Here is a 44,819-nt window from a genome sequence, read left to right on the forward strand (position 1 = left end):
GATCGGCATCGGCCAGAATGGCGGCGCGGGCGGAGAGGTTGTCGTTGTCACCCACCTTGATCTCGGCAGTCGCCACGGCATCGTTCTCGTTGATGACGGGAATGATGCGGTGATCGAGCAGGGTGCGCAGGGTATCCCGGGCATTGAGGTAACGCTCGCGGTCTTCCAGATCGGCGCGGGTCAGCAACATCTGGCCAATATGCAGCCCATAGAGGTTGAACAGATCCTGCCACACCCGAATGAGCTGGGTCTGGCCAACCGCCGCCAGCATCTGCTTGTTGGGCAGGGTCGGCGCCAGCGGAGGGTGGCCCAGATGTTCACGCCCGGCGGCGATGGCACCCGAGGTGACCACCACGACTCTGTGGCCGTGACGGTGCAGGGCCGCACACTGCCTGACCAGCTCCACCATGTGGGCACGGTTAAGCTGGGAAGATCCCCCGGTGAGCACGCTGGTGCCCAGTTTGACGACTATGGTTCTGTTTTCCATGGGAGCAAGAAGGCTGAAAAGTAAGGAATCCCTTTATACCCACGGCCCTGTTGCCCTGCAAGGCAATTAAGCCCGCAAGCGCTGCGTGGACGAAGGAAGCTTGCCCTGTGGCGAGAAGCGGCAGGCTTGAAGAGATAAATGGGTAACCGCAGACGGTGGGACCAGATGGCCCTGCGAGTGAATACAACCCTCGCAGGGCATCAGCACATCAGGCGGCGGTGACAGCCAGCTCATTGGTCACCTGCTCGGCAGGGACCAGCCGACACTCCAGCAAGGTGAGCTTGTCACTGATGAGCTTGTAGAAGCGGTTGAGGGTGCGCTCGACTTCCACCTGATGCTTCTTCGGGATTGGCTTGTTGATCCAGACCCCTTCCGCATTGTAGAAACCGACCTGATAGTGATAACTGAAGCTGTGATCCTGCTGCTCCAGCACCAACCACCACCCCCAGAACTCCCGCTTGTCCGGCGCCGGTTTGGCGCTGACGCAGACGGAGAGACAGTCGAAACGGTAACGCCCCTCTTCACACAGATCTTCGCGTAAATAGGGGCCAATCGCAGCAAACTGCCTCAGCAATCGCTTGTAAGTCACTTTTTCTGACATGTTAACCTCCCTGTGAACAAGCCATATCATCCTGGGATGACGTTATTTTTAACGCTATATCATGTACATAGATATTTTTTAAGCCACTTGGCCATCTCTTTCAACGCCTCGTCATATACCTCCTGCAAAGGCTGCTTATCAAACACCACCGCCTTGCCATTGCGGCTAGCGGACGCCAATGCCCGTACATCCTGCTCGGGACAAATGAAATCTTTCTTGTGTCCGATGCTTAATATCGGCACGGAAGTGTGAGTCCCCAACAATCCTTGCGTCTTGAGGGAAAAGACCTGGCACTTGGTACGCAACGACTCCCACTGGGCCGCGTCGGCCCCAAGGCGATTCGCCAGCTCGTCGCGCATCATGCGTGGGCAGCGGGCGAACATCTCCTCATTGGTGAACACCTGATTGACACCCGCCCCTATGCAGACCACTGTCTTGAGCTTGAACGGCTCGATGAAGGCCAACCGCGCCGCCACATTGCCTGCCAGACGAAAGCCCACCATGGCGATACGCTCATGATCGACCCAGGCCACCTCTGACAAGTGATTCAATACAGCCTGATGCAGCCGACTGGTGTCTTGCACTAGCGGCCAGTGCTCGGCATAGCCAATGCCCGGCATATCCAGCGATAGCATGCCGATGCCGTTGGGCTCCAGGCATTTGAGATAGAGGTTGAGGAAATCGACCTGCAGCGAGTCGATGCCGCCGCTGACGATGACCAGGGGGACGGGTTTGTCCGTGGTCGGCAGATGAAGGTAGCCTTGAATGCTCTTGCCGCGAAATGGCACCTGTATCTCTTTGAGGGGTACCTTGAACAGGCGGCCCGCCTCGCGGTAGGCCATGTTGCCGAGCAGCTGGGCCTGATCCGCCAGCTCGTCATTCTTCAGATGGGGATAACTGGCGATGGAGTAGTAACGCACTGCCCTGAGCAGATCTTTCAGGGCGGCCGCCGAGTCACCCTGCTCCACCAGCGCACGGCCCTGTTTGAAATAACGACCGGCCAGCTGGCTCCACTCGTAGACCCAGTTACCGGACACATAACCCTTGATGGTATCCAGGTAACGTTCGTGGGTGCGTTCCCCTTTTCCCATGGCGATGCAAGCCAGCGTCTGTTCCATCTCGACCGGATCCGCCCCCTGCCAGACCCAGGTTGGCCGGCGCAGCAGACGATACCAGCGCGATGACATAGCGCCATCGATAAAGGTCTCGTCCAGATTGGCATCTTGCTCTTCCACCGGGCTGCTGTTGGAGATCTCGGAGGTCTCCAGCACCTTCTTGACCCGGGTAAAAAGCTTCTCGGTCAGGTTAAGGTCGTCGTTCAAGTCCAAGGTGATTACTCATACTGTCAGGCAATGGCTCCATCTTAACCACGTTTCCCCTCTGGCAGCCAGTTGCAGCGCAAAAAAACAGGGCTCCAAATAGGAGCCCTGTGAAGCTGTTATTCTTCGTCGCAGATCGGCTGGGCAAATTCCAGCGCCATGTCCCATGGCTGCTCAATCCAGGTATCTTGCGGAATGGCGACCTCGAAGTCATCCACCAGCGGCTCGCCCATGGGCTTGGCGAAGATGGTGATGAACTTGGCCTTTGGATAGAGTTCGCGGATCGCCTTGGCGGTGCCACCAGTGTCCACCAGATCGTCCACCACCAACCAGCCTTCACCATCACCCGCCGTGGTGGCAGCCTTGACCACCATCAGATCACGCTGGTTGTTGTGGTCGTAGCTGGAGATGCACAGGGTTTCGACATTACGGATGCCAAGTTCGCGAGCCATCAGCGCGGCCGGGACCAGACCACCACGGCTGACAGCTATGATCCCTTTCCACTGGCTGACAGGCAGTTGACGACGGGCCAGACGGCGCGCTTCACGTTGCAGGTTATCCCACGACACATAAAACTTTTTTGGCATACTATCGATCTCAACGAGTTATAAAAACAATCACTTAAGACATAAAATCCGTGCTGACACACGCGATTCGGTCAATTCTGGCGCCCCTGCTTCCCGAATTCGGCTTGCACTTTGGCTGCCTCAGGGCTGGTACCTCGGCAGCAAAAACAGATTCTATGAAAGCAGGATGGGCATAGCTGGCGGCCATGTCGTTTGGAGCAAAGACCGCAGACAGGCTGTTGGGCCGGCATGATAGCATCGTTTACAGATAAATTGACTGGCAAACGTATGCGAAATGCAGGAAAAAACGGAGCACCCCCCCTGCAATCCAGCCCGGCGCCAGGCATACGCACACCTTTCACTGCATCCGTTTTCGAAGGTTGCAGATAAAAAAATAGCAGGGGGAGGATGTCATCCTCACTCACCTGCTGCTGCATCTTGCTGCTTGTCCCCGGCGGGGCGCCCCTGGCTTAACGGTAAGCGAAGGGATTCGGGTAGCTATAACCCTGGGTGTAGAGCGATTGGGCAAACCAATAGGTTGAATTGCTGCCGGACATAGTAAAACTCCTGATTGCTTAACAAGTTACGTACCTTTATGCGGGCTCAGATCCTTGAACAGACACTCGGTTCCATGGAGGCGCACTTGCTTTGCTTCGGTTCCCTGGAGGCATACATCGTCATCCTGACGGGTGGCGAACCACGGCCACCAATTTACCAGCCGGCGCCATAAATACAATATTTTTGTGACGTGAGTCACATATTTTATTGTGTGCCGGGCTTGGTCACCTCAACCTCGGCTGTACCCTGTGAACACACCGATGACCAGCACAAGCCGCACGCAATTTGCGCAGATCGATCACATTTTTGTGTGATTGACTGTATTATCGTTATCCTCTTCCTCGGCCCTCTGGGCCCGGTCATTTTCCGTGCTGGTAAGGAGTCCCGACGTGGCACAGCTTAGTTCTCTCTCTCCCAAACTGATTTGGCATTTCTTCGAACAGATCTGCTCCATTCCCCACCCTTCCAAGCACGAAGCCCGCTTAAGCGCCTGGATAGTCGAGTGGGCCCAGGGGGAAGGCCTGGCCGTCAAGCAAGACACTGTGGGCAACATCATCATCAAGAAACCGGCCACCCCCGGGATGGAAAACCGCAAGGGTGTGGTGCTGCAGGCCCATATCGACATGGTGCCCCAGGCCAATGCCGATACTCGCCACGACTTCACCAAAGATCCTATCGATGCCTATATAGACGGTGACTGGGTGACGGCCCGCGGTACTACCCTCGGTGCCGACAACGGCATGGGCATGGCCGGTTGCCTGGCCGTGCTGGCCGACAAGAGCCTCAAGCATGGCCCGCTGGAAGTGCTGCTGACCACGGACGAAGAGACCGGTATGACGGGCGCGTTCGGGCTGGAAGCGGGCTGGCTGGAAGGCGAGATCCTGCTCAACACCGACTCGGAAGAGGATGGTGAGGTCTACATGGGTTGCGCCGGTGGCGTGGATGCCAATATTCGCTTCCCGCTGGAGCTGGTAGCCCCTACCGAAGGTGAAGGGTTTGAACTGCAGGTGAAGGGGCTGCGTGGCGGTCACTCCGGCGTCGACATCCATCGCGGTCGTGGCAATGCCAACAAGCTGCTGGTGCGTCTGCTCAAGGCGGCCGAACCGCTGGGCCTGCGTCTGGCCGAGATCCACGGTGGCACCCTGCGCAACGCCATCCCGCGCGAAGCCCGTGCCAAGCTGCTGGTGCCCGCCGCCCACGTCAATGAATTCAAGGCCCTGGTCGACCGCTATGCCGGCATCTACCAGAGCGAGCTGGCAGCCACCGAAGCCAACCTGACCGTGCTGCTCACCGCTCATGAGAAACCGACCAAGCTGATGAGCGACAACCTGCAGGCACGCCTGCTGGACGCCCTCATGGCCTGCCCGAACGGTGTCATTCGCATGAGCGATGCCATCCCGGGCGTCACCGAGACCTCCACCAACCTCGGCGTCATCAAGACGCTCGACGGCGAGGTGTATGTACAGTGCCTGATCCGCTCCCTCATCGACTCCGGTCGCGAGAGCGTCGAACAGATGACCCGCTCCCTGTTCAATCTGGCCGGTGCCAGCTGCGAATTCACCGGTGCCTATCCTGGCTGGGCGCCGGACGTGGACTCCCCGGTGATGGCATTGGTGCGCAACAGCTACCAGACCCTGTTCGGCGAGATGCCCAACGTCATGGTGATCCACGCAGGCCTCGAGTGCGGCCTGTTCAAGAGCGCCTATCCGGACTGGGACATGGTCTCCTTCGGCCCGACCATACGCGGTGCACACTCGCCGGATGAGAAGGTGCACATCCCGGCCGTCGAGCGCTTCTGGCAGTTGCTGGTCCATGTACTGGAACAGATCCCGGCCAAGTAAGCCTGCCGGCTCATCAGCGGGAGCCGACCTCTGACCTTCAGCGAAAGAGGCTGAGCCCGCTGCCGACATGATTCATACCCCGCCCGGTGCGGGGTATTTTTTTGCACACTGGTATCCGCCATCGCCAGGATCCATGCACACCAGTGCCGCCTCCTTTTAATGCCCAGCCCCTTCACTTGCCCAGCAGGGGCTCACTTTCGGCCCGCCATGTTGCCCAGAATGACTCTGAAACCGTCTCCATGAACAAAACTGGGTTTGAAAACCCTTTCCATGATTTATGTAAATTTACCACACAAAAAGTTGATCCAGCTCACATAAGGCCATAGGATCAAATTGTGACTCAAGTCACACACTACAACTAGATAACAGAGCGATGAGGTGAATATATGTTTGAGAACCTGGCAGTACTGTTCCACCTTAAGGGTGCAACCAGCAAGAAAGGCGCCGTAGAGAAAGACGCCTACGCCCCGTCAACCCGTGAGTATTACTTCCGTTACGGTGCCTGATACATCGGGAAAACAGATCTTACGTAGTAAAATTACACACATCATAATGATTGCCACAGCCATCCCCTCTCGGGGCCGCTGTCCTGCCCTGGCCAGACTTTCCACGGCCAAACCTGAACTCCAACCATGAAGATGGGGCCCACAGGCCCCATTTTTATTGCTTGTCTCCTGCGCCACTCTGTTGCGATGCGGGCACCGGCATCATATCGCCTTTCCCAGGGGCACAACCTCCGCTGCAACCAGGGGGAAGTGGCAGGCTACCTGATGAACCGTCCCGTCACAGATCTGCAGACTTGGCGCCGTATGGCGGCACAGCTCGGTGGCATAGGGGCAACGCTGGTGAAAATGGCAGCCGCTCGGCGGCGAGATAGGGGACGGCACATCGCCGGTCAGCAGGATGCGCTGGCTGCGCCGCCGTGGATCCGGCACCGGAATGGCCGAAATCAGCGCCTGGGTGTAGGGGTGACGTGGCGCCAGATAGAGCGCTTGGGCCTCCGCCAGTTCGACGATCCTGCCTAAATACATCACCGCAATCCGATCCGAGATGTGTTTGACCACCGACAGATCGTGAGCGATGAAGATGATGGAGAGGTTCATCTCCCGCTGCAGGCTGAGCAGCAGGTTGACGATCTGGGACTGCACCGAGACATCGAGCGCCGACACCGCCTCGTCGCACACCAGCAGCTTGGGCTTGAGGGCGATGGCACGGGCGATGCCGATGCGCTGGCGCTGACCACCGGAAAACTCGTGGGGATAGCGATCCACCGCGCTGCCTGGCAGGCCCACTTTTTCCAGCAACTCCTGCACCCAGACGCGGCGCTGCTCACCATTGCCCTTGCCGTGGATGATAAAGGGCTCCTCCAAAATCTGGCCCACGGTGTGGCGGCTGTTGAGGGATTCTGCAGGATCCTGAAACACCATCTGCATCTCCTGGCGCAGGGAGCGCATCTCCTTCGGGCTGAGCGCTGTGATATCACGCCCCTCGAAGGTGATGGTGCCCGCGGTCGGCTCGAACAGCTTGAGCAGGCTGCGCCCGAGGGTGGATTTGCCGCAACCCGATTCACCCACCAGCCCCAGCGTCTCCCCCTGTTTCAGGTCGAAGCTGACGCCATCCACTGCGTGAACCGTATATTTCTTGCGCAGAAACCCGCCGCCCAGCCGGAAGTGCTGTTTCAGGTCCCTGACCGATAACAGGGTACTCATACGGTCAACTCCTTCCAGTAGTGACAGGCGACATGGTGACGCGAGTTTAGTTGTTCCACTGCCGGAATGGCACTGACACAGAGGTCGGTTGCGTGAGGGCAGCGGTTGGAGAAGCGGCAGCCAGCGGGCATTTCGTGCAGGGCTGGCACCTGCCCCTTGATGGTCTTGAGCAGGCTCTTGGGCTCATCCTCCAGGCGCGGGATCGAGCTCATCAAACCGTGGGTATAGGGGTGACGGGGATGGTCAAACAGCTCGAACACATCGGCCTGCTCCACCGCGCGGCCGGCGTACATCACCACCACTTCGTCGCACAGCTCCGCCACCACCCCCAGATCGTGGGTGATAAAGATGATGGCCATCCCGGTCTGGGCTTGCAGCTCTTTCATCAGTTCGAGGATCTGGGCCTGAATGGTGACATCCAGCGCCGTGGTCGGTTCGTCGCAGATAAGCAGGTCCGGCTCGCAGGAGAGCGCCATGGCGATCATCACCCGCTGGCGCATGCCGCCGGAGAGGTTGTGAGGGTAAACGGCAAAGCGCTGGGCAGGCTCAGGGATCCCCACCTTCTGCAGCATGGCAATGGCAGCGGCTTTGCGCTGGGCCTTGTCATACTCGGGGCGATGGAGGCGAAATACCTCCATCAGTTGCTCACCGACCGTCTGCACCGGGTTGAGGGCCGTCATCGGCTCCTGAAAGATCATCGAGATGCGGTTGCCGCGCACCTTGTACATCTGATCCGGCGCCAGCGTGAGCAGATCCTCCCCCTGAAAGCGGATAGAACCGGCCACCACCTGACCGTGGGGTTTGGGCAAGAGCCCCATGATGGCCAGTGAGGTGACGCTCTTGCCACAGCCGGACTCGCCGACGATCCCCAGCGTCTGGCCCGGTGCCACCTTGAAGCTGACCCCGTCGAGCACCTTGATCTTGCCGTCATCGACGGCAAACTCCACCTCGAGATTGCTTACCTCAAGAATCGAGGCCTGGTTCTGGCCGTTATCAACGGCGAACTCCCCCCCGTTATCCGGTACGTCAAGGATGGGGGACTGGGTGTTGGGCATAACGGCTGCTCCCTTCTCAATGGCATCAATGACGTGCATGGGTCTGGTCGAGCAGGTTGATGGGCGCCAGCGCCTCCCCTGCCTCCTTGGCTTTCAAGGTCTCTTCCTTCACCTTGGGATCCAGCCAGAGCAGGCCACCACTGCTGTGGGGATAGCCATCCATGGGCCAGTAGAGCAGATCCGGCGTGTTCTGGGTGGCGGGCACCTCGGGCAGCATCACATGACGCCAGCTGCTGGCCCGCACATAGTTGAGCTGCACCCCGGGGACGAAAATGGCGAGGTCATAGATGCGCTGCTGGATCTGACGGGAGAGCTCGGCCCGCTTGGCGGTATCAAACTCGGCGCCATAGGCATCGATCAGGGAATCCAACTCCTTGTCAGCCACGTTGAACAGGTTGTTGGTCTGCGGCTTGTTGGCGTTGTCCGAGTGGAAAAACTCCCAATATTGCGGATAGAGACCGCCGCCGCCCCAACCAAGCCAGGCCGCCTCGTGTTTCTTCTCCAGCATCACTTTGAAGCCGGTGGCACCATCCACCAGGTTAAGCTCCAGATCCAGACCCGCCTTCTTGGCCTCTTCCCTGAGCACGGTCAGTCGCTTGGAGTGCTCCTGACTGGTGTAGGTGAGCGCCAGCGTCAACCGCTCGCCCTTGTCATTTTGCAGGATGCCATCCGGCCCCGGCTTGTTGTAGCCGCCCTTGGCAAAGTATTCACGCGCCTTGCCGATGTCGTAAGCCCGCTCCGGCAGTGTGATGTCGGTGAACTCGCCAAAGCCCGAGTCAAAGGTGGTGGCTCTGTCATAGTCGCCACGCAGCACGGTTTCGATCATCTTGTCGATGTTGAAGGCGTGTTGGATGCCGAGGCGCACATTCACGTCCGCCAGCTTGGGGTTAGCCACATTGAGGTGAACCCCCTGACCGCCCTGTTTGGTGTCGGTCATGGCCATCACCTTCTGCACGTACCCCTTCTTGTATTCCGGGGTCACGGCTTTTTCATGCCACCAGTTGGGCAGGATCATCTCGAAGGTATCGAGTTCTCCTTTGAGGAAGTGACGAAATGCGATGTTGTGGTCCCGGATCACCTGCACCTTGATGGCGTCGATATTGAATCTGTGCTGGTTGTAGCGATCGTCTTTGGCCCACCAATCCTGCTGCTTGCCGAAGGTGACAGACTTGCCCTTCTTCACGTCAGTCATCACATAGGGACCTGTCGTAGGTACCACGGCCCAGTTGTACTGCTTCACCCAGTTGGGCGTGAGCTTGTAGTAATGCTTGGGCTGGGGCCACAGCTCAGTGGTGTTGAGCAGGTCCAGCTTGGCTTTGCGGCTGCCCGCCTTGACCAGAATGGTGTGGTCATCAATCTTCTCTACCGCCACCACTTCGGTGGTGTAGTAGTTGTTGAACCAGGGCCCCTTGATGTCCTTGGATCGCATCATCTCGTAGCCGAAGGTGTAATCGTCGGCGGTGACCGGCTTGCCGTCCGACCATTTGGCCCGCGGATCCAGCTTGAAGTAGACGGTCTGGCTGTCTGGCGCGATGGCCCAGTGGGTCGCCAGCGATGGGATGGGGTTGCCGGTGTTGGGGTGAAAGCTGATCAGCCGCAGCTGGTTATCCTGGATGAAGGAGCGAAACGAACCGTTGGAGTCAGGCCCTACGGTGCGAAACGTCAGCGGAAAGCTGTCGATGAAGAGGTTGAGGCTGCCGCCCGGCAGCGCCTTGGGAGAGGCGAACACGGGGTCCGTGTCGTTGGTCTCCCACTTGAGATCCGCGGGCAGGCTGGCGGCCAATACCCATGATCCGTTCACCAGCAGAAAAAGTGCACCTATCCATTTGATTTTATTATTCATGTTTGACTTCCTGGTCTAGCCCCTGCACTGGGGTCTTGTCGATTTAAGGGTGAGTCACCCGGGGCCATGAGGGCGCCGTGGGTCACTGATAACGGGTAAATTTACGCGGGTCGAACGCCTCGCGGATCGCCTCGCCGATAAAGGAGACCATGATCAGCACCAGACTCACCGCCGCCACCACCGAACTGACGATCCAGATGGCATCCAGATTGTTGATCCCCTGCGAGAGCAGCTCGCCCCAACTCGGGGTCGGCGGTGCCAACCCGAAGCCCAGATAGTCCAGCGCCGTCAGGATGGATATGTTGCCCACCACGGCGAACGGCGCCAGGGTAACGATCATCATCAGGGTATTGGGCAGAATGTGGTTGAAGATGATCCGCCCGGTGGTGGCCCCTTGCGCCCGCGCCGCCATCACATAGTCCCGTGCCCGCTCCTTGTAGGTGAGGGTGCGCATATACCAGGTGATCCCCATCCAGCCGAACAGCACGTTGATGCCGACAAACAGACCGAAGTTGGGCTTGGCCAGCGACACCAGGATCATGATGACGTAGAGAAACGGCACCTGGGACCAGATCTCGATGAAGCGTTGCAAGATGAGGTCAAAGCGGCCGCCGAGAAAGCCCATCAGACAGCCGATGGTGACCCCGATGGCGTAACTGGCCGCCAGCGCGATAAAGGCAAAGCCGATGGCGATGCGAAAGCCATAGACCAGCCGCGCCAGCACATCGCGGCCGCTGGTGTCGGTGCCGAGGAAGTGGCGTTCAGCCAGGCTGGGGGCGAAGGGCGGATAGGTATCTTGCTTGAAATCCTGCTCATAAGGGTTCCAGGGTACAGGCGGCAACAGCACCCAGTTGCCCTTGCCCTCCTCTGCAAATTTGACCTTGAGCTGGCGATAGTTGGTCTCGTACTCGTAATCGAGCCCGAAGTGAGTACCGGGGATTACGTCACCATAAGTGGGGAAGTGGAGCTGACCCTGATAGCTCACAATCAGTGCCCGGCTGTTGACCAGCAGCTCCGCCAGCAGGGAGAGCACCACCAGGGTGGTAAAGATGACAAACGAGTAATAACCACGCTTTATCGACTTGAAACGCTTGAGTTTTTTCAAGGTAACCGGGTTGAGCTTCATGGTTATTCTCCAAGCCGCATACGAGCGTCAACGAGGGCGACACAAAGGTCGGAGACGATATAACGTGATGTCAGCATCGACATGACAGGAAGGAGCAGGTTCATGTTCACTCTCCAAACCGCACGCGGGGGTCAACAAAGGCGACACAGATATCGGAGACGATATTGCCAACCAGCATCAACATGGAGGTGATGGCCAAAATGCCCATGACGGTGGGGTAATCCCGCTCGACGATCGCCTCATAACCGAGCAGCCCTATGCCGTCGATGTTGAAAATGGTCTCGATGAGAAAGGAGCCGCCGAAGAAGACGGTGAGCACAGATCCTAAGTGACTGGCAATGGGGATCAGGCTGTTGCGCATGGCGTGGTCGGTGACCGCCTTGCGAAACGGTAGCCCCTTGGCCACGGCAGTACGCACGTAATCCGCCGACAGGTTCTCCATCAGGCTGTTCTTCATGGTCATGGTGAGGATGGCAAAATCCCCGATGGCGTAGGCGATGAGCGGCAACAGGGCGTGGGCAAAGACGGTACGGATCTGGGCCCAGCGGCTCTCCATGGCGTCGAAATCGTCCCCCGGAAAACCGCCCATGGGCAGCCATTCCAGATGGAAGGCGAAGACGGTGATGAGAAAGATACCCACCACGTAGGCGGGCAGGGCATAGGCCATGTAGATGAACATGGAGCTGAGCGAATCGAAGCGACTATTGTGCCTGAGGGCCTTGGCCACTCCGAGTGGTATGGATACCGCGTAGCTCAGCAGAAAGGTGGCCAACCCGAAGAAGGCGGTGACCGGTAGCCTATCTTTGATGAGGCCCCACACCGGCTCGTAATAGCGGGTCGACTCCCCGAGATCCAGTACGGCCAGCTTCTGCAGCCACTCCCAATAGGCGATCAGCATCGGCTTGTCGAGGCCATAGAAGGCCTTGAGCTCCTCGATCTGTTCATCGGAGAGGGCCTGCGCACCCTTGCTGCCGCTGGATCGGCCAGATTCGTTCTGGGACACCTGCGCCTGCAACAACATGCGTTCAACCGGGCCGCCGGGCACGAAACGGGTGATGGTGAAGACGAGCAGGGTGATACCGAGAAACGTCGGGATGATCAAAAGCATCCGACGTAAGAAATACGACAGCATGGTGAAACCTCGTCCTTGTTGTTCTTGTATGGCTAGTCAATTCCGATGACCGGCCTGTCCTTCCTGGCATTACTCACTGGATAGGCTGTTATTGACAGACAATCCGCTGGGTCACTGTAAAAGCTCTGCAACAAAAATCAAGTAGAACGAAGGGGGTAACATCTGCTTTTGGCATATAGCAGAATTTATTGTGAATTTTTTATGAAAAACTCAACTTCAAGATAAAACACTACTCACCGCACAACCAAACCATCGTTTAAATTTTAAATTAAAATAATAAAAAAAGAGACCTAAAAACAAAAACCGATATAAAACATGCCATTAACAAAAAATCCGCTAATTTACTCTCTCTATAGACACAGGCTTGAACTCCGCCAAACACCCGGCCTGAACAGAAACACAACACACCATAAAAACAGCTAAAAATGCTATTTAAGTTGCTTTTTACAAGACAAAAATCAAGGAAGAAGATCACTTATCGATAAGTTTAAATTTAATCAATAAAATGGAAACACTTCGATTTAACACCGATTTCACATCGCAAGTGGATGCCAAGTCAGAATAAAAACTGGTAATAGTGAACTAATAAAACATAGTCATCTTATTCCCCGCCCCCACCCCATCCGCACCACCTCAATTGACGTCCACATCGAAAGCTTGATAAGCCTTACGCATCGCTCCAACGAGGGCGGTATGGAAGCAAACAAAAAAACAACCAGGAAGGATATAAGCGATGCTTAGGAAAAGCAGACTCTCTGCTGCCGTTGCGTTTGCCTTGGCGAGCGCGGCAGTGGTAGCCACCCCCGCTATGGCCGAAGAAGGCCAAAACGTTGAAAAACTGCAGAAAATCAAGGTGACCGGCTCCCGCATCTCCCGTGTCGATGTGGAAAGCGCCACCCCGGTTATCGCCATCAGCAGAGCCAGGATCGAGCAATCCGGTCAGCAGACAGTGGCTGACTACCTGAAACAAGCCTCCTTCAACTCCTTTGGTGGTTTATCCCCCGCATCTGGTAACTCCGCTCAATCCCAGTCGACCGTTGGTCTGCGTGGTCTGGGCTCAGAGCGCACTCTGGTGCTGCTCAATGGCAAGCGGGTCGCGGGCTCCCCTTCCATAGGTGGCAGCGCCATCAACCTGAACACCATTCCCATGGCGGCAGTTGAACGGGTGGAAGTGAACCTGGATGGCGGTTCCGCGCTGTATGGCTCTGATGCCATCGGCGGTGTCATCAACGTCATCTTGAAGCAAGACTACGAAGGGCTGGCCTTCCAGGGGCGTATTGGCTCGCCCACCAAAGAGGGTGGCGACGAGAAGAATGGCTCTATTGTCAGCGGTATCACAGGGGAGAAGGGCGCCCTGATGATGGTCTATGAACACGATGTCAAAGACGAGATCTACTACAAGGATCGCGATTATCTGGCATTACAGGGCGCCTCCGCTCCCAGCCTCTATGGCCGCAACATCAAGGGGGTCGATGCCGCCACCGGCAAGACGGTCACCCGCACACTGAAAGGCGTCGACTGTGCCAATACTGGCACCGGGTTCGTGCCCGTCGGTTCGACTTGCCGCTTCGACTTTGCCCAGGTTGCCGCCAAGACCGCCTCTCGCAACCGCGACACCGTCTACGTCAACGGGCGCTATCACATCAATGACAGCGTCGACTTCGTGCCCCAGCTGATCGGCTCGCGCATCACCAGCTTTGGCCGCTCCGCCCCGGCTCCTGGCCCCTTCAGCATCGACGGCACCACCCCGGGCGGTGCCCAGCTGTTGGCCGACAACGGCTTCATCGGCGAGAAGGCCACCGTCTACTACCGCTTCAACAACGTCGGCCCCCGTGACAACGACGTCACCGACATGACCGGCAGCATCAACCTGGGCTTTGAAGGCGCGCTGCCGACCGAAGCGGTGGGCGATGTGGAGTGGAGTGCAGGCTACATGTATTCCAAGACTGACAACAAGAACCGTGGAACAGGTTATGTGCTGAACCCGTCGGTCCAGCAACAGGTCGATGCGGGCAACTTCAAGAACGGCGAGTTCTCCAACGCGGCGACCAACAGCCTCTCCTACGACATCAGCCGTACTTCCAAGATGGATTTCTTCCAGTGGTACGGCGGCCTGGGCTGGAGCATGGGCGAGCTGCCGGCCGGCCCCATCGGCTGGTTTCTGGGCGCAGAATACAACGATTGGACCTACTCTGACACCTACGACAGCCAGTCCGAAGCTGGCAACGTCATCGGCTCTGCCGGCAACTCGGGTGGCGGTGTACGCGACGTCTTCGCCACCTACATCGAGAGCTTGATCCCCATCACCGAGCAGATCGAGTTGAACCTGGCCGGTCGTTACGACAAGTACAGCGACTTTGGCAGCGCCTTCTCGCCCAAGGCGAGCCTGCGTTATCAGCCGCTGGACAATCTGTTGTTCCGTACCTCCTGGTCACAATCCTTCCGTGCTCCGGGTCTGGATGATCTCTATGCCGCCGATGCCGACTCCGCCGACTTTGCCAAGGACTATGTCTCCTGCCGGGCAAACGGGGTGGCCAACTGCCCGGAAGAGCAGTTCACCACGATTCGCCAATCCAACAAGAAGCTGAAGGAAGAGACGGCTGACACCTTCGGCATAGGCACTGCGTATAGCCCGATCGACGATCTCAACCTCTCGCTGGATTACTACTACATCAAGATCGATGACGTGATCCAGCTGGCGACCACCCAGACCCAGTTCTACCAGGAGCTGAATACCGGCAGCAACCCGAACGTCATCCGCGATGCCAATGGCGATGTGCAGCAGGTCTATGCTGGCATGGTCAACCTGGGTCAGCTCAAGACCAGCGGTCTGGATTTCAAGGCGGATTACAAGTACGACTTCGACGTCGTGACAGTACGCTACGACTTCGGCAGCACCTACATTCTGAAATACGAAGAGGGTCTGTTCGCCGGTGGTCCCATGGTCGACAAGAAGGGCTGGAACGCCAAGCCGGAACTGCGCTTCAACTCCGGCGTCGGGGTCAATGTGCCGCAGTGGTGGAACATGGATACCTACCTGAGTGCCAACTACATCGACTCCCAGAGCCAGGATTACGTAGATGGTCAGAAAGAGGGGCATATTGCGTCCCAGACCACCTGGAACCTGAACGTCGCGGTTGACACCCCCTGGAATGGCAAGCTGCAAGCCGGTGTGAGGAACATGTTCAACGTAGACCCCTCGCTCTCCAGCGACGGCTTCACCTATGACGAAGACCTCTACAACATCGACGGGCGCGTCGTCTACCTCGACTACACCCAGAAGTTCTAATCAACCTCGTTGATATACAACCCAAGCCGGCCCGGTCGGGCCGGCTTTGCCCAACGTCCAAGGAAGTTACGGAGATAGGGTAAACCTATGAAGACAAGGACAATTACAATGAAGAAAGCGCTCCTCGGCAGCCTGGTTTCTGCTGCCTTGCTGACCAGCTTCAATCTGAGTGCCGCCTCTGCCGGTCAGGCAGTGGACGCTCAAGCCGCCACCAACAATGCATCCAAAGTGTCCCAGCAGAAGATCGACAACTACGCCGAGTCTGCCGAGTCTGCCCTGGCGCAGTACAAGGCCGCCCTGCGCCAGGTCGACAGTCTGCGCACCTACAACGAGCAGGTGGGCAAGATGGTCGACTCCCAGACCACAGAGCTGGCCTCGATGCAGCGCCAGATCGCCCAGATCGATCAGACCAGCACCGAAGTCGTCCCCCTGATGCTCAAGATGATCGACTCCCTCGAGCAGTTCGTCTCTCTGGATCTGCCGTTCCAGAAAGTCGAGCGGGAGGACCGCGTGGCGGCCCTGACGGACCTGATGAACCGCGCCGATGTCACCATCTCCGAGAAGTACCGCAAGATCCTGGAAGCCTACCAGATCGAGGAGGGCTTCAGCCGCACCATCGAGTCCTACAAGGCCAGTCTGGACAAGGCTGGCACCGAGAAGACCTACGAGTTCCTGCGCGTCGGTCGCATCGCCCTGCTCTACCAATCCCCGGATGGCAATGAGACCGGCATGTGGAACAAGAAGACCCGTCAATGGGAAGAGCTGCCCCAGGAGTATCGCAGTGCAGTCGAACAGGGCTTGCGTATCGCCAAGAAGCAGGCGCCCCCCGCGCTCATCAAGCTGCCGGTTCAAACTGCGGAGAAAGCATCATGAAAGGAATCAAACTTGCTATTGCCTCCCTGATGGCGGGAGCCACCCTGATCATTCTGCCGGTGACCGCCGCCGAGAAACCGGTAGATCTGAACGCGCTGCTCAATCAGGTCAAGGCCTCCAGCCTGAGCGAATCCCAGCTCAACAAGGAGCGGGAAGCCCGTTTCCTGGCTGACAAAAACGAGCAAGGGGCATTGCTGGCCAAGGCCAAGGCCGAGCTGGCTGCCGAAACCGCCAAGGGCGAACAGCTCAAGGCGACCTTCGATGCCAACGACAAGCAGCTGACCGAGCTGACTGACACCCTGCGCCAGCGTTCCGGCAACATGGGCGAGATGTTCGGGGTGCTGCGTCAGTTTGCCGGTGAGTTCAAGGGGATCTTCAATGCCTCCGCCCGCCGGGTCGAGCACCCTGAGCAGGCGGCGCTGCTGACCCGTCTGGCAGAGAGCAAGGAGCTCCCCTCCAGCGATGATCTGACCGCCTTCTGGACCACCACCCTCAGCCGCATGGTTGACGGTGGCAAGGTGAGTCAGATGCCGGCGACCGTGGTGTACGGCGAGGGCAACCAGGCCGAGAAGACAGTGACCCAGATCGGTGAATTCAACACCGTCTCCGAGGGCAAGTACCTCACCTTCGTGCCGGAGACCGGCAAGTTCGAGCAACTCTCCCGTCAGCCGGAGAAGAGCGTACTGGCACCTATCGCCGAGTTTGAACAGAGTGGTGGTGGCGTCAAGCCCATCTTCGTCGACCCGTCCCGCGGCGTGATCCTCTCCCTGCTGGTGCAGTCGCCCACCTTCAAGGAGCGGGTCGATCAGGGCGGTGAAGTGGGTTACGTCATCATGGTGCTCGGCGTGCTCGGCACCCTGCTGGCCCTGTTCTGCGGCGCCCGCCTCTCCCTCATTGGCGGCGCCATGCGCAAGCAGCTGAAATCCGATCAGATCATCAAAGGCAACCCCATCGGCGAGATGTTGGGGGCTTACCAGAGCCATAGCGGTGACAACATAGAGGATCTGGAATCCAAACTGGACGAGATCATTCTGCGCAATGTGCCCAAATTCGAGAAGGGCATCAGCATCATCAAGCTGATCGCCTCAGTCGCACCGCTGCTCGGTCTGCTCGGTACCGTGGTGGGGATGATCGCTACCTTCCAGGCCATTACCCTGTTCGGTACCGGTGATCCCAAGCTGATGGCGGGTGGTATCTCGGAGGCTCTGGTCACCACCATGCAGGGTCTGGTCGTGGCCGTGCCCATGCTGTTCCTCTACACCATAGTGCAGACCCAAAGCCGTCGTCTCATCCAGGTGCTGGAAGAGCAGAGCGCCGGTTTCGTCGCCCGTTATCAGGAACGTCTGCACGCCTCCAAAGCCGCAGCGTAAGGAGTCACCCATGTGGTTCTGGTTGATTGAAGAAGTCGAGTCGGTCCGCCGGTTTCTGGGATTGGGGGGCGACGTACTGGTCGCCCTGTTCTTCCTGACCCTGATGATGTGGGCCCTGCTACTGGAGCGCTGGTTCTACTTCATAGCGGTCTACCCCAAGCAGGTGAAACAGACCAAGGCAACCTGGCAGGCCCGCAGTGACCATCTTTCCTGGTCTGCCAAGCAGATCCGGCGCGAGCTGGTCTCTCGGGTTGCCATGGCGGTAGACAAGGGAATGCCGGTCATCAAGGTGCTGATCGCCCTCTGTCCACTGATGGGGCTGCTGGGAACCGTGGTGGGTATGGTGCAGGTGTTTGACACCCTGGCCATCACCGGCACCGGCTCCCCCAGGGCGATGGCCTCGGGCATTTCCAAGGCGACGGTACCGACCATGGCGGGCATGATTGCCGCCCTTTCCGGCCTGTTTTTTGTCAACCAGCTCGATCACAAGGCCAAGCTGGCGGTCGAGAAGCTGGAAGACAACCTGAAACACGGTTGATGCAGGATGCACTCCCCCGCCGGACGCGAGCCTGGCGGGGGCACAGAACAAGCAAGGAGTTTTTGCCATGAGAAAACGTCACAGCGACAGCAGTGCTGATGAGGCGGCCATCGATTTGACCCCCATGCTGGACATAGTGTTCATCATGCTGATCTTCTTCATCGTCACCACTTCGTTCGTCAAGGAGTCCGGCGTGGAGATCAACCGCCCGAGCGCCAGCACGGCCGAGACAGTGAAGAAGGGGAACATCATGGTCGCGGTGCGCGAGAACGGTCAGGTCTGGGTCGACAAGCGTATCGTCGAAGTGGGGGCCGTACGGGCCAACATAGAGCGGCTGCGGGCCGAGAATCCGGAGAGCGCCGTGGTGATCCAGGCCGATAACGAATCCCGTTCAGGTCTGGTGGTCCAGGTCATGGATCAGATCCGCATGGCCGGTGTCCAGAACATCTCCATCGCGGCGAGCAAGAGCAGCTGATGCCGGAGCGAGCGCCATGAGATACCTGATATCGTTAGCTGTCTCCTGTGTGGTGGTGTTCTTCCTGTTTCTGGGAATGAACAAGCTCATCACACCGGATCACCGGGAGTTGGTGGAATCCGAAGACGTCAGCATGACCGACTTCATTCGGGTTCGCCCTCAGGAAACCCTGCAAGAGAGACAACGCGAGCTGCCCAAACCGCCGCCCCCGAACCGGCCACCTCCCCCTCCCGAGATGGAAGTGGCCAGCACGGATCGGCCGCAGATGGAAAGCTCACCGATGGACATGCCCAAGCTCGACCTCCCGGTCAACATAGGTGGTGGCAACGCCCTCGGCGCCTACAGCACAGGCGGGGGGGGTGGCGGCATGGGTGGCAACAACGGCGCCATTCCGATGGCGACCTTCGAACCCATGATGCCCCGCAAGGCGGCGCTGGCGGGACTCGCCTCCGGCAAGGTGCTGGTAGAGTTCACCGTGACCGAACGTGGCACCGTCAGCAACGTGCGGATCGTGAAAGAAGAGCCCCGCAGCTATGACCTCGGCAAGGAGGCGCGCAAGACCATCGCCAAATGGACGTTTAAACCGGCCATGGTCGATGGCAAGGCGCAGGCCACCCGCATGCAGCAAGAAATCGAGTTTGCGGTCAACTAAGGAAGGTGGCGATGAAAAAGTTACACACCCTGATCCTCGCCCCGGTTGCCATGGCGGTGCTGCTCAGCACAGCCAGCTGGGCCGCCGAGCAGCCTGCCCTCTCTGACCGCGCCTATCGCGCGGTCAACAAGGCACAGGCGTTGATCACCGAGAAGAAATACGGCGAGGCCAATGCCAAGCTGCAGGAGGCGCTGTCCGGCGCCGGTGAGCGGGTCTACGACAAGGGGGTCATATTGCAGACCCTCGGCTTCGTGGCGGCGCAGCAGGAGAAGTACGGTCAGGCGACCACATACTTTGCCGATGCCATCGCCACCGGCGGCCTGCCGCAGCCCGTGGCCCAGCAGGTGCGCTACAACCTGGCCCAGCTCTACATGGCGGAGGGCAACTTCAAGGCCTCCATCAGTACCATGAACCAGTGGTTTGCGAGTCTCGGCAAGGATGAGAAACCGACCCCGCACGCCTACATCACGCTGGCCAACGCCCACGTACAACTCAAGCAGTACCGGGAAGCGATCCCGGCGGTGGATCAGGCGATCAAGCTCTCGGCAGGTAAAGCGCCGGAGTCCTGGTATCTGCTGAAGATGGGGGCTCATTACGAGCTGAAACAGTACAAACCGGCCACCGAAGTGCTGACGACCCTGGTCGACATGTACCCGGCCAAGAAAAAGTACTGGACCCAGCTCTCGGCCATGCACATGCAGGCGGGCAACGATGCCAAGGCGCTGGCGGCGCTCGAATCGGCCTACCACCTCGGTATGCTGACCGAGCCGGCCGAATTGCAGCGGCTGGCCAACTACCTGGCCTTCGCCGGTATTCCTCACCGGGCGGCACGCGTGATGGAGAAGGCGATGAAGGAGGGCACCATAGAGAGCAGCGCAACCAACTTCAAGGCACTGGCCAACTACTGGCATCAGGCCAAGGAGCTGGATCCCGCCATCGATACCCTGGCGAGATCCTACAAGCTGGCTCCGGATGCCGAACTGCAATTGAAGATGGCGCGCATGATGATCCAGAGCAAACGCTATCAGGATCTGGTGGCCCTGGCCGCCAAGCCTGCGGCCAATGCCAATGGTGAACAACGCGCCGATCTGAAATTCCTGACCGGGGTCGCCTATTTTGAGCAGCAAAAACCGAAGGAGGCCCTCTCCGCCTTCACCCAGGCCGCCCAGAATGGCAACGTCAGTGGCCGTGCCTCTCCCTGGATAAACTTCCTCAAGGAGCAACAGGGCGGCGCCGTCACCCAATAAACAAGGTCACGGTTTGGCCCCGCCCGCGGCACATAACAAGGGACCGCCCCGCAGGTTGCCTTGGTGGCAATTGGCCGCTCTTCGGAGCGGTCTTTTTTTATCCCCCTCTTTTTATATATTCCGCCATAAAAAATCCGGAGCCTGGGCTCCGGATCGATCCTGTTGGTAGTGCCTTGCCACCCATGGCATCAACACAGGTGTTATCAGATCAGTAACTACATACCAGCTTCCAGCTGCCATCGGTGGCCTTGGGTTCGCTGCTGGTCCACCAGTTCGCCTGCCACACCACCTTGTTATGGGTCATGCGATCGCCACCATTGGCATGATCCCCCTGCGGCCAGCTCGGATAGGCCTTGTAGGCCGCCGGATTGACGTTCTGGCTGCTGCAGCTGGTCTCGCCGCCGGAGCCCAGTACCGCCTCCGGCAGGGTCGGGAACTCGGCCTTGAGCCCTATGGTCTGGCTGCCGCTGATGAGGCGCATACCGCTCGGCACGCCAGCGGCGGGCAGGTAGTAGGTCATGGCGACTTCAATTTCGGCCCCCGGTGCCAGGGTCTGCCAGCCCGGCAGGGTCATGGCGACCTTGTGGAAGTCCTTCTCGCCCGCAATGCCTTCCGAGTTGTCGTTGCCACCGCTCTCTACCACTTTCAACCCCATGCCACTCTGATCCGTGATGGTGTCAGAGGTGGAAGTGGGCACCAGAAACTCGATGCGCGCGCCGCCCGGAATAGTCTGGGTCGACTTGTTGACCAGCTTGAGTGTCGGGTTGATCGGGTAGTTGGAGTCCCCTTCCTTGAAGCCGGAGAGGCTGACCTGGATGTCGAGTTGGGCGCTCGGCGCGGCCAGATCATTCTGCTTGGCGTTGTACGGAGTTGCCTTGGCAAACTTCTCGTAAGCCAGGGAGGTCAGGGTGCTGCCCATGCCGTACTCGTTCTTGGCCGGATCGAAGGCGTAGTCACCCGCCATCTCCCAGAACATGACACCGCCCAACCCGCGCTTGATGATGTAGTCCAACTTGTGGCCCATGGACTCTTCATCTTCGGTGGAGAGGAACACCTTCTTCTCTTCGTTCCACAACCAGGGCGCGTGGGCCTTGTCATCGTAGTAACGCACATACGTGCCCTGCATCACGTGCGCCGGATTGTTGGGATCCAGACCCCAGGCGATGCCGTAACTCGGCAGCGTGGTGATACCGAGGCTGGCCGCGTGCTCCAGGTTCTTGGCATGCCACATGGGCACGGCGCCGCCGCCGATCTCTTTGCCGTTCTTGTCGAGGTCGTGCCAGATGTTGTCGATGCCGACCGCCCCGTTGCCACACGGAATGGTGCTGCCGCCAGTGCCGGGCTGACACTGGTTCTGGCTCGGCAGGGCCGCCTTGCCGCCGAAGCCATGGCTGCCACCGCTCACCCCCTGCCAGCCGCGGGTGTAATAGGGCACACCCACGTTGATCTTGCCGGCCGCCAGCGCACCACGGAAATAGTGGGCAGACCAGGCGGCGTTGAGGTAACCGATGCCACCAAACTGGGTCTGGTTATAGACGCCCCAGTGGGAGAGCTCGGGGTCGGCATTGTTGTCGAACAGCGCCGCGTTGTGACCGACAAAATGGTTCCAGGCGCCGTGGAAGTCATAGGTCATCAGGTTGACGTAATCGAGGTACCGGGTGACCTGGAAGTTCTCCATCCCGCGCAGCAGATAGGCCGATGCCGGTGAGGCGATGGTCAGCATGTACTTGCGGCCATCTTCGTTACCAGCGTTGTCGAGCCGCGCCCGCAAGGTCTTCATCAGCACCTCGTAATTGGCAAACAGCTTGGCCCGGCACTGATTGGAGAGCGGGAAGTCGTTGGGGTTGCCCGCATCCTTCATGGAGGTGGGGTATTCGTAGTCGATATCGACCCCGTCAAAGCCGTACTGGCGGATAAAGCTCACCGCCGAGTCAGCCAGGGTGTTGATACCGGCAGTATTGACCGAGCAATCGCCTTTGGTGGTGGCGGTATAGAAGCCTCGAGTATCGGCCCAGCCCCCGACCGAAATGAGGGTCTTCACGTCCGGATACTGCTTCTTGTACTTCGACAGCAAGTTGAAGTGGCCCTGGTAGGCAAATTCCGGATCCATCTCGGCACCCGCAACCCCGCTCCAGGTCATCTTGGTGGCCGCGTCGTCTACTTTGATCAGGTGGCTCTGCTCATCCACCGCCGCGAAGGCATAGTTGATGTGGGTGATCTTGTCCCAGGGGATGTCGCTCACCAGATAGGCGGGCAGGCCATTCTTGCCGGTGCGCCAGGAGGTGAAGTAGCCGATGACCCGGCGGGCATGATCATCCCCCATGCACTCGTAACCGTCCGGGCGATAGATCTGACGGATATCGCAGGAGAGGTTGCCCCCTGTGGGCGGCAGAGCCGCCTCTTCCACCTGCACATCGACCTGGGCCGACTCGCCCACCAGATTTTCCTTGTCGGTCGCTACCAGCTTGAGGCCAGCAGCCCCCTTACTCTGGGGCGTCCAGTTGACCAGCCAGGGGGCGCTGACGTCCTCGCCCACCTTCTTGCCATCCACATAGAGCTCGACTCTGGCCACGTCATTGTTGGCATCGGTGACCTTGCCACTGACCGCCCCGCTGCGACCCAGGGTCACCCTGGCGCCGCTGGTCGGGCTGCTGATGCTCACCCTGGGCGCCTCCGGCGCGACCACGGCGTTGACGCTGAAGCTGGCATTTGCCTCGCCCAGCAGCTTGCCATCCTTGTCCAGCCCACGAGATGTGAGTTGATGGGGGCCGACACCGGTGGCGACCCAGCTGGCTGACCAGGGCGCCCCGCTGCTCACCGCCACCGGCTGACCATCGACCAGATACTCGACCTTGACCAAGGCACTACTGTTGCCGCTCAGGGTCACCGCCAAAGCCACGGGGGCGCCCTCGTTGAAAGCGCTACCAGAGGCGGGCGAACTGATTGCCAGTCCGAGCGCCGGTGGTGGCACCTCGCCGCCATAGAGCTTCCAGGCATCGGCCCAGACCACCCCCACCCCGGGGGCATAGTGATAGGGCGAGGCCCCGCACCAGCCGGAGTAGGGAAATTCTTTGCATTCGTAGAGGGAGCCTGCATTGCTGACCACATCGCCACTCTTGTAGGCGGTGCCAGCCTGATAGGCGGGATAAGACACGGCTTGTGCCCCGGCTGGCATGGCAGCCAAGGCCACCAGCATGGCAAGCCTGCTGGACCTAAAGGTCTGTTGCATATTGTTTCTTCCTTGTTTTGTCTTGGCATTGGTCACCAGGACAAAGAACAATCGCAACCTGCGTCATGGGGACAGACAACTGGCAATGGACCTGCCACAGACTCCACCATCCCCCCAAGAAGCCACGCGCTCGAACTCGACTGAGCTGGAGACCGGAGGCATTGCGTCCCGGCATCTCGGCCGGATTGCCCTTTATCTGGGTTCCGTGAGGAACAAGATGAGTATAGAAATCAAGCAACCGGGCCTCAATCTTCATTCTCGAAGAAAAATATGTGGATGGCAGCCAGATCACAGTTGCTGCCTGGGTTGAATTAACTTTTTTGTCATTAATTTCATACTGTTAGCCAAGTCAAAAAAACCGAGAGCGCTCTCATTTGCATCCCCGTAATGTGCGTTGGCTCACTGGTATGGCATGCCAGAAATGTGACAATGCGCGCCCTTGGCCGATGAGCCAAGGCGATGGAAACACTGGCAAAAAATAAAAAAGGAACCGTTATGAAAGGAACACGTACCCTGCTGTCGCTGGCCGTGGGGATTGCGATCGCCTCCCCATCCCTCCATGCCGCCAGCTTCAGCTGCCCGGCTGACAGTCTCCTCACCCCCATTCCCGTCATTCAGGGTAGTGGCAACAAGAGTCCGCTCATTCCCAGCGACAAGTTCGAAAGCCCCCAGAGCGTCATGGTCAAGGCGGTGGTCTCCGCGCTTGGCGAAAGCCTCAACAAGGGATTCTACCTGCAAGATGTGCAGGGTGATGGCAACCCCCAGACCTCGGACGGCATCTTCGTCTACCTCAATGACAAGCACTTCGCCAGCAAGTACCCGGACATCAAGCCGGGCGCCGAAGTCTGCCTTGAGGCCAAGGTCGAGGAGTACTACAACCACACCCAGCTCAAGCCGGTCGTTGACAGCGGCATCCCGCGCCTGCAAGTCCTCGCCCAGAGGGCGGCCCCTGCCGCCGTGCCGCTGCGGGTACTGGAAAACGAGACCCTGGCCCGGGCGCTGGAGCGTCATGAAGGGATGCGGGTGCGGCTGGATGCCGACAGCGCGCTCAAGATAAGCCGCAATTTCAGCTATGACTACGCCGCCAAACGCAACAACCTGGTGCTCTCCCACCAGGCGCCACTGATGAAGCCGACCCAGCTGCACGAGGCAGACAGCAAGGCCGCCAAGGCACTGGCCAAGGCCAACGCCAACAACCGGGTGTTCCTCGAATCCGACTTCAAGGCCGCCGATGGCAAGCTGCCCTGGCTGCCGGGCTGGGAGCCGGAGCAGGATTACCTGCGCATCGGCGACGCCCCGGTCAATCTGGATGCACTGGTGGGTTACAGCTACAACGAATACCGGCTGATAGTGCCGCAGGATCAGGTGATCACCGCCGGCGATCTGCTGCGCACCAGCGACAACGATCGCCAGAGCGCTCCGGCCCGTGCCGATGGCACCGACTTGCGCATCGGCAGCTTCAACGTGCTCAACTACTTCACCAGCCACTCCAGCGTGGGTGGCGCACTCAACGTACTGTGCAAGGATCAGGCGGATGCGGACGACGCCAAGGGCTGCAACCGCGGTGCCAAGAACCTGGAGGACTTCCAGCTGCAGCGCACCAAGATAGTCAACGCCATCACAGAGATGGATGCCGACCTGCTCGGCCTGATGGAGATGGAGAACAACGGCTTCGACAGCCACTCCGCCATCAGTGATCTGGTGCAAAGCCTCAACGCCCGGCAGAAGGATGCCAGCAAGCAGTACGCCTTCGTGGCCCTGCCCAAGGCGCTGCTTGGCAACGAGCGCTTCTTCGGTGACGACGCCATCATGGTGGCCATGATCTACCGACCCGCCAGGCTGACGCCGCAGGGGGATGCCAGCGTCATCGCGCTGCCGGTACAAAAATACCAGGACGCGAAAGGGGTCGAGAAACAGGCCTCCCAGCGTGACGCTCTGGTGCAGCGTTTCACCGTCGAGGGCAGCAAGGAGCCGCTGACCCTGGTGGTCAACCACCTCAAGTCAAAGGGATCCGGCTGCCTGGAGAACCTGGATGGCAAGGAGCCGGCCGATCTGCAAGGCAAGTGCACCGAGTTCCGGGTCAGTGCCGCCAAGGTGCTGGGCGAGGCGGTGAGCACGCTGCCGGGCCAGGTGCTGCTGGTGGGGGATTTCAACTCCTACGCCAGGGAAGATGCGATCAGGGTGCTGACCGACTATCTGCCGACCGAGGGTCAGCGCAAGATAGTCTCCGCTTCCCAGACCTTCCTCGGCGATCAGGTCTATGAACAGACCGGCAGCGAGGTGAGCAAGGGCTACGGCCTGATCGACATGAACGTCAAGTTCAACAAGGAGAAGGCCATCTCCTACAGCTACGAGGCCGAACTCGGCACCCTGGACTATGCCCTCGCCAACCCGGCACTTGCCAGCAAGGTCATCGCGGTCGCCGACTGGCACATCAACTCGTTCGAAAGCAACCTGTTCGAGTACGGCCGTGATTTCAGCGGCGACATGATCAAGTCCGGCAACCCGTTCAGCGCCTCCGACCATGATCCCATCATCGTCGATCTCAAGCTGAAAGAAGAGAGCAATGGCGGCGGCGGTGCCATGGGCGCCCTGTTGCTGGCCCTGCTGCCGCTGGCCTGGCGTCGTCGTCGCGGCTGATGCGGCGTTGCCATCACGCCAAAAGCCCGCATCGCAGCGGGCTTTTTTACGGGCAAGAGACGGGCTGGACGAAAAATGAGCCAAAACAAAAGGCTATGTCCCAATTACGTGTTGCATGGGGCGCCCCAGCGCCTCATGCAAACATGCTTTGATATTTACGCCTTTTCCATAACGCTCCAGCATCCTGCGCCAACCCAGGTAGTTCTTCAGGTAGTGCGTCGCCACGCCATGGAACCGCTTCATCCACTCTTTCAACCGATGGTGATACCCGTTTACGTGCTGGATGTGATACGCACCGAACACCCGTTCGCCTTGACGATTGCGCACCACCTGATGAGTTACACCCTGTTCTTTGCTGAAACAGGCATACACACCCGCTCCATCGCTACACAGCACCGCATCCGGTGACACCAACGGCTTCAACACCGCGATGACCGTCTCGGCATCTATTTTCTCCAACTGGAAATCCGCATGGTGGCCTGCACGGTCTTGTACCACCATCACCGGGATGTAATCTGGCCCGGTTCCACGAGTTCGACCTTTACCACCGCGATGACGTGCCGGACGCGGCAGTCCCCGCTGCCCCTTGAACGATTCAAGGAAGAAGGTCTCATCAACCTCAACGATGCCCTCTTCCCGGGTGGCCTGATGGGTTGCCATCGCGCGCAAGAAGCGGTGACGCCAGAGGAACGCGGTGTTTTTGCTGACCCCACAGCGCCGCGCGGCTTGGCGGACAGTCAGTCCTTCGATGAGGGCTTGCGCGTAGTCTTCCCAGCACTGGGCTTTGCGCAACCGGGCCAGAGGAGTTTTAGTCAAAACGGTGCTGGTGCGCAGACACAGTTTGCAACGGTAGCGGCGCAGTCCCCGACTCCATCCCCAGGGTGCCAGCTGGGTGACATCAGCCTGACAATGTGGGCAGCCACTGCATGCCGGTAACTGAGTATTGAGCGAGGTAATGGTGTGGGGTGCAGTGAGCTCCTGCTGAGCAACACGGCGCTGGCGCAGGGTTAACTGGGGAAAAAGGGACAACAGGTGTTGAAAGGCTGGGGTATCCATGATGGTAGACCTCAAGGTAATGGCCTACTTCAAGATTAGCCTTTCAACACGTAATTGGGACAGAGCCAAACAAAAAGGCCACCGCGATAACGGTGGCCTTTTGGCTTCTTGTTACAAGAAATTGGTGGAGCTACGCGGGATCGAACCGCGGACCTCTTGCATGCCATGCAAGCGCTCTCCCAGCTGAGCTATAACCCCAAATTTCGTACCCAACAAATGGTTCTGGCGGCCATCTGTCGTAAAGAGTGGTGGAGCTACGCGGGATCGAACCGCGGACCTCTTGCATGCCATGCAAGCGCTCTCCCAGCTGAGCTATAACCCCAAATTTCGTACTCAACAAATGGTTCTGGCGGCCATTTGCCGTAAATAGTGGTGGAGCTACGCGGGATCGAACCGCGGACCTCTTGCATGCCATGCAAGCGCTCTCCCAGCTGAGCTATAACCCCACAAAGGTCGGCCTGGGTGATACACACCGCACTGCCCTGGGTACTGTAATTGCCAATTTGGAATCTGGTGGAGCTACGCGGGATCGAACCGCGGACCTCTTGCATGCCATGCAAGCGCTCTCCCAGCTGAGCTATAACCCCTTTGATTCCAGATTGTTCGAGGAGAATTTGGTGGAGCTACGCGGGATCGAACCGCGGACCTCTTGCATGCCATGCAAGCGCTCTCCCAGCTGAGCTATAACCCCAACTCACCTCGGCGCTGACGAAGTTATCTCCGGCAACGGAGGCGCATGATAGGCATCACCCGCTTTGCTGTCAACCCAAAAATAACGCCGACTGGCGCGTTTAGTCAAAATTCAATCAGTTAGCTGTTTTTACCGACAACACTGCCGCTATCTCGCTGTTTTATGTCACAAATCTGGTTAGCTGATAAAAACAAAGGGCTCCTCGCGGGAGCCCTTTATTGTCAGTGGAAGGCAATTTATCCGGCTGCCACCAGTCGCGGCAGCAGGCGACTTACTCGGCGGCCATGCGCGCTTCGATATACGCCAAAGCGCGGTCGATGCGAGCCAGCACCCGCTCCTTGCCCACCAGTGCCATCACGGCGTCGATACCCGGGGAGAGATGACCCCAAACCGGTGACGGCAATGTGCGACGGCAAGCTTACTCGGCTGCCATGCGCGCTTCGATGTAAGCCAGTGCGCGGTCGATGCGGGCCAGCACGCGCTCCTTGCCCACCAGTGCCATCACGGCGTCGATACCCGGGGACTGACCCAGACCGGTAACGGCAACACGCAGCGGCATACCAACCTTGCCCATGCCCTGACCCAGCTCGGCGGCAGTGGCTTCAATCAGCTCGTGCAGCGCTTCGGTGGTCCAGGTCTCCAGCGCCGCCAGCTTGGCCTTGGCCAGGGTCAACGGCTCGGCAGCCACACCGCGCAGGTGCTTCTTGGCGGCCGCTTCGTCGATGGCTTCGTACTCTTCGAACAGATAACGGCTCTGGGCGGCCATCTCCACCAGGGTGTTGCAGCGCTCGGCCAGCAGGGTGACCACCTCAGGCAACGCCGGGCCCTTGCTGGTGTCGATCTGCTGGTTTGCCATGTGCCAGGCCAGATGCTTGGCCACATAAGCCGGATCCAGGCTGCGCATGTAGTGGTTGTTCAGCCACAAGAGCTTGTCGGTGTTGAAGGCGGAGGCGGACTTGGAGATGGCATCCAGGCTGAACAGCTTGATCATCTCGTCCAGGGTGAAGATCTCCTGATCGCCGTGGGACCAACCCAGACGCACCAGGTAGTTCAGCAGCGCTTCCGGCAGGTAGCCGTCATCGCGGTACTGCATCACAGAGACAGCACCGTGGCGCTTGGAGAGCTTGGCACCGTCGTCACCCAGGATCATGGAGACGTGGGCAAACTCCGGCACTGGGGCGTTCAGCGCCTTGTAGATGTTGATCTGGCGCGGGGTATTGTTGATGTGGTCTTCACCACGCACCACATGGGTGATCTCCATATCCCAGTCATCGACCACGACGCAGAAGTTGTAGGTCGGCGCGCCATCGGTACGGCGGATGATGAGATCGTCAAGCTCGGTGTTGGCGAACTCGATGCGGCCACGCACGTGGTCGTCGAACACCACAGAGCCTTCGGTCGGGTTGCGGAAGCGAATAACGTGCGGCGCATCGGCCGGGTGATCGTGGGCGCCATCCCGGCACGTGCCGTCATAACGGGGCTTCTCGCCGCTGGCCATCTGGCCTTCGCGCAGCGCATCCAGCCGCTCACGGGAGCAATAGCACTTGTAGGCGCGACCATCGGCCAGCATCTCGTCGATGATGCCGTTGTAGCGATCGAAACGCTTGGTCTGGTAGTAGGGACCCTCATCCCAGTTCAGCTCCAGCCATTCCATGCCCTCAATGATGGCGTCGATCGCCTCCTGAGTGGAACGTTCCAGGTCGGTATCCTCAATACGCAGCACGAACTCACCGCCCTGGCTCTTTGCAAACAACCAGGAATAGAGTGCGGTACGGGCACCGCCGACATGCAAAAAGCCGGTCGGGCTGGGAGCAAAACGGGTTTTGACTTTCATCTTTAAGCCTTGTGTAGAGGGCCTTGGGCCAATTCGTTAGAAAAAACCGTCGCATTTTAGCACTCAGAATCCCGGATGGGAAAACCATGAGGTTATGGCACGCTAAAGTAGGGGGTTAAATGTGTCTGGTGACCGCTTAGCACCTGATATTTGAGGGGGATCGCAAAACAGAAGCGGCATTTCCGATTTGCTATGGGACATGTTGGAGAGCAGCCTCCTCCGGCCGACAGTCAAATAACTCTCACACTACTTCTCACGACACAAGGAAGAGACGATGCAGTTCCGTTCTATCCAGAATCGCATTCTGGTGATGACCGGGATCGCCATGACCACAGCCCTGGTCATATTGATCCTGCTCAACCAGTATTCCGGTCAACAGACCCAGCAACTGACCATCAGTTCCAGCCGCGCCGCCCTGCAGCAGGAGGCCTGGCAGAAGGTCAGTGCCAACGCCCGCGCCGAGGCAGCCACCATCAACCAGTTGCTGCAAAAGGGGCTCTCCTATACCCAGCAGATGGCCAGTGCCCTCGCCCTGCAGCAGCAGGGCAAGCTGCCACTGGATCGCCAGCAGGCGACCGACCTGCTCAAGGCACAGCTCAACCTGGAACCACAACTGTATGGCGCCTTCGCCGGCTTCGAGCCCAACGGCTTCGACGACCAGGACGCCGCCTTCGCCGGTCAAACGGCACTGGGCAGTGACAGCCAGGGCCGTTTCGTCCCCTACTTCTACCGTGACAAGGAGCAGATAGGCACAGACCTGCTGCTCTCCATCGAGAAGAGCGATGCCGACGAGTTTGGCAATCCGGCCAACGACTACTACGCCTGCCCGAAACGGGAGGGCCGCTCCTGCCTCATCGATCCCTTCAAGGTGGACATCAACGGCCAGCAGGTGCTGGTCAGCACCATCACCACCCCCATCATGGTGGCGGGTCAATTCAAGGGCGTCGTCGCACTGGATCTGGCGGTGGACTCCATCAGCCGTCAGGCCCAGTCCCTCAACAGCAACATCTATGACGGCCAGGGCGAGACCCTGATCGTCAGCGCCGCTGGCGTCATCACGGGCACCAGCGGCGACACCAGCCTGCTGGGCAGCCGGGCCGACAAGCTGCTCGGCAACCAGTGGCAGCAATACCTGAAACCGGAAGTGCAGCGCCAGGAGCTGGATGAATCATTCCGAATCTCTGTGCCTATCATGGTACCGGGGATGAGCCGCAACTGGGCCATCATCGTCACACTGCCCTACAAGGTGGTACTGGCGGGGGCCGACCAGCTGGAGAGCCAGCTGGGCGACATGAACCGGGCCGCCATGACCCAACAACTGGTGGGTGCACTCATAGTGCTGGTGCTGGCGCTGGCCACCATGCTGGTGATAGCCCGCAGCATCACGGGGCCCATCCGTCAGATGGTCAGCCTGGTGAATGACATCGCCGATGGCGAGGGGGATCTCACCAAACGCCTCGCGACCCGCTCGGTGGACGAGCTGGGGGATCTGGCCAAAGGCATCAACCGCTTTATCGACAAGCTGCAAGGGCTGCTGGGGGATGTGCTCAAGACCGCCAGCGAGGTGAACCGCCATGCCGGCGATACCGACCGTATCGCCCGTCAGACCGACACCAACCTGCAGCATCACCAGGCGGAGATGGAGCAGATGCTGACCGCGGTGCAAGAGATGTCCTATGTCAGCCAGGAAGTGGCCACCCACGCCAACAACACCGCCGACTCCGCCAAGCAGGCGCAAAGCGCGGCGGATCAGGGCAAGGAGCGCTTCCAGCAGGTGATCCAGTCGATGCACAAGGTCGCGGCAGAGGCCGGTAAAGGGGCTGAAGTGGTCGAAGGGCTGGCCAACGACAGCGCCCAGATCACCAGCATCCTCACCGTGATTCAGGGGATTGCCGATCAGACCAACCTGCTCGCCCTCAACGCCGCCATCGAGGCAGCCCGGGCAGGCGAACAGGGGCGCGGCTTTGCGGTAGTGGCCGATGAGGTACGCAAACTGGCGGGCAACACCCAGCAGGCGGTACAGAACACCCAGGAGCTGATCGAGAAGATCCGCCAGAGCTCCACCAATGCGGTCAACGCCATCACCCAGAGCCAGCAGCTGACCCATCAGGCGGTGAGCGAAGCGGATCTGGCAGAAGAGGCGCTCGGCAGCATCTACAAGGCGATCTCCACCATCAACGACATGACCTACCAGATAGCCTCCGCCGCCGAAGAGCAGAGCTCAGTCTCCGAAACCGTCTCCGGCAACCTGTCAAAAACCAACGCACTGGCCAACGACATTGCTCAGGATGCGACCGAAACGGCCAAAGCCAGTCAGGCATTGCGTCAGGCGGCCGACAAATTGCAGCAATTATTGGGTCAATTTCGTCTCAGCTGATAATTTTCCGCATCAGGACTCTCCCCCTCGGGGGCGAGTCCGTTTACCATAGGCGACGAATTTGCCTGATGGCAGGCAATGTAGTGAGAGGTAAATGCCGTGCCCACCCCGGACCGTCGCCCACGAGGCCATAACAGACGAGCCCAGCAGCGTCGCCAAGACGAATCACAAAGATCCCTGCTTCATCGCATCAATGCCGCGACCCTGTCCCTGCGCCAACGATTTGGCCAAGGGATGAGCAACCTCGGCCAACGCCGCCAGGATGCCAAAGCAGGCAAATTCAAGCTGACCAGCCCGCTGCCCCGCAAACACACCATTGGCCTGCTGGTACTGGTGCCCATCTGGCTGCTGTTGCTGGCCTGGGAACCTGCGCCTGCCGCCCCGAAAGCGGCCCCGTCCGGTTCGCTGGAAGTGCCGCTGGCCGTGCCTGCTCAGGCTCTTACCGTCGGCAATGGCGTGGCTGGCAGTGCACCCGCTGCAGCCAAACCGGTCGAAGAGAAGGTCAACGGCACCTGGCTGCAACACGAGGTGCAAGCCGGCGAGACCCTCTACTCCATCTGGCGTAAGTTCGAGCTGCCGGGGGCCGAGCTCAGTCGCCTGATCGCCATCGAAGGACAGGACCGCCCGCTGACCCGCCTGCAATCGGGCCGCGCCATCTTCATCCTGGTGGACGACACCCGTCGCATCCAGCGAGTGGAGATCCGCTCCTACGGTCAGGCGGTCTACCGTTATGACCGGCAGGGCGAAGGATTCGCCCTCAAGGAATAACAAAACGGGAGGCGCTGGCCTCCCGTTTTTTTTGACCTGACGCCATGAAATAAGCCGCTGACGTCACAATATGTTTAGCTTGCTCAAAAAATGAAAAGTGCCAAATTGACAAGGGATCGCGCTCACGTACAATCGTTTGTGCTTTAGACAGGGATTGTTCTACATGCTACTGGGACAAATTGACGTGGTCAGTGATGTTTCAACCCCTGATTTCTAGGCAAATGCTGCCCAACAAGGCTTAGTTTCATTTTGTTATAGATAGGACTTAACACATGTCTGACATTCGCACCGGCCAAGTAAAATGGTTCAATGAGACCAAGGGTTTTGGCTTTATCGAGCAATCCCAGGGACCGGACGTTTTCGTTCACTTCTCCTCCATCCAGAGCACAGGTTTCAAAACCTTGGCTGAAGGTCAAAAAGTCCAGTTCACTGTGACCCAGGGCAACAAAGGCCCTCAGGCTGAGAACGTCACTCTGCTCTAAGCCACGCCAGTGAGCCTGTAGGAGGAGACTTGCTCCTCCTTTTTTTTTGCCCGCCATTTGCCATCTCTTGTCACAACCGCTTTCCCTATTTCACTCGCCGTGTGAGCCAGCACTTCCGTTCCTGCTTGCAGGAGGAGGGGGAGAAGCGCTGAATAAACGCCATATACGACAACGCATCGCAGCGCGATGTAATGAGCAATTAAACGTTCAACAGCTGAGTGTCTAGAAAAACCGGGGTGATTCAGTTGAAATATTGGATTGGTGTACTTCAAGGAGAGAAATTGGAGCGGGAAACGAGACTCGAACTCGCGACCCCGACCTTGGCAAGCGCGGATCACGCTCTACCAACTGGATGTGGCAATGGATGTGTTGAAATATTGGATTGGTGTACTTCAAGGAGAGAAATTGGAGCGGGAAACGAGACTCGAACTCGCGACCCCGACCTTGGCAAGGTCGTGCTCTACCAACTGAGCTATTCCCGCAACAGAATGTCACTTGCAAATGTGTTGGAGCGGGAAACGAGACTCGAACTCGCGACCCCGACCTTGGCAAGGTCGTGCTCTACCAACTGAGCTATTCCCGCAACAGGATGTCACATTGCAAATATTTGGAGCGGGAAACGAGACTCGAACTCGCGACCCCGACCTTGGCAAGGTCGTGCTCTACCAACTGAGCTATTCCCGCAACATAAATGGTCGTTTTACGCTGGTGAAGATGATTGGAGCGGGAAACGAGACTCGAACTCGCGACCCCGACCTTGGCAAGGTCGTGCTCTACCAACTGAGCTATTCCCGCATCGGGCTGGATTGAACCAGTTTCATCATCACACTTTGGAGCGGGAAACGAGACTCGAACTCGCGACCCCGACCTTGGCAAGGTCGTGCTCTACCAACTGAGCTATTCCCGCAACAGCGTTGTCATTTTGTGGTCAGTGAGGATGATTGGAGCGGGAAACGAGACTCGAACTCGCGACCCCGACCTTGGCAAGGTCGTGCTCTACCAACTGAGCTATTCCCGCATCGGGCTGGATTGAACCAGTTTCATCATCACAATTTGGAGCGGGAAACGAGACTCGAACTCGCGACCCCGACCTTGGCAAGGTCGTGCTCTACCAACTGAGCTATTCCCGCACACACCATAAAATGGCATCAAAACAAATCGTGCAGCATTTGGTTGCTTGCGCTACTGCACGGGAGCCGAATTATAAGAGCACTCTTTCCAATTGCAAGGGCTTTTTCGTCTGGTTGCGCGCGTTCGCTCAAAAGCTGGCCGAACTGTCGATTTTAGCAACCAATCGATGGCAACCCCTTGCCTGGCACTCAGATCTTGAAGACATGGCTGCGATAGAAGCGCAGTTCCGCAATGGATTCGCGGATGTCATCCAGCGCCTGATGGGAACCACTCTTGGTGAACTGATCCAACAGTTCTGGCTGCCAGCGACGTACCAGCTCCTTGATGGTGCTGACGTCGACGTTGCGGTAATGGAAGAAGGCTTCCAGCTCGCCCATGTGTTTGACCATGAAGCGGCGATCCTGGCCTATGCTGTTGCCGCACAGCGGACTGGTACGCTCCGGAACCCACTGGCGGATAAACGCGAGCGTCTCGGCCACGGCCTTGGCTTCATCGTGCTGACTCGCCTTGACTCGTGCCACCAACCCGCTCTTGGTATGGGTATTGACGTTCCAGTCATCCATCTTGGCCAGCTCTTCATCGTTCTGGTAGATGGCAATAACCGGCCCTTGTGCCAACACGTTCAGATCCTTGTCGGTGACGATGGTGGCGATCTCCAGTACCACGTTCTCTTCGGGGTCCAGACCCGTCATCTCCATGTCGATCCATACCAGGTTCTGCGCGCTGACTGTCATGATTGCTCTCTCTATTGGGAGGAATGGCGGAATTTTGCCAATTTGCATGTATCATACTGGCTTTGGATCTGTTCATAAACTGGCGAATCGAGTGGCAAAGAAAGCAAAACTCAATCTGGGTCAACAAAGGCGCGTCCAGGCCAACCGCGAGCGGCGGCTGCAAAAAGATCACACTACGGTTGTGGATGACACCCTGTTTGGCCCGGCCATCGAAGGGGTGGTGATCAGCCGCTTCGGTCAGCATGCGGACGTGGAAGCGGTCGATGGCACCATCCACCGCAGCAACCTGCGTCGCAGCAGCATCAGCAGCCTGGTGTGCGGTGACAAGGTGGTCTGGCGTCCCGGCCTCAATGCCGCGACCGCCGGGGTTATAGAGGCGGTGCATCCGCGTCACTCTGTGCTGACCCGGCCGGACTTCTACGACGGGGTCAAACCCATCGCTGCCAACATAGACCAGATCATCATCGTCTCGGCGGTGATGCCCGAGTTCTCCACCAATATCGTCGACCGCTATCTGGTGGCCGCAGAGGATGTGGAGATCCAGCCGCTCATCGTGCTGAACAAGGTCGATATGCTCGATGCCGCGGCCCGCGCCCGCATCGAGAGTCAGCTCGACCCCTATCGCAAGCTGGGCTACCAGGTGATCCTGGTCAGCTGCGAGAGCGGCGAAGGGCTGGATGAACTCAAGGCCCAGTTCGAAGGCAAGATCAGCATCTTCGTCGGCCAGTCCGGGGTGGGCAAATCGTCGCTCACCAACGCCCTGATGCCGGGGCTGGATGTGCTGACCGGCGAGATCTCCGAAAACTCGGGGCTCGGTACGCATACTACTACCACTGCGCGGCTCTACCACTTCCCGAGCGGCGGCGATCTCATCGACTCCCCCGGGATCCGCGAGTTCGCTCTCTGGCATCTGGAAGCCGATCGCATCACCTGGTGCTTCATCGAGTTTCGTGACTACCTGGGTGGTTGCCGATTCCGCGACTGCACCCACAAGGACGATCCCGGCTGTGCCTTGCGTGCGGCGGTCGACCGTGGCGACATCAGCGCCGATCGCTTCCACAACTATCACCGCATCCTGGAAACCATGCAGGAAGCCCGCCACGGTCGCCAACAGGCCCGACTGTGACCCATTCAACTTATTATTTCGATGAAGATCATGAGCATCACTGACAACCTGAAAATTGCCGGTCAATACTGCCTGCCCAAACACGCCCTCTCCCGTCTGGTGGGCAAGCTTGCGGCTGCCGAAGCCGGCAACCTCACCACCAAAGTGATAGAGGCGTTTATCAAGCAGTACGGCGTCGACATGAGCGAAGCGCTGCACGAGAGCCCGGCACACTACAAGAGCTTCAACCAGTTCTTCACCCGTGAGCTCAAACCGGGGATACGCCCGTTGGTAGACGATGCCATGACCCTGGCGCTGCCGGTGGATGGCACTGTCAGCCAGCTCGGCCCCATCCATCAGGGGCGCATCATCCAGGCCAAGGGCCACGACTACAGCGCCCGTGAACTGCTGGGTGGCTATGAAGATCTGGTGGCGCCGTTCAAGGATGGCGACTTTGCCACCATCTATCTGGCGCCCAAGGATTACCACCGCATCCATATGCCGCTGGACGGCGTGCTGGAGAGCATGGTGTTCGTGCCGGGGGATCTTTTCTCCGTCAACCCGCTCACCGCCGAGAACGTGCCCAATTTGTTTGCCCGCAACGAGCGGGTGGTTGCCACCTTCCGCACCCCGCACGGCCCCATGGCGCTGGTGCTGGTCGGCGCCACGATCGTCGCGAGTATCGAGACCATCTGGGCCGGTAATATTGCACCAACCAAGCAGAAGGAAGTGGTGCGCTGGGATTACCGCGGTGATGAGGCCATCACACTGCAAAAAGGGGCCGAGATGGGCCTGTTCAAACTGGGCAGTACCGTGGTCTGCCTGTTTGGACCTGGCATGTTGGCCGGCTTCGAGCCGCATCTGGCCAATGGTGTCACTACCCGCATGGGTCAACCCTTTGCCACATTGGCGGCCAAGGCATGAGTGACCAGCCAGGCACCTCGCAACCAAAGAACCCGCTGCACGGGCTGACCCTGGAGGCAATCGTCACCGCCCTGGTCGAATACTACGGCTGGGAAGAGCTGGGGCAGCAAGTCAATATCCGCTGTTTCACTGAAGATCCCAGTATCAAGTCCAGCTTGAAGTTCTTGCGCAAAACCCCCTGGGCCCGGGAGAAGGTCGAGAGCCTCTATCTCTATGTCCAGCGCAAGCAAGCCAAATCGAAGAAGGAAGGGCCAGATGGCGTTTAAGATTACCTACACCTACAAAAAACAGGCCAAAGAGCTCGGCTACGCGAACGACAAGTTCCGCAGCATCTACGACGCCATTGCCGCCGCTGAAGGGCTGGATCTTTCCAGCTTCCACGCCATGGAGGCCCAGCTGGCGCAGGTCTGCCGCCGTGACAAGAAGAGCGTGAAAGATTATCAGGAGAACTACTTCAAGGAGCTGGGTTTCTCCAACATCGTCATCGAGCGGGACAATCTCGAAGACAAGCAGGGGTAAGCATGCGCACTCTGACTCTGATGACCGCCTCCCTGCTGCTGGCGGCCTGCAGCACACCTGAGCAACATCTGGTTGGTGGTGATCGTGACAGCCATGACTGCATCGGCAGCGCAGGCTACCAGTGGTCCGCCCTGACCAACCAGTGCGTACGACTGTTCGAACAGGCGGTGCGGCTGCAATCCCTCGAGGCGAATGAGACTGGCAGCGCCTTCCTGCTGTTCAATGCCGACCAGAGCCAGGCCGAACTGACTCTGCCAAACGGTGAGCAGACCTTGCTGACCCGGCAAGGGGATGAGGGCAACGGGTCCTGGCAGGGCGGTGCCTATCAACTTTTCCTCTGGAAGGGTTATCTGCTCAAATCCGGCGAGCAGGCACTGTTTCACGGCGACAGCGCCCTCTGATTGCCAGCCTATGCCCATGTCATCACAACGCCCCGGTTCCTGCCGGGGCGTTTTTTATGGCTGGCCGCAATGCTGGCGCTCGGGAGTGGCCGTCTGGGTGAGCGGATCGCGCATTCCCCGTCTTTATGCTCGCGGATCCCCAAAAACAAACACCCCGTTGCAGGCAACGGGGTGTTTCGTGCAAGCCACCAGGCAAGCGGGCGGCCGACAGCGGCAGATCAGTTGCTCAAGGTAGAGAACAGGCTCTGTTCCAGGCTACCGCGAGAGACGCAGACCGGGGTGACGGAGGGTGCCAGCACGCGCTCGCCGGAGGATTCGACGAAGTAGAGCTGGGTGTTGCCCTTGACGTTGACGGTCGCAACGCTGTTGTTGCCACTCTGGGTGATGATCAGGTTGATCTGCAGATTGGGGTTGCCCAACGCTACTTTGGAACCCATGGTGCCGCAATCCAGCCACTCCAGGCCATCGGCCGCGTTCTCGACGTTGGCCGTCATCAGGCCTGAGCCACGCTGGCTGTTTTCGATGTTAAGGCCGTGATCGCCAAACCACTTCTCAGCGCGGGCCCACACCAGATCCACCGGGATCGGCATCTCCTGGGTATTGTTGGTCGCCTTGGCAACCGGCGGATTATAGCGGTATTGCTCGCCACCATTGTTATCGCTGGCACAACCGCCTATCAACAGGGCCAGGGCTACCCCCATTATCTTTTTCATGCAGCTTCTCTCATCCATATTATCCGGCCATAGGCCAACCGGCGGCTATTATGGCGTTGACGGCACAGACTGTCAGCAGAGATCAGCAGAAATGCGTCAACATTAACCCAAGCTTTACAAAACCAGCCTGCTATCATAGATTCGCTCGAAATTTCCCCCGTGAGTGTCTGCGTGAATTCCTTGCTCACCCTGACTCTGCTGCAGCAGATCATCGATCAGTTACCCATGAATATCTTCTGCCGGGATACGGCCGGACGCTACCTGTTTGCCAACCAGGCCTTTACGGAGCAGGCGGGCCTGTTGCAACCGGCAGACCTCATCGGCAAGACGGATACGGACATGCCGTGGGGCGACGTCTTTCGGGAAGAGGATCAGCAGCTGCTGGCGGAGGGCAAACCCCTGCTCTATCAGCAGTTGTACTGCCACAGCGGCGATACCACCAGCTGGATGGAGATCCACAAGATCCCGCTCTATGACGAGCAGGGCAAGCCGGTAGCCCTGTTTGGCATGGTCAACGAGATTGATCAGCGCAAGGAGCTGGAGCAGACCTTCCGCCAGCAACAGCTGCTGCAGCGCCGCCTGCTGGACGCCATCCCGGATCCCATCCGGCTGGAAGACCATCAGGGCCTGCTCATCGACTGCAATCAGGCTTTTCTCGACTTCATGGGCATGGTGGCGAGCGAGGCACTGGGCCAGCGGGTTGCCCACCGCCTCTCCACCGAGCTGCCGATGGGTCGGGGAGAGTATTGTCTGGTGGATGCCAGCGGCCAGGGCCGCCACCTAGAGGTCACCCGGGTCGATGTGCCGGATGACGATGGCAACTCCCTCGGCACCCTGACATTAAGCCGCGACATCACGGGGCTGCGCACCACCCAGGCCCAGCTGCAGCAGGAACAGCACTACGACAGCCTGACCGGCCTGCTCAAGCTCTCCCATTTTCTGCAGACCAGCCGCCATCTCGGCACCCGCAAGGCCAGCCTGCTGCTGGTCGATCTGCAGCACTTTCGCGAGATCAATGACCGCTTCGGCATCCGGGTGGCGGATCGCCTGCTGAGTCAGGTGGCCCGCCGCCTGCAGCAGTTGGCCCCGCCCCAGTCGCTGGTGTGCCGGGTCGCCGCCGACGACTTCGCCATGCTGCTGCCCGAGCTGGCCGAGCCGCTGGCCGACTGGAGCCGCCGCCTGCAAGGGGAGCTGATGGTCCCCTATCTGGTCGAAGATCACAGGATCCAAATCCCCGTGTTCCTCGGCATAGCCCACGGCAAGGCCAACGATGCCGAACGGCTGCTGAGCCATGCCGAAGCCGCGCTGGCACAGGGCAAGCGTCAGCAACAGCACTGCACCCTGTTCGATCCCGAACTCAACGCCAAACTCAAGCGCCGTCAGCTGATCGCGGCCCAGCTGCCGCTGGCTATCAAGTCGGGCCAGCTCACCGCCGTCTATCAGCCCATCATCAGCACCCGCACCAATCAGCTGCACGGGGCCGAGCTGCTCTGCCGCTGGCCTCACCCCGAGCTCGGCATGATCTCGCCGGATGAGTTCATCCCGCTGGCGGAGGAGCTGGGGCTCATCGGCAAGCTCGGCCAGCGCATGCTGGAACAAGGCTGTGCCCAGCTGGCCCGCTGGCAGGAGGCGGCGCCGGATCTGGTGCTCTCCATCAACCTCTCCCCGCTGCAATTTCGCGACCCCGAGCTCTGCCCGCAGATCTTCGCCTGCATCGAACGCCACGGCCTGGCCCCCTGGCAACTGGAGCTGGAGATCACCGAAGGCGTGCTGATGGAGAACGCCGACGAAATTGAGAGCAACCTGACCAACCTGATCGAAGCGGGATTCCAGCTCGCCATCGATGACTTCGGCACAGGTTACTGCTCGCTCGCCTACCTGCCGAGGCTACAGGTAGCCACCCTCAAGCTGGACCGCAGCTTCACCCAGGGGCTGACCACCAATCAGGCCACCACCGCCATAGTGCGTTCCGTCATCGGTCTCGGTCACGAGCTAGGGATCAGGATCACCGCCGAAGGGGTCGAAACCCCCGAGCAGCAGGCCTGGCTGGTGCAGGCCGGTTGCGATCGGCTGCAGGGCTACCTGTTCAGCCGCCCTCTGCCTCCCGACGAGTTTGCCCGCAGCTACCAGCTGCCTGTGCCTGACAGCCAACCAACAGGCCAGCCCAGAGGGTAATGCCAGTCAGCTAACCATTTTTGTGGCTGAATAGTCGACATGTTCAATTACAGGAACTGTGCCATGGTGGACGCGTCAATCTGGCTGACACCTTTGCCCTGACGGGCATCCAATAAAAAGAGGGAGGCATGATGCCTCCCTCACTCTTTGGCCTTTATACCTCGCGGGCTAAGACTCACATGCTCGTCACTGACTTGCATTAACCCCAGAGGGTGACCGGTTGCTTGTCAGGCACACAGATCAGCAGTGCGTCAAGCCCGCTTACTCCTGGAAGTAGGTGCCCCAGCCGTCGTAGTCCACACCATATTTCTCAAGGATCGGCAGCATTTTTTCGATGTCAGCGACTATGGTCTCGATCTCCAGCTTGCACTCGACAGTGGCATCGAAGCAGAAGATAGGGGCACCATCATCCAGCTCCATCTCTTCGGCATCTGTCACTTCAAAACCGGCCTTGAACAGGTCAACGGCGGCCTTCTCCAGCTGATCGAAATCCTGGCAGGCGAAGTGGTGCTCAATGTCATATTCCAGATCCGGGTTGCTGCCATCGGCCAGCAACTCGTTGACGATGGCGGTGGTCTCTGCACGCCACTCTTGCATATCAAGACTCATAGTAACCCCAGGTGATACTTGGTTGGTGTCAAATGCCGTCGGCCACAGGGTGCCTGTTCAGACTCGCTGCACCCCGGGCGGCATAGTTGCGGCAAAGCATACCCGCAGAGCGCATCCGGCTCAATGCGGCAAACCAAGATAGCGGGTCCACCACGGCCACCCCAAATGGGGTGCCATCACAAAAGGTGAATAAAGTGTAATCTGCCGCCGGCCACAAAATGCCCCATACGGAACTTCACGCGAGAGATCGCCAGCGGCATAACACCATCGAAAGTCACTTCAAAATCAGCACATTCAACCAACTTGTGCACAGTGACAAAGGATCCTAATGGGGTGTATCAAGGGACGCGGACGAAACACTGCCCGTACGGAAAGAGGAGCCAGCAGGGCTCCCTTTTTATCATGTGAAGGAGCACATAGAGAATGCCTAAAAAAACAATAATGAGCCTGGTCATAGGCTCAACCCTGATGATTGGAAACCACGCCATGGCCGCCCCGGTGCATGGTCCGTTCGATGCCGCCCTGGCCGATGAGGTGAAGGTACTGGAGATGCTCAAAAAGAGTGGCCGCATCCAGACCCTGGCCTCTCCCGAGATGGAACGGGCCGCCCTGGCCAGCTTCTACCGCGAAAAGTCACGGGCCTACAATGGCAGCAGTGGCACCCTGGCGGTGAAAGAAGGCAAGGTGCGGGAGACCATCCTCAAGAAAATCCGCTTCAACGGCATGGCCGGTCCCGGTGATCGGGTTCCCACTCTGCTGCTCAAATCCATCGAGAGGGAGCACTACCAGGGCAAGATGCGCAAGGACAAGATCCTCGCTATCTTGGTGGACTTCCCCGACTACCCGAAAAACAGCATCACCCCTGACCTCACCAAGATGTACTACCCGGACTACACCCCGGAGCACTACAACGACTTGCTCTTTTCCAACAAGGGCTATAAAGGCCCGAATGGCGAGTACTTTATCTCGATGCGCCAGTTCTACGAGCAGCAATCCGGCAAGAGCTACAGTGTGCGCGGCAAAGTGGCGGGCTGGTATACCGCCGACAAGAATGCCGCCTACTACGGCGCCAATGCCACTCCGACCACCATTCGGGAATTGGTGAAAGAAGCGCTGATCCAGGTCGCCAACGACCCTTCCATCGATCTGTCCGAGTTTGACCAGGAGGATCGCTACGACCTCAATGGCAATGGCAACCGGAACGAGCCGGATGGTCTCATCGATCACCTGATGATTTTCCACTCCAGCGTGGGGGAAGAGGCGGGGGGTGGCGATCTTGGCGAAGATGCCATCTGGGCACATCGCTGGAACCTGGGCACCCCCTACCCCATCCCGGGCACCAGCAGCCCGAGCGGGAACTTCGGCGGCCAGTATGCCGCCTACGACTACACCATTCAGCCCATCGATGCGGCAGCCGGGGTCTGTGCCCACGAATATGGCCACGATCTGGGACTGCCGGACGAGTACGACACCAAATACACCGGCAAGGGTGAGCCTGTCGCCAGCTGGTCCATCATGTCCTCCGGCTCCTGGGCCGGGGTGATTGGCGGCACCGAGCCGACCGGTTTCTCCGCTTGGGCCAAGGAGTTCCTGCAGGCCTCCCTCGGCGGCAACTGGCTGCATGGCAGCAATGTACAACTCGCCGACCTCAGCCCCAGTGGCAACGTCTACATGCTGGATCAGGCCAACGACAAGGGGCGAAACGACGACGTGGTGCGCATCAACCTGCCCGCCAAGCAGGTCCCGCTCAACCCGCCCTACGCCGGCCAATACGAATACCACGGTGGCAAGGCCAACAACCTGGACAACCGCATGAACCTCAAACTGGATCTGAGCGGCAGGCAGAGTGCCAGCCTGACGTTCAAGGCCTGGTATCAGATTGAAGAGGGATATGACTACGCCAGGGTGCTGGTCAACGGCCAGCCCATCGCGGGCAACCTGACCACCAGCGACGATCCTAACGGGATCGGTTTCGGGGTCGGCATCACGGGCAACTCCAATGGCTGGACCGATGCCGAGTTCGACCTGACCCCCTGGGCCGGTCAGCAGATCACCCTCACCCTGCAATACCAAAGCGATGGCGGCACGGCCGAGGACGGCCTGTTCGTGGACGAGATCCAGATCCTGGCTGACGGTGAGACTGTGATAAGCGACGGGGCAGAGGGCAGTTCCGCCTTCACCCTGGCCGGTTTTGTGAAAAGCAACGGCAGTGAGGCCAAGGATCACTACTATCTGGCCGAGTGGCGCAACCATGCGGGAGTCGATACGGGGCTGGCCCATATCAATGTGGGCGATCAACTGATGCGCTACGAGCCGGGCATGCTGCTCTGGTACGTGGACAACAGCCAGGCCAACAACTGGGTGGGTCTCCATCCGGGTGAGGGTTTCCTCGGGGTAGTGGATGCAGACCAGCGCACCCTGAAGTGGAGTGACGGCGCCGTAGCCGGTACCCGTTATCAAATCCACGATGCCACCTTTAGCCTTGGCTTCCAGAAGCCGCTCGACCTCCAGCACTCAAGCGGCTCACTGCTGCAGGACTTCTGGATCACCCCGAACCGGGTGTTCAAGGATTCTCGCAGCTACCAGAGCAAGGAGATCCCGGATGCCGGTCGTCTGCTGCCCGAGTATGGTCTCAAGATCAGCGTCACCGGCCAGGCCCGTGACATGAGCACGGGGCGGATCATCGTCAGCCGCCATTAAATCATGACACTGGCATTCAGGGGGCCTCAGGCCCTAATGCCAGTCAGTTA

The 44,819-nt window shown here is 59.0% G+C and carries 34 protein-coding genes, 12 tRNA genes, 1 pseudogene and 1 riboswitch (1 of these 48 running past the window's edge); of the genes and pseudogenes, 19 read left to right on the plus strand and 28 right to left on the minus strand.

Annotation, left to right across the window (positions count from 1 at the left end; all coding sequences use genetic code 11):
* The 4 genes from proB to gpt form a co-directional block, all read right to left on the minus strand.
* Nucleotides 1–487 carry the 5' portion of a glutamate 5-kinase gene (gene proB / locus BN1129_RS08080; protein WP_042035752.1) on the minus strand. 617 nt of this gene lie to the left of the window's left edge, so only the first 487 of its 1,104 coding nucleotides appear in the window; the start codon lies at nt 485–487; its stop codon lies off the left edge, out of view.
* Nucleotides 488–695: 208 nt separating this feature from the next.
* On the minus strand, nt 696–1,088 hold the full coding sequence (crl, locus tag BN1129_RS08085; RefSeq protein ID WP_042035754.1) for a sigma factor-binding protein Crl: 393 nt from the start codon (nt 1,086–1,088) through the stop codon (nt 696–698).
* Nucleotides 1,089–1,147: 59 nt separating this feature from the next.
* Nucleotides 1,148–2,416 carry an esterase FrsA gene (frsA, locus tag BN1129_RS08090; RefSeq protein ID WP_042035755.1) on the minus strand — a complete coding sequence of 423 codons (1,269 nt, stop codon included), beginning with the start codon at nt 2,414–2,416 and terminating at the stop codon, nt 1,148–1,150.
* A 110-nt stretch (nt 2,417–2,526) separates the two neighbouring features.
* Complete coding sequence (gene gpt / locus BN1129_RS08095; RefSeq protein WP_042035757.1) at nt 2,527–2,994, minus strand: xanthine phosphoribosyltransferase; 468 nt, start codon at nt 2,992–2,994, stop codon at nt 2,527–2,529.
* A 926-nt stretch (nt 2,995–3,920) separates the two neighbouring features.
* Between gpt and BN1129_RS08100 the strand changes: the two genes are divergently transcribed.
* Nucleotides 3,921–5,372, plus strand: a complete 1,452-nt coding sequence (locus BN1129_RS08100; RefSeq protein WP_042035758.1) for an aminoacyl-histidine dipeptidase — start codon at nt 3,921–3,923, stop codon at nt 5,370–5,372.
* A 707-nt stretch (nt 5,373–6,079) separates the two neighbouring features.
* Here the strand turns inward: BN1129_RS08100 and BN1129_RS08105 are convergent.
* From BN1129_RS08105 to BN1129_RS08125, 5 genes are all read right to left on the minus strand, one after another.
* The gene (locus tag BN1129_RS08105) at nt 6,080–7,081 is read right to left on the minus strand and encodes an ABC transporter ATP-binding protein (protein WP_042035760.1); all 1,002 of its coding nucleotides are present in this window, start codon (nt 7,079–7,081) and stop codon (nt 6,080–6,082) included.
* Nucleotides 7,078–8,136: an ABC transporter ATP-binding protein gene (locus BN1129_RS08110; protein ID WP_042035761.1), complete on the minus strand. Its 1,059-nt coding sequence runs from the start codon at nt 8,134–8,136 to the stop codon at nt 7,078–7,080. Before BN1129_RS08110 ends, BN1129_RS08105 begins: the two co-directional genes overlap by 4 nt.
* A 25-nt stretch (nt 8,137–8,161) precedes the next feature.
* Nucleotides 8,162–9,979 (minus strand): extracellular solute-binding protein, encoded by a 1,818-nt coding sequence (locus BN1129_RS08115; protein WP_042035763.1) that lies wholly within the window; start codon nt 9,977–9,979, stop codon nt 8,162–8,164.
* Nucleotides 9,980–10,061: 82 nt separating this feature from the next.
* Entirely contained in the window at nt 10,062–11,105 is a 1,044-nt protein-coding gene (locus BN1129_RS08120) for an ABC transporter permease (protein WP_042035764.1), read from the minus strand.
* A 106-nt stretch (nt 11,106–11,211) separates the two neighbouring features.
* Entirely contained in the window at nt 11,212–12,237 is a 1,026-nt protein-coding gene (locus BN1129_RS08125) for an ABC transporter permease subunit (protein WP_042035765.1), read from the minus strand.
* A 733-nt stretch (nt 12,238–12,970) separates the two neighbouring features.
* Here BN1129_RS08125 and BN1129_RS08130 point away from each other — a divergent pair.
* From BN1129_RS08130 to BN1129_RS08160, 7 genes are all read left to right on the plus strand, one after another.
* Complete coding sequence (locus BN1129_RS08130) at nt 12,971–15,526, plus strand: TonB-dependent receptor (RefSeq protein ID WP_042035766.1); 2,556 nt, start codon at nt 12,971–12,973, stop codon at nt 15,524–15,526.
* A 108-nt stretch (nt 15,527–15,634) separates the two neighbouring features.
* Nucleotides 15,635–16,399: a DUF3450 domain-containing protein gene (locus tag BN1129_RS08135; protein ID WP_042035767.1), complete on the plus strand. Its 765-nt coding sequence runs from the start codon at nt 15,635–15,637 to the stop codon at nt 16,397–16,399.
* Entirely contained in the window at nt 16,396–17,769 is a 1,374-nt protein-coding gene (locus tag BN1129_RS08140; RefSeq protein WP_042035768.1) for a MotA/TolQ/ExbB proton channel family protein, read from the plus strand. Before BN1129_RS08135 ends, BN1129_RS08140 begins: the two co-directional genes overlap by 4 nt.
* Nucleotides 17,770–17,779: 10 nt before the next feature.
* Nucleotides 17,780–18,307 (plus strand): MotA/TolQ/ExbB proton channel family protein, encoded by a 528-nt coding sequence (locus tag BN1129_RS08145; protein WP_042035769.1) that lies wholly within the window; start codon nt 17,780–17,782, stop codon nt 18,305–18,307.
* A gap of 67 nt (nt 18,308–18,374) precedes the next feature.
* Complete coding sequence (locus BN1129_RS08150; protein WP_042035770.1) at nt 18,375–18,782, plus strand: ExbD/TolR family protein; 408 nt, start codon at nt 18,375–18,377, stop codon at nt 18,780–18,782.
* A gap of 16 nt (nt 18,783–18,798) precedes the next feature.
* Nucleotides 18,799–19,434 (plus strand): energy transducer TonB, encoded by a 636-nt coding sequence (locus BN1129_RS08155; protein ID WP_042035771.1) that lies wholly within the window; start codon nt 18,799–18,801, stop codon nt 19,432–19,434.
* A gap of 11 nt (nt 19,435–19,445) precedes the next feature.
* A complete protein-coding gene (locus BN1129_RS08160) occupies nt 19,446–20,681 on the plus strand; it encodes a tetratricopeptide repeat protein (protein ID WP_042035772.1) in 1,236 nt (411 codons plus the stop codon).
* 208 nt (nt 20,682–20,889) lie between these two features.
* On the opposite strand, the gene BN1129_RS08165 is transcribed toward BN1129_RS08160, so the two are convergent.
* Nucleotides 20,890–23,910: a glycosyl hydrolase family 18 protein gene (locus BN1129_RS08165; protein ID WP_042035773.1), complete on the minus strand. Its 3,021-nt coding sequence runs from the start codon at nt 23,908–23,910 to the stop codon at nt 20,890–20,892.
* Nucleotides 23,911–24,024: 114 nt separating this feature from the next.
* Nucleotides 24,025–24,110, minus strand: a riboswitch (cyclic di-GMP riboswitch).
* Between the two features lie 295 nt (nt 24,111–24,405).
* On the opposite strand from BN1129_RS08165, the gene BN1129_RS08170 reads away from it, so the two are divergent.
* The gene (locus BN1129_RS08170; RefSeq protein WP_042035774.1) at nt 24,406–26,550 is read left to right on the plus strand and encodes an ExeM/NucH family extracellular endonuclease; all 2,145 of its coding nucleotides are present in this window, start codon (nt 24,406–24,408) and stop codon (nt 26,548–26,550) included.
* A 93-nt stretch (nt 26,551–26,643) separates the two neighbouring features.
* On the opposite strand, the gene BN1129_RS08175 is transcribed toward BN1129_RS08170, so the two are convergent.
* The 8 genes and pseudogenes from BN1129_RS08175 to gltX form a co-directional block, all read right to left on the minus strand.
* Nucleotides 26,644–27,606: an IS1595 family transposase gene (locus BN1129_RS08175; protein ID WP_042035775.1), complete on the minus strand. Its 963-nt coding sequence runs from the start codon at nt 27,604–27,606 to the stop codon at nt 26,644–26,646.
* 122 nt (nt 27,607–27,728) lie between these two features.
* Nucleotides 27,729–27,804: transfer RNA gene (locus BN1129_RS08180), tRNA-Ala, on the minus strand.
* A 48-nt stretch (nt 27,805–27,852) separates the two neighbouring features.
* Nucleotides 27,853–27,928, minus strand: a tRNA-Ala gene (locus BN1129_RS08185).
* 48 nt (nt 27,929–27,976) lie between these two features.
* A tRNA-Ala gene (locus tag BN1129_RS08190) sits at nt 27,977–28,052 on the minus strand.
* 65 nt (nt 28,053–28,117) lie between these two features.
* Nucleotides 28,118–28,193 (minus strand) — tRNA-Ala (locus BN1129_RS08195).
* A gap of 28 nt (nt 28,194–28,221) precedes the next feature.
* Nucleotides 28,222–28,297, minus strand: a tRNA-Ala gene (locus tag BN1129_RS08200).
* A gap of 271 nt (nt 28,298–28,568) precedes the next feature.
* Nucleotides 28,569–28,704, minus strand: a pseudogene (locus BN1129_RS24180) (glutamyl-tRNA synthetase); the annotation flags it as partial.
* A gap of 11 nt (nt 28,705–28,715) precedes the next feature.
* On the minus strand, nt 28,716–30,131 hold the full coding sequence (gene gltX, locus BN1129_RS08210; protein WP_042035776.1) for a glutamate--tRNA ligase: 1,416 nt from the start codon (nt 30,129–30,131) through the stop codon (nt 28,716–28,718).
* A 274-nt stretch (nt 30,132–30,405) separates the two neighbouring features.
* Between gltX and BN1129_RS08215 the strand changes: the two genes are divergently transcribed.
* The 3 genes from BN1129_RS08215 (at nt 30,406) to BN1129_RS08225 (ending at nt 33,758) form a co-directional block, all read left to right on the plus strand.
* Nucleotides 30,406–32,508, plus strand: a complete 2,103-nt coding sequence (locus tag BN1129_RS08215; protein WP_042035777.1) for a methyl-accepting chemotaxis protein — start codon at nt 30,406–30,408, stop codon at nt 32,506–32,508.
* A gap of 99 nt (nt 32,509–32,607) precedes the next feature.
* On the plus strand, nt 32,608–33,276 hold the full coding sequence (locus BN1129_RS08220) for a LysM-like peptidoglycan-binding domain-containing protein (RefSeq protein ID WP_042035778.1): 669 nt from the start codon (nt 32,608–32,610) through the stop codon (nt 33,274–33,276).
* 272 nt (nt 33,277–33,548) lie between these two features.
* Nucleotides 33,549–33,758: a cold-shock protein gene (locus BN1129_RS08225; RefSeq protein WP_042035779.1), complete on the plus strand. Its 210-nt coding sequence runs from the start codon at nt 33,549–33,551 to the stop codon at nt 33,756–33,758.
* 406 nt (nt 33,759–34,164) lie between these two features.
* Here the strand turns inward: BN1129_RS08225 and BN1129_RS08230 are convergent.
* The 8 genes from BN1129_RS08230 to orn form a co-directional block, all read right to left on the minus strand.
* Nucleotides 34,165–34,240, minus strand: a tRNA-Gly gene (locus tag BN1129_RS08230).
* Nucleotides 34,241–34,265: 25 nt separating this feature from the next.
* Nucleotides 34,266–34,341: transfer RNA gene (locus tag BN1129_RS08235), tRNA-Gly, on the minus strand.
* A 25-nt stretch (nt 34,342–34,366) separates the two neighbouring features.
* Nucleotides 34,367–34,442, minus strand: a tRNA-Gly gene (locus BN1129_RS08240).
* Between the two features lie 35 nt (nt 34,443–34,477).
* A tRNA-Gly gene (locus BN1129_RS08245) sits at nt 34,478–34,553 on the minus strand.
* A gap of 36 nt (nt 34,554–34,589) precedes the next feature.
* Nucleotides 34,590–34,665, minus strand: a tRNA-Gly gene (locus BN1129_RS08250).
* A gap of 35 nt (nt 34,666–34,700) precedes the next feature.
* Nucleotides 34,701–34,776 (minus strand) — tRNA-Gly (locus BN1129_RS08255).
* Nucleotides 34,777–34,812: 36 nt separating this feature from the next.
* Nucleotides 34,813–34,888, minus strand: a tRNA-Gly gene (locus BN1129_RS08260).
* Between the two features lie 189 nt (nt 34,889–35,077).
* Nucleotides 35,078–35,623, minus strand: coding sequence for an oligoribonuclease (gene orn / locus BN1129_RS08265; RefSeq protein WP_042035780.1), 546 nt, complete (start codon nt 35,621–35,623; stop codon nt 35,078–35,080).
* A 91-nt stretch (nt 35,624–35,714) separates the two neighbouring features.
* Here orn and rsgA point away from each other — a divergent pair, with 91 nt between their 5' ends.
* From rsgA to BN1129_RS08290, 5 genes are read left to right on the plus strand one after another with little or no spacing between them, the layout of a single operon-like run.
* Entirely contained in the window at nt 35,715–36,749 is a 1,035-nt protein-coding gene (gene rsgA, locus BN1129_RS08270; RefSeq protein ID WP_042035781.1) for a small ribosomal subunit biogenesis GTPase RsgA, read from the plus strand.
* 30 nt (nt 36,750–36,779) lie between these two features.
* Entirely contained in the window at nt 36,780–37,652 is an 873-nt protein-coding gene (asd, locus tag BN1129_RS08275) for an archaetidylserine decarboxylase (RefSeq protein ID WP_042035792.1), read from the plus strand.
* Nucleotides 37,649–37,918 (plus strand): VF530 family protein, encoded by a 270-nt coding sequence (locus BN1129_RS08280; protein ID WP_042035782.1) that lies wholly within the window; start codon nt 37,649–37,651, stop codon nt 37,916–37,918. Before asd ends, BN1129_RS08280 begins: the two co-directional genes overlap by 4 nt.
* A complete protein-coding gene (locus tag BN1129_RS08285; protein WP_042035783.1) occupies nt 37,908–38,171 on the plus strand; it encodes a DUF2960 domain-containing protein in 264 nt (87 codons plus the stop codon). The genes BN1129_RS08280 and BN1129_RS08285 overlap by 11 nt, the downstream gene beginning before the upstream one ends.
* A gap of 2 nt (nt 38,172–38,173) precedes the next feature.
* Nucleotides 38,174–38,572, plus strand: coding sequence for a hypothetical protein (locus BN1129_RS08290; RefSeq protein ID WP_042035784.1), 399 nt, complete (start codon nt 38,174–38,176; stop codon nt 38,570–38,572).
* A 218-nt stretch (nt 38,573–38,790) separates the two neighbouring features.
* On the opposite strand, the gene BN1129_RS08295 is transcribed toward BN1129_RS08290, so the two are convergent.
* Nucleotides 38,791–39,285 carry a hypothetical protein gene (locus BN1129_RS08295; RefSeq protein ID WP_042035785.1) on the minus strand — a complete coding sequence of 165 codons (495 nt, stop codon included), beginning with the start codon at nt 39,283–39,285 and terminating at the stop codon, nt 38,791–38,793.
* A gap of 171 nt (nt 39,286–39,456) precedes the next feature.
* On the opposite strand from BN1129_RS08295, the gene BN1129_RS08300 reads away from it, so the two are divergent.
* Complete coding sequence (locus BN1129_RS08300) at nt 39,457–41,460, plus strand: sensor domain-containing protein (RefSeq protein WP_042035786.1); 2,004 nt, start codon at nt 39,457–39,459, stop codon at nt 41,458–41,460.
* A 261-nt stretch (nt 41,461–41,721) separates the two neighbouring features.
* On the opposite strand, the gene rraB is transcribed toward BN1129_RS08300, so the two are convergent.
* Nucleotides 41,722–42,069 (minus strand): ribonuclease E inhibitor RraB, encoded by a 348-nt coding sequence (gene rraB, locus BN1129_RS08305; RefSeq protein WP_280136031.1) that lies wholly within the window; start codon nt 42,067–42,069, stop codon nt 41,722–41,724.
* Between the two features lie 423 nt (nt 42,070–42,492).
* Here rraB and BN1129_RS08310 point away from each other — a divergent pair, with 423 nt between their 5' ends.
* On the plus strand, nt 42,493–44,769 hold the full coding sequence (locus BN1129_RS08310; RefSeq protein ID WP_042035788.1) for an immune inhibitor A domain-containing protein: 2,277 nt from the start codon (nt 42,493–42,495) through the stop codon (nt 44,767–44,769).
* The last annotated feature ends 50 nt before the right edge of the window (nt 44,770–44,819 follow it).

Origin of the sequence: Aeromonas popoffii, assembly GCF_000820025.1 — a bacterium.
In the GTDB taxonomy this organism is placed as follows: Bacteria; Pseudomonadota; Gammaproteobacteria; order Enterobacterales; family Aeromonadaceae; genus Aeromonas; species Aeromonas popoffii.

Coding starts and splice junctions, on each gene's coding strand:
- crl (WP_042035754.1), bottom strand. CDS start 1,088: ATGTCAGAAAAAGTGACTTACAAGCGATTGCTGAGGCAGTTTGCTGCG.
- gpt (WP_042035757.1), bottom strand. CDS start 2,994: ATGCCAAAAAAGTTTTATGTGTCGTGGGATAACCTGCAACGTGAAGCG.
- BN1129_RS08105 (WP_042035760.1), bottom strand. CDS start 7,081: ATGAGTACCCTGTTATCGGTCAGGGACCTGAAACAGCACTTCCGGCTG.
- BN1129_RS08110 (WP_042035761.1), bottom strand. CDS start 8,136: ATGCCCAACACCCAGTCCCCCATCCTTGACGTACCGGATAACGGGGGG.
- BN1129_RS08115 (WP_042035763.1), bottom strand. CDS start 9,979: ATGAATAATAAAATCAAATGGATAGGTGCACTTTTTCTGCTGGTGAAC.
- BN1129_RS08120 (WP_042035764.1), bottom strand. CDS start 11,105: ATGAAGCTCAACCCGGTTACCTTGAAAAAACTCAAGCGTTTCAAGTCG.
- BN1129_RS08125 (WP_042035765.1), bottom strand. CDS start 12,237: ATGCTGTCGTATTTCTTACGTCGGATGCTTTTGATCATCCCGACGTTT.
- BN1129_RS08130 (WP_042035766.1), top strand. CDS start 12,971: ATGCTTAGGAAAAGCAGACTCTCTGCTGCCGTTGCGTTTGCCTTGGCG.
- BN1129_RS08135 (WP_042035767.1), top strand. CDS start 15,635: ATGAAGAAAGCGCTCCTCGGCAGCCTGGTTTCTGCTGCCTTGCTGACC.
- BN1129_RS08140 (WP_042035768.1), top strand. CDS start 16,396: ATGAAAGGAATCAAACTTGCTATTGCCTCCCTGATGGCGGGAGCCACC.
- BN1129_RS08145 (WP_042035769.1), top strand. CDS start 17,780: ATGTGGTTCTGGTTGATTGAAGAAGTCGAGTCGGTCCGCCGGTTTCTG.
- BN1129_RS08150 (WP_042035770.1), top strand. CDS start 18,375: ATGAGAAAACGTCACAGCGACAGCAGTGCTGATGAGGCGGCCATCGAT.
- BN1129_RS08155 (WP_042035771.1), top strand. CDS start 18,799: ATGAGATACCTGATATCGTTAGCTGTCTCCTGTGTGGTGGTGTTCTTC.
- BN1129_RS08160 (WP_042035772.1), top strand. CDS start 19,446: ATGAAAAAGTTACACACCCTGATCCTCGCCCCGGTTGCCATGGCGGTG.
- BN1129_RS08165 (WP_042035773.1), bottom strand. CDS start 23,910: ATGCAACAGACCTTTAGGTCCAGCAGGCTTGCCATGCTGGTGGCCTTG.
- BN1129_RS08170 (WP_042035774.1), top strand. CDS start 24,406: ATGAAAGGAACACGTACCCTGCTGTCGCTGGCCGTGGGGATTGCGATC.
- BN1129_RS08175 (WP_042035775.1), bottom strand. CDS start 27,606: ATGGATACCCCAGCCTTTCAACACCTGTTGTCCCTTTTTCCCCAGTTA.
- gltX (WP_042035776.1), bottom strand. CDS start 30,131: ATGAAAGTCAAAACCCGTTTTGCTCCCAGCCCGACCGGCTTTTTGCAT.
- BN1129_RS08215 (WP_042035777.1), top strand. CDS start 30,406: ATGCAGTTCCGTTCTATCCAGAATCGCATTCTGGTGATGACCGGGATC.
- BN1129_RS08225 (WP_042035779.1), top strand. CDS start 33,549: ATGTCTGACATTCGCACCGGCCAAGTAAAATGGTTCAATGAGACCAAG.
- orn (WP_042035780.1), bottom strand. CDS start 35,623: ATGACAGTCAGCGCGCAGAACCTGGTATGGATCGACATGGAGATGACG.
- asd (WP_042035792.1), top strand. CDS start 36,780: ATGAGCATCACTGACAACCTGAAAATTGCCGGTCAATACTGCCTGCCC.
- BN1129_RS08280 (WP_042035782.1), top strand. CDS start 37,649: ATGAGTGACCAGCCAGGCACCTCGCAACCAAAGAACCCGCTGCACGGG.
- BN1129_RS08285 (WP_042035783.1), top strand. CDS start 37,908: ATGGCGTTTAAGATTACCTACACCTACAAAAAACAGGCCAAAGAGCTC.
- BN1129_RS08290 (WP_042035784.1), top strand. CDS start 38,174: ATGCGCACTCTGACTCTGATGACCGCCTCCCTGCTGCTGGCGGCCTGC.
- BN1129_RS08295 (WP_042035785.1), bottom strand. CDS start 39,285: ATGAAAAAGATAATGGGGGTAGCCCTGGCCCTGTTGATAGGCGGTTGT.
- rraB (WP_280136031.1), bottom strand. CDS start 42,069: ATGAGTCTTGATATGCAAGAGTGGCGTGCAGAGACCACCGCCATCGTC.
- BN1129_RS08310 (WP_042035788.1), top strand. CDS start 42,493: ATGCCTAAAAAAACAATAATGAGCCTGGTCATAGGCTCAACCCTGATG.